Here is a 55,144-nt window from a genome sequence, read left to right as displayed (position 1 = left end):
CGCCGGTTGAAGGCGCCCCGGCCAACCTGCTGGACCTGGCCGTGGTGCCGGACGACGTCAAGCAAGACCGTTGGGAGCGCTTCATGGCGCACCAGCAGGCGATCAGCTCGGCGCGTCTGCAACTGCGCATCGGCAAGGAGATCGAAGTACTGATCGACGAAGTCGACGAGCAAGGCGCGGTTGGCCGTTGCTTCTTCGATGCGCCGGAAATCGACGGTAACGTATTTATCGACGATGCCAGCGGTTTGAAACCAGGCGATAAGGTGTGGTGCACGGTGACTGACGCCGACGAGTATGACTTGTGGGCTGAAAAGCGCGATTGATTGTAAAAAAATGAAAAAGCCCCGCTCCTGAACAGGATGCGGGGCTTTTTTACGTCTATCGTTTTGCCCATCACTCCCCATAAGGCAAAGGGTCGCGGGCATGCGTCAGCATTCGGTCATCCACACACCTAAAACCTGCGACTACCCAGAGTTGACGCGCATTTGGGAGGCCTCGGTGCGGGCTACCCACGACTTCTTGCCGGACAGCTACATCCTGCGCCTGAAAAACCAGGTGCTGACTCGCTATCTGGACGCCGTAATGCTGATCTGCACCAAGGACACGCGCCAACGCATCACCGGGTTCGCCGGGGTGGCTGCGGGCAAGGTCGAAATGCTGTTTATCGACCCACCCTTTCGAGGCCAGGGCCTGGGCCGGCAATTGCTGCGCTATGCGATCGAGTGCATGAATGCCGATGAGCTGGACGTGAACGAGCAGAACCCGCAGGCGCTGGGGTTCTATTTCAAGCAAGGCTTTGAAGTGATCGGACGCACGGAACACGACGGCCTGGGCCAGCCTTATCCGTTGCTGCATATGCGCCTGCGCCAGCAGCAGCGCATAGGCAGTGGCTGACCACCTTTTGAATCGGGCTTTATCAATAAAGCACCGTGCTGAAATGGGGCCGGGATTAACCGGCCCCACACAGGTACAATAGCCGCCCCCTTTTGTTACGGCCCTTGTCATGACTGACCCCATACGCCTCTCCAAACGCCTTATCGAACTGGTCGGTTGCTCCCGTCGGGAGGCTGAGCTGTTTATCGAAGGCGGCTGGGTCACGGTGGACGGTGAAGTGATCGACGAACCGCAGTTCAAGGTCACCACCCAAAAGGTCGAGCTGGACCCGCAAGCCAAAGCCACCGTGCCGGAGCCGGTGACCATCCTGCTGCACGCTCCGGCGGGCATGGATGCCGAGACGGCCATGGCGTCGATCAGCGCCGAGACGCTGTCGGAAGAGCACCGCTTCAGCAAGCGCCCGCTCAAGGGTCACTTCCTGCGCCTGACCGCCAGTGCCGACCTGCAAGCCAAGGCCAGCGGCCTGCTGGTGTTCACCCAGGATTGGAAGATTCTGCGCAAGTTGACCGCCGATGCCGCCAAGATCGAGCAGGAATACGTGGTGGAAGTCGAGGGCGACATGGCCGCCCACGGCCTCAACCGCCTGAACCACGGCCTGACCTACAAAGGCAAGGAGCTGCCGGCCGTGAAAGCCAGCTGGCAGAACGAGAACCGCCTGCGGTTTGCGCTGAAAAACCCGCAGCCGGGGGTGATAGCGCTGTTCTGCGAAGCCGTTGGCTTGAAAGTCGTCGCCATCCGGCGCATTCGCATCGGTGGCGTCTCCATTGGCAAGGTGCCCGTGGGCCAATGGCGTTACCTGTCCGGCAAAGAGAAGTTCTAAGCCGGTGCCCTTTTCCCGACACTGCCTGACTGGGCGGTGTCTACCCCGTTGAAAACCAGGATTGCCCACCATGATTCACAACGACGTACTGCGCAGCGTGCGCTACATGCTCGACATCAGCGACAACAAGATGGTCGAGATCATCAAGCTCGGCGGCATGGACGTAACCAAGGAAGACCTGCTGACTTACCTCAAGAAAGATGAGGAAGAAGGCTTCGTGTTCTGCCCGGATGAGGTGATGGCGCATTTCCTCGATGGCTTGGTCATGTTCAAGCGCGGCAAGGACGAAAGCCGTCCACCGCAGCCGATCGAAACCCCGGTGACCAACAACATCATCCTGAAAAAACTGCGCGTGGCCTTCGAATTGAAGGAAGACGACATGCACGCCATCCTCAAGGCTGCCGAGTTCCCAGTGTCCAAGCCGGAGCTGAGCGCACTGTTCCGCAAGTTCGGTCACACCAACTACCGCACCTGTGGTGACCAGTTGCTGCGCAACTTCCTCAAGGGGCTGACGCTGCGGGTTCGCGCGTAAGCCATGAGTTATCAGGTCGCGCCCGTCGGCTTCGTACGCTCCTGCTTCAAGGAGAAGTTCGCTATCCCGCGCCAGCCGCAACTGGCGCCAGCCGCCCGCGGTGTGCTGGAGCTGGTGGCGCCGTTCGATGGCGGCGAAGCGGTGCAGGGCCTGGAGCAGGTCAGCCATGTGTGGCTGCTGTTTCTGTTCCACCAGGCGCTGGAAGACAAGCCACGCCTTAAAGTGCGCCCGCCACGCCTGGGCGGCAACACGGCCATGGGCGTATTCGCCACCCGCGCGACCCATCGCCCCAATGGCATCGGCCAGTCGGTGGTAAAGCTGGACAAGGTAGAACCGGGGCGCCTGTGGATTTCCGGGATCGATTTGCTCGACGGCACGCCGGTGCTGGATATCAAGCCGTATGTGCCCTATGCCGACAGCGTTGATACCGCCACCAACAGCATCGCCAGCGGTGCGCCGCAGCTGATTGGCGTGCAGTGGCTCAAGACTGCACTGCAACAGGCCCAGGGCCATGCGCAGCGTCTTGGGGAGCCGTTGGTGGAGTTGATCGATCAGTGCCTGGCGCAGGATCCGCGCCCTGCCTACCAGACGCCCGGGCCTGAGCGCGAATACGGTGCGCAATTCTGGGACGTGGATGTGCGTTGGCACTATCCCGAGGCGGGGCTGATTTGTGTGCTGGAAGTGGTGCCGGCCAAATAAACCGGAAACAAATGTGGGAGGGGGCTTGCCCCCGATAGCAGTGTGCCAGTCACTCATCATGACTGATCCACCGCAATCGGGGGCAAGCCCCCTCCCACATTGTTTGATCGCGTTTATTTTTCGACGAACGCACGCTCGATCAGGTAATCACCCGGCTCACGCATGCGCGGCGAAACTTTCAGACCAAAGCTGTTCAACACTTCGCTGGTCTCATCCAACATGCTTGGGCTACCGCACAGCATGGCGCGGTCGTCTTCGGGGTTGATCGGTGGCAGGCCGATGTCGCTGAACAGCTTGCCGCTGCGCATCAGGTCGGTCAGGCGCCCCTCGTTTTCGAACGGCTCGCGGGTCACGGTCGGGTAGTAGATCAACTTGTCACGCAGGGCCTCGCCGAAGAATTCGTTCTGCGGCAGGTGCTCGGTGATGAATTCGCGGTAGGCGACTTCGTTGACGTAACGCACGCCGTGGCACAGGATCACTTTTTCGAAACGCTCGTAGGTCTCCGGGTCCTGGATCACGCTCATGAATGGCGCGAGGCCCGTGCCGGTGCTGAGCAGGTACAGGTGTTTGCCCGGCTTCAAATCGTCAAGCACCAGGGTGCCTGTCGGTTTTTTGCTGATGATGATCTCGTCGCCTTCCTTCAAATGCTGCAACTGGGAAGTCAGCGGGCCATCCGGCACCTTGATGCTGAAGAATTCCAGATGCTCTTCCCAGTTCGGGCTGGCAATGGAATAGGCGCGCATGAGCGGGCGGCCGTTGGGCTGTTGCAGGCCGATCATCACGAACTGACCGTTCTCGAAGCGCAAACCCGGATCGCGGGTGCACTTGAAGCTGAACAGAGTGTCGTTCCAGTGATGAACACTGAGGACACGCTCGTGGTTCATGTTGCTCATGTACGGGGGACTCCTGGAAATGGGCCTGCGCCAAAGGTGAAGTGCGCAATTGCACAGCATTCTAATGGCGGCGACAATATCTGTTAACTGGATTATTAAGATAAGGGTTATCGGTTATATCGATATGCGATTCACTCTCCGTCAACTGCAAGTCTTCGTCGCCGTCGCCCAGCAGGAAAGCGTCTCCCGCGCTGCTGGCCTTCTGGCCTTATCCCAATCCGCCGCCAGCACGTCGATTACCGAGCTGGAGCGCCAATCCAGCTGCCAATTATTCGACCGCGCCGGCAAACGCCTGAGCCTCAATGCGCTCGGGCATCAATTGCTGCCTCAAGCGGTGGCACTGCTGGATCAGGCGAAAGAGATCGAGGACCTGCTCAACGGCAAGTCCGGCTTTGGCTCACTGGCCGTGGGCGCCACCCTGACCATCGGCAATTACCTGGCCACCCTGCTGATCGGCAGCTTCATGCAGCAGCACCCCGAGAGTCAGGTGAAACTGCATGTGCAAAACACTGCGCATATCGTGCATCAGGTGGCGCATTACGAAATTGACCTGGGTCTGATTGAAGGCGATTGCAGCCATCCGGACATCGAGGTGCAGACCTGGGTGGAAGATGAGCTGGTGGTGTTCTGCGCGCCCCAGCATCACTTGGCCAAGCGTGGCGTGGCCAGCATGGATGAGCTGACCCATGAGGCGTGGATCCTGCGGGAACAAGGCTCAGGCACGCGCCTGACATTTGATCAGGCTATGCGCCATCATCGCAGCGCACTGAATATCCGCCTGGAGCTGGAACACACCGAGGCGATCAAACGAGCAGTGGAGTCGGGGTTGGGGATTGGTTGCATTTCGCGACTGGCACTGCGCGATGCGTTCCGCCGTGGCAGCCTGGTGCCGGTAGAAACGCCGGACCTGGACCTGGCCCGGCAGTTCTACTTTATCTGGCATAAGCAGAAGTACCAGACCTCGGCGATGCGCGAGTTCCTGGAACTGTGCCGCGCTTTTACCGCCGGGGTTCAGCGCAGCGACGAAATCGTATTGCCGAGCATCGCCTGATCGTTAGATCAGAATGACCGCCCACACCAGCGTGATCATGGTCAAGGCCACGAACTGCGCGGCGCTGCCCATGTCCTTGGCGTTTTTCGACAGCGGGTGGCGGTCCAGGGAAATGCGGTCGATCGCCGCTTCCACCGCAGAATTGAGCAATTCGACGATCAGCGCCAGCAGGCACACGGCAATCAGCAACGCCCGTTCGACGCGGCTGACCTGCAGGAAAAAACTCAACGGAATCAGGATGACGTTCAGCAGTACCAACTGGCGGAACGCCGCCTCGCCGGTGAAAGCCGCGCGCAGGCCATCCAGGGAATAGCCCCCTGCGTTGAAGATACGTTTGATACCGGTTTGACCCTTGAAAGGCGACATAGATGTAGGCAACTGAACCAAAGAAGTGGGGAAGCTAGATCACGCAAAGTCAAAAAAGCGTGAACCGGTTGTAACTTAATGCTGCGAAATTGACTCAAGTTGTTGCAAGAGCAACGCCGCCTGGGTGCGCGTTCGCACCCCCAACTTGCGGAAAATCGCCGTGACGTGGGCCTTGATGGTCGCTTCCGACACGCTCAGCTCGTAGGCAATCTGCTTGTTCAACAAGCCCTCGCAGACCATGGTCAATACGCGGAACTGCTGGGGCGTCAAACTGGCCAAGCCATCACGGGCCGCCTTGGCTTCCTCGGACACGTTGATTTCTTCAAACGCTTGCGGTGGCCAGGACACATCACCGTCCAGTACGGCACGCACAGCCTTTTGGATATCTTCCATCGCGCTGGACTTGGGAATGAAGCCGCTGGCGCCGAACTCCTTGGAGCGCACCACCACATCGGCGTCTTCCTGGGCCGAGACCATCACCACGGGAATCTGCGGATATTGCCCGCGCAGCAGCACCAATCCCGAAAAACCATAGGCGCCGGGCATGTTCAGGTCGAGCAGCACCAGGTCCCAGTCGGATTTTTCAGTCAGGCGGGCTTCCAGCTCGGCAATGCTGGCGACTTCGACCAGGCGCACGTCCGGGCCAAGGCCCAGGGTTACGGCCTGATGCAGCGCACTGCGAAACAGCGGGTGGTCATCGGCTATCAGGATTTCGTATGTGGCCATTGATTAAATGATCCTGTTTTTAGGGGAGCCCTGATGGGTTCAGGGTCCGCCAGTACACAAGGCAACAGCCAGGCAGCCATCGCCACGGGGCACGCTCAACGTCAAAAACATGCGAAACAACGTCGAAAAACCAAGCTAGCGCCCCAATCGGCGCCCAGCATGCCCAGCGCAGCCTGGGGGGTCAAGCGCTACGCCCATGGGGATTTTAGCGGGTTACGCGATTAAGGTGCCATCATGCGAACGTCGAGGGGTCAGGCCGCGGGGATATAAGGCGCCAAACGCGTGTGGACACTGTCCGTCGCGTCCAGAGGCAACTGAAACTTGGCGGCCAGATAATGCGTGCTGAATACATCGAGGTAGGCGTCCAGGACTTCGCTGGCGAGCTGATCATCAGCCAACTCCAGACACAGCGCGGCAACCTCGGCGGTGCAGAAATGATCATCACGCTTGGAGCGGCGCAACTTGTAGCGTGACAGCTGCTCCGGCGCCAGGCTCAGCACAGGCAAATGCTCCAGGTAGGGGCTCTTGCGAAACATCTTGCGCGCTTCGCTCCAAGTGCCGTCCAGCAGGATGAACAGTGGGCGCTTGCCCGCCTGCGTATTCACCGCGCTGACCACCCGCTCGGGCGCCACGAATTCGCCGGGGAACACGATGTACGGCTGCCACTGCGGATCGGCCAGCAAGGTGAGCAGGTCCGGATCGACTTCGGTGCGCGACCAGGCGAACGCCGTGGTGTCGTCGATAACGTCGGCGATCAGCCATCCGGTGTTACTGGGCTTCATCGGTTCGACGTCGTGCATCAACAGGCACATGGCAGCGTTGGCCTGAACCGTTGGTCGCCATGCGCACAGGCAATACTCGGGAATCACTCGGCAACCGGTGCACCGCTCGGCACGCGATCCCCGATTAAGGAAAGGCCTGACGGCTCGGGCCAGGCGCTGGGCACGCAAGCGGGAGACGGCGTGGCTCATCGGATGCGCCATACAGACGGGTAAATCGACACGGGGTCACTCAAGAGCAATTGAAGTGGGCGCAGTTTACCAGCGATACGCCTGGCTGTAGTGGCCAGCGCTCACCTATAATTGCGCGCCACTGAACGCACAGCGCAGTGGCTGGTCTATGCACCAGTAACCGAATCAGGAGAGTTTGATGCTGCGTTCCATGCTGCGCCTCGTTGCCCCATCCGTCGCTATTGCGCTGGCCTTGCCTATGGGCGCCCACGCAGCCTCGCTGCTGGAGGCGCAAATGAACCGGAAGCTGCAAAGCGTCGCGACCGAAAGCAACAAGGACCTGCCCCGGGAAATCGATGAGAAAACCTTGGAAGTGGCCTACACCGTTGAAGGCACGCAACTGATCGATCATCTGAGCGTGCAGCCTGACCGCGCCGAACAGATGCGTGCCAATCCCAAGGCGGTGTATTTCCAACTGGGCCGCAGTGTCTGCACCAACCCAGGCTACCGCGAGCTGATGGCGAAGGGCGCGGTCATGCGCTACGAAATTACCGAGAACAAGACCAACCGTCCTGTAGCCTCGGTAAAATTCGCCGAAGCCGACTGCCCGGCTCCGACCAAGAAGAAAAAGTAACCCTGGCTTGCCTTTCGCGCGTGGCTGCCTGGCGACGCGCACTCCCCCCGCTTCCACCACTAACGCCATAACGAGTGACCAATAAGCGGTTGCCAGCCAAGGGTTTTTCGGCCCATGATCGCATCATTCCATCCGCCCGCCCGCAGCAGCATCCACTGCTGTTCTGCAACGTTTTTTCAGGGCAAAAGAGGCCTGCCCTCCTGCGGCAAGCAACGACACATGCAGTGTCGTGGCCCCTGCCGACGCTCGTCGGCTACCCAGGCCCTGTGAAGAAGGAGAAGTTGAATGCCTTATGAATCGAATGACTCCCTGCTCCAGCTTTTTGAACAAAATGGCACCGACCTCACGCAACAGGTGGACGCGCAACTCCAGTTGATTGCCCCCAACAGTGCAAATATCCCCTTGTATCGCGACATGATCCTCACCGTTCTGCGCATGGCCCAGGACGACCGCGATCGTTGGAACGCCAAGATCACCTTGCGCGCCATACGTGAGTTGGACCACGCCTTTCGTGTGCTCGAACAGTTCAAGGGGCGGCGCAAGGTGACGGTGTTCGGCTCGGCACGTACTCCGGTGGAAAGCCCCCTGTATGCATTGGCTCGAGAGGTAGGCGCGACGTTGGCGCGTTCCGACCTGATGGTCATCACCGGCGGCGGCGGCGGCATCATGGCTGCGGCGCATGAGGGCGCGGGCCTGGAGCACAGCCTGGGGTTCAACATCACCCTGCCGTTTGAACAACATGCCAATCCGACCATCGACGGCACCGACAACCTGCTGTCCTTCCACTTCTTCTTTACCCGCAAACTGTTTTTCGTCAAGGAAGCCAACGCACTGATCCTGTGCCCAGGTGGTTTCGGCACCCTGGACGAAGCCCTGGAAGTGCTGACCCTGATCCAGACCGGCAAAAGCCCGCTAGTGCCGGTGGTCCTGCTGGACGCACCCGGCGGCGGCTTCTGGCAAGGCGCCCTGGACTTTATCCGCAGCCAGTTGGAGGCTAATCGCTATATCCTGCCGACCGACCTCAAACTCATACGCCTGGTATACAGCGCAGAAGAAGCCGTGGACGAGATCAATCGGTTTTATGCCAATTTCCATTCAACGCGCTGGCTGAAGCGTGAGTTCGTAGTGCGTATGAATCATCCACTCAGTGATCGAGCCCTGGCGCATTTGCAGGATGAGTTTGCCAGCCTGCGGCTGAGCGGAGCATTCCAGCAGCTTGCCTACACAGGCGAAGACCATGACGAGCCAAGGTTCAGTCACCTGACGCGACTGGTCTTCAACTTCAATGGCCGTGACCAGGGGCGATTGCGCGAATTGGTGGATTACATCAACCTGCCAGAAAACTGGGCCCAGGCTCAGGGCGAGACGCAGCAGCGAGTGGCGCCAGAGCCTGCGTGATTTTTGCAGGCGAAAAAAAAGGCCCACTATTTTCATAGTGGGCCTTTCGTTTTGTGGCGTTCAGTCGTCCATGTCCCGACCGCTTAACAAGCGGCTGATCATGTCCATCGAAAACCCGCGATAGCTCAGGAAGCGGCCTTGCTTCGCACGCTCCCTGGCATCAATTGGCAGATGCCCTGAAAACTTGCGGCGCCAAGTCTCTTCCAGCTGCGACTGCCAACTGATACCGCACTCACGCAGGGCGAGGTCGATATCGGCACGTTGCAGGCCGCGCTGGCTCAACTCTTCGCGAATCCGTGCAGGGCCATAACCGGAGCGCGCGCGGTAGGACACAAAGCTTTCGAGGTATCGGGCTTCCGATAGCAGCCCTTCTTCCGTTAAACGGTCGAGGGCCGTTTCGATCATTTCAGGCTCTGCGCCGCGCTGACGCAATTTGCGTGTCAACTCGACTCGACCATGCTCGCGCCGTGCGAGCAGGTCCATTGCAGTGCGCCGAACGGCAACGAGTGTATCCAGTACAACAGTCATCGTTTGCTTCAGATGTCAGTGTCGGCTTCTTCCATCTCGTCAACCGGCTCACGGTTGGCGGCGGCTTTGACGTCTGGCGCAGGGGTCAGCAGCTTGTCGCGAATCTGCTTCTCAAGCGTGGCGGCGATATCCGGGTTGTCTGCCAGGAATTTGGCCGAGTTGGCCTTGCCCTGACCGATCTTGCTGCCGTTGTAGGCATACCATGCACCGGACTTCTCGACAAAACCGTGCAACACGCCCAGGTCGATCATCTCGCCGTTCAGGTAGATGCCTTTGCCATAAAGAATCTGGAATTCTGCCTGACGGAAAGGCGGGGCTACCTTGTTCTTCACGACTTTGACGCGGGTTTCGCTACCGACAACCTCGTCACCTTCCTTCACCGCGCCGGTACGACGGATATCCAGACGAACCGAAGCGTAGAACTTCAGCGCGTTACCACCGGTGGTGGTTTCCGGGCTGCCGAACATCACACCGATTTTCATACGGATCTGGTTGATGAAGATCACCAGGCAGTTGGCGTTCTTGATGTTGCCGGTGATTTTACGCAGCGCCTGGGACATCAGACGGGCTTGCAGGCCCACGTGCATGTCGCCCATTTCGCCTTCGATTTCTGCCTTGGGTACCAGGGCAGCCACGGAGTCGACCACGATCACGTCGATGGCGTTGGAGCGCACCAGCATGTCGGTGATTTCCAGGGCTTGCTCACCGGTGTCTGGCTGGGAAACCAGCAGGTCGTCGACGTTGACGCCCAGCTTGCCGGCGTATTCAGGATCCAGGGCGTGCTCGGCATCGACAAATGCGCAGGTGGCGCCCATTTTCTGAGCCTGGGCGATCACCGACAGGGTCAGGGTGGTTTTACCGGAAGATTCAGGACCGTAGATCTCAACGATACGGCCTTTTGGCAGGCCGCCAATGCCGAGCGCGATATCCAGACCCAGAGAGCCAGTGGAGATAGCCGGGATCGCCTGACGGTCGTGATCGCCCATACGCATTACGGCACCCTTGCCGAATTGACGTTCGATCTGACCCAGGGCCGCAGCCAAGGCTTTCTTCTTGTTGTCGTCCATTAAAGTCCTCACGTAATCAATAAGGCCTGACGGCCAACACCTGTATAAGTAGACAGTATTGTTCCACAAAGATCGAAGATCGCCTACCCCTGATTGTCTATTTCTGCTGCAGCTCGTCGCAACAAGCCCTCCAGCGCGGCTTTTACCGTTTGTCGGCGGACTTCATCGCGGTTACCGGGGAAGTGCGCAAGCTCGGCCGTGACCTCATCGCCCACACCGAACGCCAGCCATACCGTGCCCACCGGCTTGTCCCGCGTACCACCGTCCGGGCCCGCCACGCCGCTGACCGCCACGGCAAACCGTGCCAGGCTTTTTTCCTGTGCCCCTCGCACCATCGCTTCGACCACTTCCTGGCTGACGGCGCCAACTTTGGAAAACAGCTTTTCCGGTACGTTCAATTGCCGGGTCTTCTGTCGGTTGGAATAGGTAACATAGCCCGCCTCGAACCACGCCGAACTGCCCGGTATGCGCGTGATGGCTTCGGCAATACCGCCGCCGGTGCAGGACTCGGCGGTGGTGACATGGGCATTGAGCACCTGCAAACGGCGCCCCAGTTCAGCAGCCAGTTGAGTGATTTCCTTCACGGTCATCTCCAGGAATGGGCGGTGGTTCGCCTACCCTACAGCAGCCCATCGGTCATGCAAGTTGCAGAGTGCATCAAAAGACTAACGCGCGACGGCTCGCACATAGGCCTGGCAGGCACGCAAGGCGATCAGGGCGTTATCGCCGTCGTCGGTGATGCGGATAATTCGCTGAGCATGCGCCGGGTCAAGTCGGGCTCGTGGGGCTGCATGAACCACGCCGCCGGGGGCGGAGGTGGCAGGCACTGTGCAGCCAGTGGCGGCGCTGTCGAGAAGGACTGACAACCGCACATCAGCAGTGGCCAGGCGGTCGCGCAGAGCAGCTTGGTTACGTTGGGCATCGCTCAACTCCTGGGTGTGTTGTTGGTCGCTGGCGTTGAGCTGTTGCTCCAGGGCCAGGCGCTTTTGTTGTTCTGCCTGTTGCTGTTCGAACGCGGCCTGGCGTTGCTGGCTCAGCGCCAGCGCATGACCCGCCGCCTGCCGCTCAAGCTGCGCACCATAGCGCCAGGCCTGCACTTGCCACACCAGCGCAAGCAGCAGGCAAATGCCGACCCAGCGCAACCAGCCTAGGAAACGCATAACACCGCCTTCGCCCGCTCCCACAATTGCACGCGATCCTGCAGGCCGTTCAGGCCGCCGTTGATACGCCGGGTAATGGTGGTGAACTGGTCCTTGTCGGCCAATTCGTTGAGGCCGTTGGTTTGCCAGAACCAGGCGGCGGATTCGCAGGCCCATTGGGGTTGTTCGAGCAGCTGCGGTTGTTGCAGCAGGCGATCATCGTCAAACAGTGCCTGGCTGCACGCCAGGTAGTTGCGCCGTCCCGTGACCTGAATCAGCCCCCTGCCCCGGTACTTCTGCCCATCACCATCCGCCTCCGGGGTATTGCCCAAGCGGGCGGACAGGGTGCCGGTGTCGTACTTGCTGAGGTAGTGATCGCTGCCCAGCTCGCGCACGTAGCGCAATTCGGCGGATTCGTGGCCGATCTGGGCGAGGAAGGCGGCGATGCGTTTGGCACTGCTAATCTCATACCGAACGAAGGCTGCATTTAAAGGGGACAAAAAAATGCCCGCTCGAAGGCGGGCCCCAGGCATCACACCCAGAAGCTGGGCAAGTGTTATCAGCATTGGTTTTTACTCTGAAAAAGTGTCTACACCGACAAACCGCTGGCCTGGATCGTGCACCGATAGCCGTCTGCTCGTTTACCACTGGCCGTCACCTTCTTGATTGACCAGCGCCCCTGCATAAAGCTTGGCCACGACTCGTCCAGCAGCAGCAAGCCTTCAGCGGCCAACGACGGATTACCGGGGCAAACCACATTGATCTGCAGCCCTTCCCGCCCCACACGCCGCATCTCTCCCTGCGCCGCTGAGCGCGCTTCGTCCTCGCTCTGGTAGCGCTGCGTCACCACCTTGAACGGCGCGGTACCTACTTCTACGACGTGCTTTTTGCCGGCCGCCGCATCCCACCAAGACGTTTGCGCGCCGTTGTATTTGGCACGGCTGGCTTCGATGAAGCTGGCGCTGATGAAGGCCCGGTCACCCGGGCGATTGTCACGGGTAACCGACAACCGCACATCCGGCAACGCCTTGCCCGATAGTGACTTGATCTGGCCTTTACGCCCCAGTACATACAGCTCGTCGACAGGCTTGGCCACCGCATCGAAGCGTTTGGCCAGCCTGGTCAGAAAGGCCATGTCGCTTTCATTGGTCTGATCGATGTGCGCGATCTGCTCGCGCTCGAGTTCAGGCGCCACACGCGGCGAAAAACCGTAGCGGCTGGTCAATTGGCGAAACAGTGCGCCCAAGGTTATCGGCCCATGGCTGGCGGTACGGCGCTGCTTGAATTCGTGATCATCGAACGGCGCTGCCGTGGCCACCAGCGCCAAGCGCATCGGGAACAGGGACGGTGTTCGCTGAGTGATCTTGAACACGCCCTTATCCACCAGGCCGGACTCAAGGTACCCCACGCGCAAGCCGATTTTGCCGCCCAGCTCGGGCAACCCTTCAAGGCCCTCGATATCGAGGGTCAACGTGAGCTGGTCGGAGACAAAGCCCGCTGCGTCGACATGCTCCCATTCCAATAGCCGCTCGTTGAACAGCGCAGCATTGGCGCCATACAGCTCCACTACAGGTGTGAATCCAAGTGCCATGATCGCTCCTTAATCCCAGGCTGAAACCGGCCGGCTCGCAGCAGGTTGCGCATCCAATTCGGGCACCAGCACGCTGACGCCTGCCGGCAATACCGCGCCCTTTTCCCCCAGCTCCGGATTCAAGCGCCACAGCGCTTCTTCTGCGGCATCATCACAACGCCCCAGCTCTCGGTAGAGCAGCAGGTTCACCGAGTCGCCAGCGATACTTCGAACCCTACGCATTGACGAACTCCTCCAATACCAGCGACCAACCGATCGCCATCGCCGTACCGTCGTCGATCACGCTGGTTTGCTTTTCGCTGATCGACTTGATGGTCCACAAACCCCAGTTACGCCCCAGGCCGTCCACCAACGGCAACGGTGCCCGCAGGTTTTGCAAGGCGCGCAACTCATCCAGGCGCTGCATGCCCTTGGCACGCGCTGCCTTGCCGCCAAAGGCCAGTGTTTCGAGATCCTGGCCCACTTGGCTGGACTTGGGTTTGCCAGCAATGATGTTCAGGCTGACCCAGCCACCAGTGCTTCCACGATCCAGGGTGTCGTAGGCGAACCCGCGCGACAGCCCGAAAATAAACGTGCCCAACACCATCTGTTGTCGCATCACACAGCTCCATCGGTGAGTGCTGCGCCACGTCGCGTCGCCAGCAGGTTGTCCATCGACAGCGGGGTAAATTGCGCTTCGATCTGTTGCACCACGAGTGTCGCCAATTGCTGATAGCTGGCTTGTTCCGGCGCGTTGATAGTGATTTGCGGGGCAAAATTGATTTGGCGGTTATCGGCTTGAGGGGTATTGAGGTGAGTGCTGACCTCCGTGGGAGACGGCAAGCGATCCTCGGACCCCATCACTTTTTCAGCCAGCCAGGCGCCAACGTCGCTGCCGACGAACGTCCCGACGGCACCGCCGACCACCTTGCCGATGGCACCACCGGCAACGCCGCCCATGACGCCACCCAGCAGCGTGCCGGCACCCGGCACAACCGAACCGATCACCGCCCCCGCCAGCGTACCGACAGCTCGGCCAAGCGCCATGCCGGCGAACTCACCGGCAAAACCACCGGCGACCCCGCCGCCTACCGAGCCCACGCTGGTGCCAACCGCTTCACCCAGATTCCCCGACAGCGCGCCCTTGGTGACATCGACTCCGGCGTTCGCCAGCACCAACCCCAACGCAGCCCCCTTGGCGACTTTGCTGGCCTTCGCCGTTCTGCGCGACCCACCAGCGCCCGGCGCCGAACCCGGCGTGCGTTTGCCTGCAGGTGCGTCGTTACCTCCAGAGTGCTGCGGGCGGGCGGATGAGTCGACGGCACCGCCTTCGCCAAGAATTTTCCCGGCGACCTTTTCAAAGACCTTGTCTTTCACGGCATCGAAAACGCCGGAAATCAACGGCCCCAGCGCAGCACCCGCCAGCGTGACGGCGGCGGTGGCCTGAGGCAGGGCTTCGGCCAACCAACTCACACCATTGACCAAACTGGTCATCGCCGTCAGCGAGGTATCCACAACGGGCGCCAGGGCGGCGTCGGAAGCGGTTTGCAAACGTGTAGTACTGGCCTCGTAGGCCTGCCGACGGGCCTGGGTGGAATCGGCGCGAACCGCTGCCGAACGCAGGAGAGCGCCATGATCCCCCAGCGCCGATGTGGCGTAGCTGGATGTGTCGGCCACTTGCGAAAAGGCCAGCTTCACAGTGTCGATCATCGGCACCAGGCTCAGAATCGCCTGGTTACCGTCGAACAGTTGCGTCGCCAGCGCCGCCTGCCTTTCGGCCGGTTGCGCTTTGAGTGCCTCCAGCACGGTGACCAGAGTCTGCGCAGCATCCTGTTTCATTCCGCCGGACAACACGTCGGGGTCAAGCTTTAGCGCTGCCCAAGCGTTACGCTGCCCAGGGGAAGCGCTGTCGCCTTTAGCCAGGGCAGCACTGATTTTTTCCAGCCCGAGGCCAGCAGCGCCTTTGCTATTACCTGCACTCAGCAACGCCGCCGACAGCGCCGCCGCCTGCGCGGGGCTCATGCCCGCATCCGTCGCGGCAGCACCCTGATGTTGCACGATTGCTGCGATATCCGCCGATTCGGCCTTGAGCGAGACAACATTGCCCAGCACAGTTGTCGCGTCGGCCAAGTCCAGGGTTTGTGCGCGGTCCAGATGCATTGACTCGCGCCAGCCGCCCATGAGGTCGCCGGCATGCTTGACATCGATTTTGAATGCCGTCGCCATGATCGCGGCGTCGCGGGCGAATTGCTGCAGGTCAGCCTGGCGCCCGGCCTGGTCGATATTGCCTGAAGCGTCAACTCGGTCGCTGCCGATACCCGACTTGGCGGCAACGTACTCGACCTTCGCAAGGTCAACGGCGCTTGCGCCACTGGCCGCCACCACAGGCTCCGACGCCATGGCGAGGTTGGCTTCACGCATTGACTTGCGCTCGCGTCCGACGAATTGCAACAGTTGGCCCAGGTCGGTCATCGCGGCATCCAGTGCCTGCGACGGTGTGCCTGCATTGGCCGTCGTGCTGGTAGTGGTATCGCTCGCTCCCGCCGGCTCGGCGTCGGCTTGCCGAGCGTCCATCACCTTGAGCAGCGAGACGTTGAACAGCTCGAGCGTCTCCACGAGCCGGCCCTGGCCTTCGGCCAGATGATTGATCTGCAGGCTGGCATCGGCCAATGCCAATGCCAGGTTCGCAGCACTCCCCGGCACAGCCTCAGCCGGACCCGTCAGCGTTTGCGCGAACGGGTTGAGGCTGGCCTGCCCCCCACCCTGTGCCAGCGAGCCTTGAGTCAGCCAGCCGTCCTTGACGATGGCCGACCCGCCCGCATAGTTACTGTCTGCCATCCCGCTCTACTCCTGTTTGAGCCCAAGGCGACTGATCGCGATGTCATAGCGGCGCATTGCTTTCCCGGCATTCCAATCGAGGATTTCCGCTTCGCTTACCGAGTAAACCAGCGGTACTACATCGAGGATCACTTCGATGTCGCGTTCCGAAAGAAGTCCGCCGGTTTGTTTAAAAAATCGTCGATGCGCCCCTGCAACTCTGTCCAGTCGGGCACGGTGAGTCCGGCGAGATCGGGAATCATCAGGCCGGCGCAATGCGCGGTGATGAACTCGGCACGTTCTTTATTGGTGGGCAGCTTTTTCATCACTTTGGTGGCGCGCAGGGCGGGCATTTCCAGGGTGACGTGGGTGAGCGTGCGGCCGCTGGCCTCAAGGGGCAGCAGCAGCGCGACCTGTTCGCAGGTCAACGATTCGCGTGGCGCATCGGCTTGATCGAGGAAGAACGATGCAGGCTGGGTCGACATCTCGTGTACGTACTGCGCGATGCTGACGTAGTCCGGGCGTTTGAGTTGGTCGAGTTCTTTTTCCGACAGGCCGGTGGCGAGCTTTGCCAGTTCGAAAAACTGGTCATCCTCGTCATCACCGGCGCGTGCCAGGGCTTCTTTTTGTGGCGCGTAGAACAACGGTTTCAGTTGAATCTGCTCGATCACGACGCCGGTGTCGGCGGTGATTGGGGACAGCAGGATGTGTAACGGAGGCATCCAGGCCATGGGGCAATTCCTTGATGGGGTATGGAGGCGAGCTGACCCGCCCCCAGGGGGATTAAGGCATCAGCACGGCGCGGCGCGCGTCGCCGAGAATGTCGACGCCGTTGAGCACGAACTTCTGGGTGCGCACATCGATGTCGATCACCGGAATACCGTTTTCCAGACGGCTGTAGGTGCGGCAGGACAGCTCCAGGGTGGTGACCGGCTTGGCGTTCATCGTCAGCGCGGTTTCGGCCAGAGACTTCAACTTGCCGCCTACGGTGTGGTAGGTGAAGTAGGTCTTGCCGTCCTGGTCCTGGCCGGCTTCGCGCACGTTCAACAGGATGTCATCACCCTGCGTGACGCCAAGCGCGAGCAGAATTTCTGCACCCACCCCTTGCAACACCAGGGTTGCGCCCAGCACCTTGGCGCTTTTGGCCACCTCTTCGGCGATGAAACGCCCGCCGGTCATCGGGTCCATTTCGAACTCGATCTTCGGCGGCGTAAAGGAATCGACCGTGGCCGACAACGGCAGGCCTTGAAGGGTGGCCGCAATGGCCTGTCTGACTCGGTTGGTAAACATTAGAGAACGTCCTCCAGGAACTGCTCGATGATTTCATCGCGGGCGTTGAGTTGATAAACCATGTGTTCGTTCGGCGCGTAGCGGCCGTAGTCAATGACGATGAACCAGGTGCCGTTCTTGTACTTCTCGACGCTGTTCAATTCCGGGTGCAGGTAGACGCTGCCGCCAGGGATGGTTTCGTCGGCAACCAGGGTTTGCAGCCAGTCATTGATGCGTTTGACCTCCTGGTCCATGAAGGACTTGGTGAGGTTCTTGGCCATGGCCTTCTGGCCGGCCTTGACCAGCTTGCGGCTGATGGCGTCTTCGAGGCCGACGTAGCTGATGAACTTGCCGGTGATGGAACGGTTACCCAGCAGCGAGAAACCGCCGAGCACCGTGCGGGCGTAGTAGCTCACGCCGTAACGGTTGAGCAGGTCGCCTTCGGTGGAGGTGTCGAGGATGTTGTACTCGACGACGCGGGAAACGTCTTCGGCGAAGGTCACCTGATTACCTGGGCTTTCCCATTGCTTGACCTTGGCAAGCGCGGCGATGGCCAACGAGGACGGCGACAGGAACACGTTCTTTTTCGCGGCCTTGGAATACACCGACGGCATGTTGTGCACCAACAGGCAACGGTCGAAGCCGAGGTCCGCGCCGCCCAGTTCGCCGCTGTAGGTCACTTGATCGGCAACCGAAGCGTCCTTGCCATCCAGCACCACACGGGCCTTGATGCGCTTGCCGAAGGAGGCGAACTCGCCGGCCACAGCCTTGGTGCCGGTAAAGCCCGGGGCGCCGATGATGGTCAGGTCTTCAGGCACGCTGCCCAGGGCAGCCAGGCCGAGTTTGCGGCCGGTGACGGGGTCGTTGCCGCCGATCACATTGTTGACCGTGTCGGCCGGGGTGGCGCCTTCTTCGACGATGACCACATAGACCGGCACCTTCACCACTTTGAGGATCTGGTACACCGCTTGGAACAGCGTGCCCGACTCGGTACCGGTAGGGTCCAGCAGCGCCTGGGTGGTAAAGCTGTTGATGCGGAACGGGGCGTTTTTCGGGATCGATGCATGGGCGTTGGGGGCAGTGCCTACCAGGCCGATGACGTTATCACCCAGGCCACCCATGGCCTCGGGGGATTCGGTGGCATTCACGGTGATGCCGTTGTGCTCGAAGTTCAAAACCTCAGCCATGATTAGTCAGCCTTCTTGGGGGTGGAGTTGAGGACGCTGGTCAGTTCCAGGCGGCCGGCGGTGCGCAGGGCGGATGCTTCGACGTCCAGCAATTCAAGCTCCTCGCCAGCGGTGGACCAGTGGCCGTTACCGATGGGGAAAGGGATGAGGACGGTGTAGGTTTGGCGGGTGGGCATGGGTAGGATTCTCCGGGTGAGAAACGCCAAAGCCCCTGCGGGGAGGGGCTTTGGGAGGGCGAAAAAAAAACCGCTTTCGCGGTGGTGGTCAGATGCGGTCGGGCAAGGGATACGACGCCTTGATTTCGGCGACTTTATCGCGCCATGCCTTTTCTTTTTCTGGGGTTTCGTCGTATTGCCATTCCAGAAACAGAGGATCGGCCTGGGTAGCGTAAAGAGTACGACGTGCAGTAATAGCCTCCTCCAGCTTTGCAGCGCTCTCAGCTTCCTTGCAAAGCTCCTCGGCGCGAGACTCGCTAAATCCAAGCGAAATCAATGTTGGACGGTCCAAAGGAACATTGATAAGTGTTTCACCCGAGCCCAGTAGCAGCTTTTTGATAGTGCGGGCCATGGTCATACTCCTTTCACTGCATAGCGTTTATCATTATCCAATGTATAAGCAGTGTTACTTTCAGGATATGTATCACCCAGCTCTGGGGCTGCCATCACGAACGGCTTTACCTTCCAAGAAATCTCGTACTCAGGAGTAACTGCCCGACTAAGCTCGACTTCCTCATCTATACGACTAAACTTCACCGGTTCTTGAAAGCTTTTAGTTACAAGATAACTTAAGCCACCACGTAAATAGCACCCAGACTCTTGTGGAGAGGTGGTTAAAACACCTGGTGTCAAGTTAAGCCAAATCGGCTTCAGCCCCGTAACCGGACGAACGAAGGACAGCATTGCAAACTGCGCTCTACGAACAGTTTCTCGATAGGTTTGAGAGACTCGTTTTATCGCCAAAAAATTCGCATCGCCGTTCCAAGGAATACCACAGCCTTCCATTTGAAGATTTAAACCAGCAACGTGAGGTTCAAAATTGTTATTAAACGGGTTCAACTCATGGTTTTGCGCATAGTTTCTGGAAATGATTATTTCCGAAATCCCTTGTTCATTACCTGGCATACGCCACCAAACCGGATAGAAAATTTCGGTGGATAGGCCGGTGAGATCAATTATTTGCGAATAAGATGCACGACCGTTGATATCCTTAGCCTGCACGCTACTTCGCCAAATCGTAAACTGGCTCGATGCAGCATCTACCTGCGCATCAATCTTGCCAATCTGATTGGTGACCGTTTCCGTCAGCTTATTACATGCATCCACAACCTTCGTGATAGTCGTTTCAATTCCCATCATTAACTCCCTGTCAATTTAGTCTTTCCAGCGTTTTTGTAAGCGGCCCTACTGTGCTTCCAACTGCATGACCCTAAACATCAAATCAACGTGCCGCGACATATTGCCAACCGAAGCCGCCGCCATAATTGCGATCTCCTCAGCCAACAACACATTCAAGTTTTCATTCCCCACCACAATCGTCACGCTATCCGCCGGCAACGGCGAAATATCCAGTGTGAACTTCTGCAGTACCCGCGCCGCCGCTGCTTTATACGTCAGCAACTTCCCTTCCACGGAATACACCGCCAGCAAGGTTCCACTGGCGAGGTAAAAACCGAACTCGCCAATCTCATACTCACCGTCGCCGTCAAACAGCGCGGCCATCCTGAGTTGGCGCTCGCCCAGGTCTTCGTAATCCACGATGGCGACCCGTTGGCGCTCATCGCGCAAGGCCACTTCTGTACCGTCTGGGTTGTAGCGACCAGTACCGGCGCCGATGTGGGTGATTTCGGCTTTGAGGCCCTGATTCTTTGCCTGCAGCACTTCATCCAAACCCTTGGAGGTGAAGCGCACCAGGCGCGTGATTTCATCTGTCATGGCTGCGCCCTGAGGTCGTAGTCGTTAATGGTGTAGTGCCGGGCAACGCCGACACTGTTAAGTCGAGCAACCAACGCCAACTCCGGCAGCGCGCCGTTTAAATACAGCTCGCCGTCGCTTAGCGGGGCATGAAGGACCTGCGTCAACGCAAGCCGACCTTCGGTTTCGTGAACAACCGTAATCGTCGCCTGATCCCGCTCGCTTTTGGCTGCGTTGATGCGGCGGATGAGCCGGTTGTGGTCGCCACTGGACCAACTGCGCCCAATGATCGCCTGCACGTCGAAGGTATAGGGCGTACCGATTGGCCGCTGCTGATACCAGGCGCTGATGTTGGGGGTGAATCCCAGTGACTCCACCGCATAGCTCAGCGCCTTGGGTGTGCCGGCCTGGCGCTGGATCTGCCAGGACAAGGCCACGGTCAGGCGCTTTTCCGATTCGCTGGCGTCGGCATCCCATTCGCTGACCCCGCGGTCGGCGGCCAGGTAAGGAAGAAATTCGCTGGGGGTTTGCAGTGGGTTCATCAACGCCGGAAACGGCGGCGTGACTCGCTCGAGCAACTGGCCGAAGCCCAAGTCCAGGGCTTTTTCCAGCGGTGAACTGTTGGCCGGCAACAAACTCGCGTCAGATTCACTCATAGCGTACGCACCTCCACCTCGACACCCGTGCAATACGGGGCCTGGAACGCGCTGCTGACAATCGGCGCCAGCGGTTCGAGGATTTGCAGTTGCGCCGCCCCTGCGCTGTGGATGGCGTAATCGATCCAGCTGGGGTCGACGCGTCCTTCCAGGCGATGACAGGAGTCCGCGTAAGTCTGCAGCAATTGCTGCGCCGCCACTTGGGTCAGGCCCGAGTCCGGGCCGGCGTTGATTTTGGCGATGACGCGAATCTTGTAGGGTTGAATTTGTGCGCCCTGGACGGTGACGAGATCGGTTTCCGGCCGTACATCCGGCCGTGCGAAATGTCGGCGTACACCGTCAAGCAAATCGGCAGAGGGGGTACCGTCGCCCTCACGAGACAACACGGTGACCATCACCTCGCCGGGCGCGGTGCGACGGCCATTGCCGTCCTTGACCTGTGCCGCATAGCCGTCCGGGTCGAAGGTGTAGTTGACAGTCACCACGCCCGGCGAGGCGCTCTGTACCTTGACCGTGGGTCGCTCGCCGAGGGTGAACACTTCGCGGCGATACTGCATCCGCGAGCCGGCAGCCGGGGCATGGGGCGCTAGGTAATAACGCAAGCGAGCATCGTCGTCGCTTTCCAGGGTCGGCGGCACGGGCGGGAAGGCCGCCGGGTCACCGGGATCGAGCACCTGGCGTTCAAGGCCCATGTCAGCCAAGCGCGCATCCAGATTACTGCCGGTGGCCCACCACGCCAGCATCTGCTTGATGCGTGCATTGTATTTGCGCTCATGGGTTTGCAGGCGCACGCAGAAGGCCTCGAGCGCCAACGTCAGCAGTTCACTTTCGTTGTCGAGGCTGACCTCGAGTTTGGCCGCGCTTTGCGGCGCACGGGTGGCAACGTAATCGACCACGAACGCCTTGAATTCGGCGAGCAGCGGCTCGAACTCATCGACTGCAATAATCGCCGGCTCGGCCAGTTGGTTCTGGCCAGGGATCAGCATGCTCATGTCACGACCTCGAAGGATTGTTGGCGGTTTTTCCAGGTACCGGCAAAGCGCAGCAGCAGCCCGGCGCCCTGGCGGGTGGCGACGATGACCTCGGGCTGGAAATCGCCGATGCCGTTCTGCGCGTTGTAAAACGCCTGGGCGGCATGGCTTTGAGCGAGCAGCAGCAGGTCATCGCCAAGGTTCTGCCCGAGCAGTTGCGGGATCAGCGAGCCATACAGCGGACGCTTCTGCCGCGTGCCGACGGGTGTGGTCAGCGCTCGGGTGGCGCGCTGCACGAATTGCAGCCAGTCATCGACGGCTGCCCCGGTATTGCGATCGATGCCGATCATGGAATGTCCTTATCAGGGGCTGATGACTCGACCTTGGTGGTCTATCACCGGGCCGCTGAAGTGAGCGCCGCCGGCATCCAGTAACAGTGCGGTGCCGCCGATTTGCAGGATGATGCCCTGCGGGCTGAGGGTCAGACTGGCGGCGCCGACCTTGACGTCGACCTGTTCGCGGGAAGCGCTGAGCATCGTCGGCCCGTTGACCCAGTTAAACGTATGACTGGCGTCGTCGTAGTCGCTCTGCGTGCCGTCCTGATGGCGTCGCCGGGTCAAGGAGGGCACAGTGGAAACAGGCGGAAAGAGACTACTGTTGAGGCCGAACAGCGCCACAGACTGTGAGCCCCCTTCCCCACCGCCGTAGTTGAGCAGCAGGCATTGCTCGCCCACGGATGGAATACGGGTTTCGGTTTGCGCACCGGCGCTGGGGTTGAAGAAGCGGATGGCCGGCGTGAGCAACTCGCCGTGGCTGACCCTGCAGGTATTGCTGGCGGCGTCGACCTGTTGGCAAATGCCAATTCGGCAGAAGCTTTCAGCGCGTCGGTAGAGGTCTTCGAGTTGGGCCTCCATCTCCGCCAGGCGCTCGACAATCGGCCCCAGTTGCATGCGTAACAGCGTGTCGAACATGGGCTACTCCGCCAAGGGCTTGTATTGATCGGGGTCATCGATGTCCAAGACGTCCCAGGTAGAGGCAAACAGCGGTTGGCCTGTAGGATCATCGAGCAACATCGGTCCGAGGTAGAGGGTTTGAGTGAAGGACACTGTCCAGGTGTCATAGTCCGTGGCTGCGGTTGCACGCCCGGAGGGAGCGGCGACGATATTGGTTGGCAAATCGCACTGGGACTGGGGCAGGCTCCAACGGTTGTCCAGCACCAAGTCCATCAACTGGCTGGCCAGGTCGCAGGCATCGAACGGCAAGGCGCCGGGGGCAACCATGACGGTGAGCGAAATGGCCAGGGCATGGGCCTTGCGGCCTTCGCGAGAGCGGATGCCAGGGCCACTGCCTTCAACGGTGACCATCACGCCGGTTTTTTCTGCGTCGCTCTGGAAGTCCTGGTGGCTGCCGACCCTGAGGTCGGGGAAGGCTGCATGCAGCGCCACGCCGATAGCCTGGGGGAGTTGGGATGGCTTTTCGATAAGGGTCATTTGAGTAGCGTCCTTGCGGTTACTGCGGGTCCTGACGGGAACCTTCATTGATCCCGATGCGCTTGGCCGCCCAGCGCTCATAAAGGCCGATGGCCACGTCGGCACCGGCCATGGCGGTCAGGCAACCAATGGCGCCGGCGGTCCAGATGGACATACCGGCGGCGTAGCACAGCATCAGGGCCGAAACCCCGCAGACCATGCACGCCCCGGAGCGGAGCGCCAGGCGCCGAATCAGCGACCAGCCGCGGGCGCCCTCCTTGTCGGCGCGCCACATTTCGCCGGACACCCCGCCGATCAACGCCAATATAATCACCAGCCAGATAGGCATTTCCGCTAACGCTTGTTGTTCGTTTGTCATGTCACGCCTCCTGGCTGAGCACTGAATAGTCCGTTTTTCAATTACACATACTTCGATAGGTAGGCATTCCAAAAAGCCCGGTTGCCCAGGCTTTTCAGTAATGCTGTCTGCGGACTTTCGGCGCTACTGGCGCGGTACGGTCCTTTCCTCAATGTTTTTCCGACCACGATCCCTGTCTGCCGGATAACTGCTTCTGGTGCTTTACGCTGCACACCCGGGTCAGTTGCCAACCCTCTGAACCGTTAAGGCCGGTTCATCGCTGCCTGTTTTTGAAGCGCTACCACTAAAGAGCGTCGGCATCCTTGCCGGTGTTGCCTGGCATCCTTGCCATCGCTTCGATGGCGTCCTTGCCGGTGTTACGTGCCTTCCTTGTCTTCCTTGGCAGCATCCTTGCCGCCTCCACCAGGCCTTGTTGGCTGGCTTGAGGTGAAGAATATGCATGTATGCATATACAGTCAATGCACAAATGCATTTATTTTTGCCAAACGGATGCGCTCATGCATGAAAAGCCTGACGGGCAGAGGGTTTGCCGGTTTTCTGCAGACGAAAAAAAGCCCGCTCGTTGGCGGGCTTTGCCTTACGTAAGTAGGTCAGCGGGCATACATGCCCCACCAGAACACATGGCCGAGGATGCTGATCTGCTCATCCTGGATATCCTGAAAGCTGTAGTCCTCGTCCGGATGCTCGTCACGATTGAAACTGCGCAGACGAATCCCGGACGGCAGGCGGTAGAGCTGTTTCACCCGCAGCTGGCCATTATGATTGATGGCATACAGGTCACCATCGACGATGTCGCCAATCCCGCTCTTGCCGGCATTCACCCCCACCGTCGCGCCATCGCGCAGCACCGGCAACATGCTGTTGCCACGTACCGTCACGCATTTGGCCTGGTCGAACTGCACGCCGTTATGCCGCAGGCTGCGCTTTCCAAAGCGCAGGCTGGCCTTCTCGCTTTCCTCGATGACGAATCTTCCTGATCCAGCAGCCAATTCAACCTCACGCAGAAAGGGGATCGACACCTCGTCATCATTAACGGGGGTGTCGTCGTCCCACAGGCTTATGTCCTTGAGTTCCGAATGCATCGGGTCGCGCCCGTCATCACGCAAGGTACCTACCGCTGCGCGTCCGCGCAGGTGGTCGGTGCTGACGCGGAAGTATTCGGCGATGCGTGAGATGTGTTTGTCCGACGGATCAACGATCTTGCCGCTGAGGATCCGGGACAGGGTGGATTGAGGCACGCCAGTGCGCCGATGAAGCTCCGTGGGGGAGATTCGGTCGCGATCCAGCAGCTCTTTCAAGACGATAGAAACGTTGCGTTTTTGCATAACCGGAATAGTGACGAGAGTTTTTGCGGATGGCAAATGCTAATTTGCATATTTATGCATTAAACAAGCTGATTAGGCGAATCTGAAACAAAATACTGTATATACGAACAGTCAAACAGCCTCTATCATTCCGTGCGACTTCATATACTCGCAGGCGACCAGATGTAAAAAGGGCGCAGATTGACAGCCGCCCTTGCTTATCGACAATTCAGGGCCTATGTATAAACTCTGTAACAACCTAGCCAGCAACGACGGAGGTGCTCATGGCTTATTCAGCTCTAGCTGTCGCTAACGCCTTCATTGAACGCGCGAAGGAAGGCAAGCTTTCAGGCCTGACGCCGATGAAGCTGCAAAAGCTGCTGTTCTATACCCAGTCCTGGCATCTGCGCGAGCGGGATCAACCGCTTATGGATGACCACTTTGCCCGCTGGCAATATGGCCCGGTCATTCCATCGCTTTACCATGAGTTGAAATCCTACGGCAGCCGTCCCGTGACTTCGCTGCTCAGCAATTTGAAGCCCGACGACGAAGACATTGTCTTTGTTACACCGAGGGTTCCTGAGAGCGATACCTACACCCATCGTTTGATTGACCGGATCATTAACAAATACGGCAAATGGTCCGGCACTCAACTGTCCAACCTTTCCCACGAGGACGGCACAGCCTGGGCCCTCAAGGGCGCCGACGGTTCCGCCATTGACTGGGAAGACATGGCAGCACTCATTCACCCAAAGAGCCGCATCCGTGAGTGAAGAACTCGACAACCTGGAACTCACCCTGCCCCCCATGGCGGGGCCTGACCAGGACTCCCAAGCCGGTGGCGAGCAAGCCATAGGCACCGACGATGAAAGAAACCAGAATCTGAAAGACCAGAAGGCCGAAAGGCAGCTGCGCAAGAAATATGCGGGGCGCGCCTTTTGGTTTGCTGCCTGCGGCGTGATCTTCTGGGCGGTCCTCCTCGTGTGGAATGGCTGGTCGACGTATTACTCCGGTAAAGCGCCGTTCTCGGATAACGTGTTAATGGCCATCACCACCGCAACTTCGATCAATCTGTTTGCGGCTTTCCTGGGTGTTATCAGAGGTTTGTTTCCTGCCAGCGGTCGCAGGGCAAAGTAAAGCCTCTACAGACGGCACTTCGTGCACCTTTAATGCATAGCCGCTTTTCTTCCCGCGTATTACCTGGCCTTTTGCAAACTGCGAACCCCCGACCTCGCGTGTTAACCTTGCCGCCATCGCAAAAAATGCTGGGCCAAGCGCGCCCTTTGCCCCATCACTTTCAACGAATTTGCCTATTACCCAATGAGTAAAAACGCCTCCGATCTGTCCTCCCACACTCCAATGATGCAGCAGTACTGGCGCCTGAAGAACCAGCACCCTGATCAGTTGATGTTCTATCGCATGGGCGACTTCTACGAGATCTTCTATGAGGATGCGAAGAAGGCCGCCAAGTTGCTGGATATCACCCTGACCGCGCGTGGGCAATCGGCGGGACAGTCGATTCCGATGTGTGGGATTCCTTACCATTCGTTGGAAGGTTACCTGGTCAAGCTGGTGAAGCTGGGCGAGTCGGTGGTGATCTGTGAGCAGATCGGCGATCCGGCGACCAGCAAGGGGCCGGTGGAACGCCAGGTGGTGCGCATTATTACGCCGGGGACGGTGAGTGATGAGGCGCTGCTGGATGAGCGGCGCGATAACTTGATCGCAGCTGTCCTGGGTGATGAGCGTTTGTTCGGCCTGTCGGTACTGGATATCACCAGCGGCAATTTCAGCGTGCTGGAGATCAAGGGTTGGGAGAACCTGCTGGCGGAGTTGGAACGTATCAACCCGGTGGAGTTGTTGATTCCGGACGATTGGCCCAAGGACCTGCCGGCGGAGAAGCGCCGAGGGACCAAGCGGCGCGCACCATGGGATTTCGAGCGAGATTCGGCGCTTAAAAGCCTGTGTCAGCAATTCTCCGTGCAGGACCTCAAAGGTTTCGGTTGCGAAACCTTGACCCTGGCCATCGGCGCCGCCGGCTGCCTGCTCAGCTACGCCAAGGAAACCCAGCGCACTGCTTTGCCGCACTTGCGCAGCCTGCGCCATGAGCGTCTGGACGATACCGTGGTACTCGATGGCGCCAGCCGTCGCAACCTGGAACTGGATACCAACTTGTCGGGCGGGCGTGACAATACGCTGCAATCGGTGGTCGACCGCTGCCAGACCGCCATGGGCAGCCGCTTGCTGACCCGCTGGCTGAACCGTCCGCTGCGGGATTTGAGCGTGCTGCAAGCGCGTCAGTCTTCCATTACCTGCCTGCTGGACGGCTATCGCTTTGAAAAGCTGCAGCCGCAACTCAAAGAAATTGGCGATATAGAGCGCATCCTGGCGCGAATCGGCCTACGCAACGCGCGTCCACGTGACCTGGCGCGCCTGCGCGATGCCCTCGGTGCCCTGCCACAATTGCAGGCGGCGATGACCGAGCTGGACACTGCGCACCTGCAGCAGTTGGCCGTCACCGCCGGCACATACCCGGATCTCGCGGCCCTGCTGGAAAAGGCCATTATCGACAACCCGCCGGCGATCATCCGTGATGGCGGTGTTCTGAAGACGGGTTACGACAGTGAACTGGATGAGCTGCAATCGCTGAGCGAAAACGCCGGGCAGTTCCTGATTGACCTGGAGGCGCGCGAAAAAGCCCGCACCGGGCTGGCCAATCTGAAGGTCGGTTACAACCGGGTGCACGGCTATTTTATCGAGTTGCCGAGCAAGCAGGCCGAGTCGGCGCCTATCGATTATCAACGTCGCCAGACCCTCAAAGGCGCCGAGCGGTTTATCACTCCAGAGCTTAAAGCCTTCGAAGACAAGGCGCTGTCGGCCAAAAGCCGCGCACTGGCGCGGGAAAAAATGCTTTATGAAGCCTTGCTCGAAGACTTGATCGGCCGCCTGGCACCGCTACAAGACACCGCAGCCGCCCTGGCGGAGCTGGATGTGTTGAGCAACCTCGCGGAGCGTGCGCTGAACCTGGATTTGAACTGCCCACGGTTTGTCAGCGAACCGTGCATGCGTATCGTGCAAGGGCGCCACCCGGTGGTAGAGCAGGTGCTGACCACGCCGTTCGTCGCCAACGACCTGTCGCTGGACGACGACACCCGCATGCTGGTGATTACCGGTCCGAACATGGGTGGTAAATCCACCTATATGCGCCAGACCGCATTGATCGTGCTGCTGGCCCACATCGGCAGCTTCGTGCCGGCGGCCAGTTGCGAGCTGTCCCTGGTGGACCGGATTTTTACCCGGATCGGTTCCAGTGATGACCTCGCCGGTGGGCGTTCGACGTTTATGGTGGAAATGAGCGAAACCGCCAACATCCTGCACAACGCCACCGAGCGTAGCCTGGTGCTGATGGACGAAGTGGGGCGCGGCACCAGCACATTCGACGGCCTGTCGCTGGCCTGGGCGGCGGCCGAACGCCTGGCTCATCTGCGCGCCTATACGTTGTTTGCTACTCACTACTTCGAACTGACCGTTTTACCGGAAAGCGAGCCGCTGGTAGCCAACGTGCACCTCAATGCCACCGAGCACAACGAGCGCATCGTGTTCCTGCACCATGTGCTGCCGGGCCCGGCCAGCCAGAGTTATGGTTTGGCGGTGGCACAATTGGCCGGTGTGCCCAATGATGTGATCACCCGCGCCCGCGAGCACCTCAGCCGCCTTGAAACCACGGCCCTGCCCCATGAAACGGTCGTTGCCAGCCCAGCCAAGGCCAGCAAGAAATCCGCGGTGCCGCATCAGAGCGATATGTTCGCCAGCCTGCCCCATCCGGTACTCGATGAGTTGGCTAAGCTCGACGTGGATGACTTGACCCCACGCAAAGCGCTCGAAATGTTATATGCACTGAAGACTCGGATATAACGCTGACGCTTGCAAGCTGGTAGACTCTCGCGCGGTTTGGGATGCTGCGGGCTATGAGCCTGGCCTGCAGACTATCGCTCCCGAACCTCGCGAGCCCTGCCACACAGGGTTTCGCTGCCGCCGCCTGAGGAGAAAATTAGAAATGACCTTCGTCGTCACCGACAACTGCATCAAGTGCAAGTACACCGACTGCGTAGAAGTGTGTCCGGTGGACTGCTTCTACGAAGGCCCGAATTTCCTGGTCATTCACCCGGACGAGTGCATTGACTGCGCCCTGTGTGAACCAGAATGCCCGGCCGTTGCGATTTTCTCCGAGGACGAAGTCCCGGCAGAGATGCAGGAATTTATTCAGTTGAACGTCGAGCTGGCAGAGATTTGGCCGAACATCACTGAACGCAAAGATCCGATGCCCGATGCAGCGGAGTGGGACGGCAAAAAAGGTAAGATTGCACAGCTCGAACGCTGATAGCGTCACCGTCCCAAAAGGCCCCTTGCGGGCCTTTTTGCGTTTCTACGTAGTCGGTTTCACTTTTCTACAGGCGAAAAAAGGGGCGGTATGACCCGCCCACATTTTTTCCCTAGTCCCTGTATTCCTTTTCATCGTCCTGATGATCGCATCCTGCGACATTCCTTCAAACCATCATTCCTTGATGGCCGTGCCAATCCGTGGACACAGGGCTGATGTTAGAGAATCCCAAAATAAGTTCAACGGGATCCAACTGGGCGACTGCAGGGCGCGGGCGTTTACACAGAGATAAATAACTGTTTTATTTCAATCAGTTAGAAACATCGCTCACGGATTCGAGACGCTCACACCCTGTAAAAAAACCGAATACCTACAAAAAAGTAAGCGAATGCTTACACAGGTTACTGCGGAAAAAGCGTAACGAGCCTGACAGGTAACGTTCCTACGCAAGGTTCAGTCGTCGCTGACCGTGATCGTCGGCATCGCGGGAGCAATCGCTTCCTGCAACACTATCCTGGCGCCCACATGGCGGGCCAACTCCTGGTAGACCATGGCAATCTGACCATCGGGCTCGGCAGCCACAGTGGGCTTGCCGCCGTCGGCCTGTTCACGAATGGCCATCGACAGCGGCAATGAGGCCAGCAGTTCGACACCGTATTGAGTCGCCAGCTTCTCGCCACCACCCTCACCGAACAGATGCTCGGCATGGCCGCAGTTGGAGCAGATGTGAACGGCCATGTTTTCCACCACACCCAGCACCGGGATGTTGACCTTGCGAAACATTTCCACGCCTTTCTTCGCGTCCAGCAATGCCAGGTCCTGAGGCGTGGTGACGATCACCGAGCCGGCCACCGGGACTTTCTGCGCCAGGGTCAGCTGGATATCGCCAGTACCGGGCGGCATGTCGATTACCAGGTAGTCCAAATCGCCCCAGGCGGTCTGGGTGACCAGTTGCAGCAACGCACCGGAGACCATCGGCCCGCGCCAGACCATCGGCGTGTTGTCATCGGTCAGGAAAGCCATGGACATGACCTCCACGCCCAGGGACTCGATCGGCACAAACCACTTCTGGTCCTTGACCTTCGGCCGTGTGCCCTCGGCGATGCCGAACATCACACCCTGGCTGGGCCCATAGATATCGGCGTCGAGGATGCCCACGCGCGCGCCTTCGCGGGCCAGGGCCAGGGCCAGGTTGGCGGCGGTGGTGGATTTACCCACACCGCCCTTGCCCGACGCCACGGCGATCACATTTTTGACGTTGGCCAGGCCAGGGATCTGCGCCTGGGCCTTGTGCGGCGCGATCACGCACTGGATATCGACCTTGGCCGAGCGCACGCCATTGAGGCCTTCGATGGCTATTTGCAACATCTGCGCCCATCCGCTTTTGAACAGGCCAGCGGCATAGCCCAGCTCCAACCGGACCGATACCTGGTCACCCTGGACCTCGATAGCCCGTACACAGCCGGCACTGACCGGGTCCTGGTTCAAATAGGGGTCGGTGTACTGGCGAAGAACGGCTTCCACCGCTGCGCGATTGACGGCGCTCATGGGCAACTCCCGAAAAAAGACTGACTGAAACAGGCGGCTATCCTAACCGTTCCAGACCGCCAGCGGCATGCTTTCGCAGGGATGGAAAATTCTGAAACAGCACCACGGGGTGAAATAAATTTCCCGGCGCTTTATAGTGGCCGACCTCCGTTTCATCAAGTAGCCGAGCCCCATGTCCGAGCCACGCAAGATCCTCGTCACCAGCGCCCTGCCCTATGCCAATGGTTCCATCCATCTTGGCCATATGCTTGAGTACATCCAGACCGATATGTGGGTGCGCTTCCAGAAGCATCGCGGCAATCAATGCATTTACGTCTGCGCGGACGACGCCCACGGTTCGGCCATCATGTTGCGCGCCGAAAAGGAAGGCATCACCCCGGAACAACTGATCGCCAATGTGCAGGCTGAACACAGCGCCGACTTTGCCGAGTTCCTGGTGGATTTCGACAACTTCCATTCGACCCACTCCGACGAAAATCGTGAGCTTTCGAGCCAGATCTACCTGCGATTGAAGGAAGCCGGGCACATCGACCAGCGGTCGGTCACCCAGTACTTCGATCCGGAAAAGAAAATGTTCCTGGCCGACCGCTTCATCAAGGGCACCTGCCCGAAATGCGGCACCGCAGACCAGTACGGCGACAACTGCGAAAAATGCGGCGCAACTTATGCCCCGACTGACTTGAAGGATCCGAAGTCGGCCATCTCCGGCGCCACCCCGGTGCTCAAGGATTCCCAGCACTTCTTCTTCAAGCTTCCGGATTTCCAGCAGATGCTGCAAACCTGGACGCGCAGCGGCACCCTGCAGGACGCCGTGGCCAACAAGCTCGCCGAATGGCTCGACAGCGGCTTGCAGCAGTGGGACATCTCCCGCGATGCGCCGTACTTCGGCTTTGAAATCCCGGGCGAGCCGGGCAAGTACTTCTACGTGTGGCTGGATGCGCCGATTGGCTACATGGCCAGCTTCAAGAACCTCTGCGACCGCACGCCAGAGCTGGACTTCGATGCGTTCTGGGGCAAAGACTCCACCGCTGAGCTGTACCACTTCATCGGCAAGGACATCGTCAACTTCCACGCACTGTTCTGGCCGGCGATGCTTGAAGGTTCGGGCTTCCGCAAGCCGACCGGCATTGCCGTGCACGGCTACCTGACGGTGAACGGGCAGAAGATGTCCAAGTCCCGTGGCACCTTTATCAAGGCGCGCACCTACCTGGACCACCTGTCGCCGGAGTATCTGCGTTACTACTATGCATCCAAGCTGGGCCGTGGCGTCGACGACCTAGACCTGAATCTGGAAGACTTCGTCCAGAAGGTCAACTCGGATCTGGTCGGCAAGGTCGTCAATATCGCCAGCCGTTGTGCCGGGTTCATCCACAAGGGAAATGCGGGGGTACTGGTCGCTGAAAATGCCGCTCCGGAACTGACCGATGCGTTCCTGGCCGCCGCGCCGAGCATCGCCGACGCCTATGAAGCCCGTGACTTTGCCCGTGCAATGCGCGAAATCATGGGCCTGGCTGACCGTGCCAATGCCTGGATTGCGGACAAGGCACCCTGGTCGCTGAACAAGCAGGAAGGCAAAGAGGCCGAGGTTCAGGCGATCTGCGCCACCGGCATCAACCTGTTCCGTCAGTTGGTGATCTTCCTCAAGCCGGTGCTGCCGCTGCTGGCCGCCGACGCAGAAGCGTTCCTCAACGTCGCGCCACTGACCTGGAATGACCACGCCAAGCTGCTCAGCAACCACCAGTTGAACGCGTTCAAGCCCCTGATGACCCGCATCGACCCGGTGAAAGTCCAGGCCATGTCCGACGCTTCGAAAGAAGACCTGGTCGCCAGCCAGACGGATACCGGTTCGACTGCGCCCGCAGGTAATGGCGAGCTGGCCAAGGACCCTATTTCCGATGAAATCGAGTTCGACACCTTTGCCGCCGTGGACTTGCGCGTTGCACTGATCGTCAAGGCCGAAGCCGTGGAAGGTGCCGACAAGCTGCTGCGCCTGACCCTGGATTTGGGCGGCGAGCGACGCAATGTGTTCTCCGGCATCAAGAGCGCTTACCCGGACCCGTCCAAGCTCGATGGTCGCCTGACCATGATGGTCGCCAACCTGAAGCCACGAAAAATGAAGTTCGGCATATCTGAAGGCATGGTGATGGCGGCTGGCCCTGGCGGCGAAGAAATCTACCTGCTGAGCCCGGACAGCGGCGCCAAGCCGGGTCAACGCATCAAGTAAACCCTGCAAGATGCCCTGGCGCTTCGACGCCGGGGCTTTTCAGCCTGCCTGCACCGGTGGGCCTGGCGTCAACGCTATGATCAAAGCATGAACCTCATTCAACGTATCGACGCGCTGCTACCGCAGACTCAATGCGGCAAGTGCGGGCACCCGGGCTGCAAGCCTTACGCCGAAGGCATCGCCAACGGCGAGGCAATCAACAAGTGCCCACCCGGAGGCCAGGAAACCATCGCCGGGCTCGCGCAATTGCTGCGTGTGCCAGTGCTGGCCCTGGATAACAGCCGTGGAGACGCGCCGGCGCAGGTCGCCTATATCCGTGAGGCCGAATGCATCGGTTGCACCAAATGCATCCAGGCTTGCCCGGTGGACGCCATCGTGGGCGCCGCCAAGTTGATGCATACGGTAATTATCGACGAGTGCACCGGCTGCGACCTGTGTGTAGCGCCCTGCCCTGTCGACTGCATCGAGCTGCGCCCAATCGCTGACGTCTTGCCTATCGTAGGCGGCCTGGCGGGCAGCGATCACGAACGGCACGAACGTGGCCTCAAACGCGACCGCGCTCGGCGGCGTTTCGAACAGCGCAACGCGCGCCTGCAACGTGAGGAAGCCTGCAAGCTCGCCGAACGCCTGGCGCGGGCCAAACGCACGGCCCCCGTGGCAGCGGCACAAGCTGATCCCCACCAGGCCGTTCAGGATGCCGCGATCAAGCAAGCCAAAATCAATCTCGCCATGAGCCGTGCTCAACTGCACAAGTCCCTGAAGGCGTTTGGGCATCCGCCGACTTATGAGCAGCAGTCGCAATTGATTGTCCTGCAAAGGCAGTTCGAAGCCTCGGAGCAGGCGCTTACCGCGCTGGAAGGCAACAGCCCGCCAACGCTGCCGACCACCCAGGGCCCTGAGCTCAAACGCGCCAAGATTCAACTGGCGATGCGCCGGGCCGAGTTGAAAAAGGCCCAGGATCAACAGGCAGATAAACAACAACTGGCCAGCCTGAGCGCCGCGCTGAACGCCGCCGAGCAGACGCTGCATGATGCCGAAGCCGACGCTACCGGCAACACCTGACCCACAGCTGATGCTGCACTGTGTATTGCTACAATCACGTCGACCGCCTGCAAGGAAACGTCCGCCCTTATGAACGCTGCAAAACGCCTGGAAATTTTCCGCAGGTTTCACGAAGACAATCCGGAACCCAAGACTGAACTGGCGTACTCCTCGCCGTTCGAGCTGTTGATCGCGGTGATCCTGTCGGCCCAATCCACCGACGTTGGCGTCAACAAGGCCACGGCCAAGCTATTCCCGGTGGCGAATACGCCAGAGGCTATTTATGCCTTGGGTGTGGAGGGATTATCGGAGTACATCAAGACCATCGGCCTTTACAACAGCAAGGCCAAGAACGTGATCGAGACGTGCCGCCTGCTCATGGAGCTACACGCCAGCGAAGTGCCGCAAACCCGGGAAGCCCTGGAAGCGCTGCCCGGAGTCGGGCGCAAGACCGCTAACGTGGTGCTCAACACCGCATTCCGTCAACTCACCATGGCGGTGGACACCCATATTTTTCGCGTCAGCAACCGAACCGGCATCGCTCGCGGCAAGAATGTGGTCGAGGTCGAAAAACAACTGATGAAATTCGTGCCCAAGCCCTATCTGCTCGATTCACACCATTGGCTGATTCTTCACGGGCGCTATGTTTGCCAGGCGCGCAAGCCTCGATGTGGCAGCTGCAGGATCGAAGATTTATGCGAATACAAGCACAAGACATCCGACGATTGAGGGTTCCGGGGTTTTCTCTATCCATCGATTGAAAAAATCTTTTTTACCCGTTCGTGGATTATCGCTATAAGGGGCGCCAACGGCAGTCTTAGCCTGGAGTGAACCTATGAGCACTGGCAAAGAACAAATCGAAGTTGATGACGACCTGGTGGAGCTGGAAGACGATGAGGCGCCAGCGCCCGTCGCAGAGGTAGCCAAGACCAATTTGAGCAAACGCCGAACTATCGACAATCTTCTGGAAGAGCGACGCTTACAGAAACAATTGGCCGATTACGACTTCGATCTTTGACCCTCTGGCAGACGGTCGGAAGCCTCCCTGACGGAGGCTTTTTTGTGCCGGTTGTTACAGGAACGTCAGAGCGGCGGAGCGCCCTGCTCACACCAAGCCATTGCGTTGGGCCAGTTCTATCAAGTCGACCAGGGAGCGGGCATTGAGCTTCAATAGCAGGCGCGTCTTGTAGGTGCTGACGGTCTTGTTGCTGAGGAACATGCCATCGGCGATTTCCTTATTGGTTTTGCCACGGGCCAGTTGCTGGAGCACCATCATTTCCCGCCCCGACAAACGTTCAACCATGTCAGCTTCACTGGCGTTGCCCATCGTGGAGCGTACCGAATTGAGCGCCTGGTTCGGGAAATAGCTGTAGCCGGAAAGCACTGCCTTGATGGCGCTCAGCAACTCGGTCAAGTCCTGCTGCTTGCACACGTAGCCCGCAGCCCCGGCCTGCATGCAGCGCATGGAAAAATGACCAGGCGCCTGGGACGTCAGCACCAGGACCTTGAACGATACGGCTTGCTTGGTTGAAGCTAACCGACAAATAACTTCAAGGCCATCGAGCTTGGGTATTCCAATATCCAGTATGACAATGTCCGGCATATGTTCCCGCGCAAGTTGTAACGCATCGACACCGTTATCAGTCTCGGCAACGACCTCATAACCATGACGCTCCATTAGCATGCGCACAGCAAGCCGAATGACGGGATGATCATCCACGATCAGCACTTTATTCATGAGAAAGTCCAATTTCGCTGTTCGAATTATTTAGAGAAAGCACAATAGCCTAGTCATCTGCTAGTTGGCATAGCGTCCCCCCCGAGCAACAGTAGGCAGAGACCCAACCCACAGCAAGATAGGAATTAACCTACAAAAATTCGCCAACTTTGAAGTATTCGGCTTTATGGAGCCTTTCAGACCTTTCCCTGCTCGTACATATTTTGAGTGAAATATCCTCAGCCCCGGGTGTACGCGGTAAACGTGGCGCACACGTCTTTCAGGAAATGCCCCTTGTATGACACCGCAACGTAAACGAAGGGCTAAAAAAACCGCATCAGTTTCAGTTCCATTTAACATATTTATACACACTCCATTTTCCTACAGAAAATTCCATAAATTACATCTCAATTGCTCCTACATGAGTGAAAATTCTGTAAGACATAGTTCCTATTCAGATGTAAAAAACCTTTCCTTGGAGAAGTAAAATGCTGAAATTAAAAAACATCTGTATGGTTTTTAAGCAGATCCCTTAAACAAACACTAAACGTTTGTAAACGTCGCACCTCAATTAATGCCCGTATGGGTATATTCAGGACAAAAAAAAGCCCCTTGCATAAGGGGCCTTTTCAGGACAAGCGAAACAGTCAGAACAACTTGCGGCCTTTGTTGGCCGCGATGCGCATGCGCAAGGCGTTCAACTTGATGAAGCCCGCGGCATCTGCCTGATTGTAGGCACCGCCATCCTCCTCGAAGGTAGCGATGTTGGCGTCGAACAATGACTCATCAGACTTGCGACCGGTCACGATCACATTGCCCTTGTACAGCTTCAGGCGCACGACACCGTTCACATGAGCCTGGGAGGCGTCGATCATCTGCTGCAGCATCAGACGCTCAGGGCTCCACCAGTAACCGGTGTAAATCAGACTGGCGTACTTGGGCATCAGCTCATCTTTGAGGTGGGCCACTTCACGGTCCAGGGTAATGGACTCGATGGCGCGGTGAGCGCGCAGCATGATAGTGCCACCCGGTGTTTCATAGCAGCCGCGGGACTTCATACCCACGTAACGGTTCTCGACGATGTCGAGACGGCCGATACCGTGTTCACCACCGATACGGTTCAAGGTTGCCAGTACGGTGGCTGGGGTCATCTCGACACCATCCAGCGCGACGATGTCGCCGTTGCGGTAGGTCAGTTCCAGATATTGCGGCTTGTCTGGAGCGTTCTCCGGGGAGACGGTCCATTTCCACATGTCTTCTTCGTGCTCGGTCCAGGTGTCTTCCAGCACGCCGCCTTCATAGGAGATGTGCAACAGGTTGGCATCCATCGAGTACGGGGACTTCTTCTTGCCGTGACGCTCGATCGGGATCGCGTGCTTTTCAGCGTAATCCATCAGCTTTTCACGGGACAGCAGGTCCCATTCACGCCAAGGCGCGATCACTTTCACGCCAGGCTTGAGGGCGTAGGCACCCAGTTCGAAACGCACCTGGTCGTTGCCCTTGCCGGTGGCGCCATGGGAAATGGCATCTGCGCCGGTTTCGTTGGCGATTTCGATCAGGCGCTTGGCGATCAGCGGACGGGCGATGGAGGTACCGAGCAGGTACTCGCCTTCGTAGACAGTATTGGCGCGAAACATCGGGTAGACAAAATCGCGGACGAACTCTTCGCGCAGGTCGTCAATGTAGATCTCTTTCACGCCCATGGCTTGCGCCTTGGCGCGTGCAGGTTCGACCTCTTCGCCCTGACCCAGGTCAGCGGTGAAGGTCACCACTTCACAGTTATAAGTATCCTGCAGCCACTTGAGGATCACCGAAGTGTCCAGGCCGCCGGAATACGCGAGAACGACCTTGTTTACGTCGGCCATGCCATCACTCCACGGGGTTGTACGGAAAGGCGACGATTCTACCGATCAAAACCGTGAAATTACAGGGGCGCGACAGCAAATGAAGATAAAGCGACAGATTATGTCGAACGCGCGACCGATGGTCGCACGTTATGAGGTGGCGGCGGGGTTGCTGGGTGCGGCGGCCTGGGGTGCCGGCTTCTCGGGCGCCGCTACGCGCTCGAGCTGCACGTTGACCCGACGGTTGCGGGCGCGGTTGGCGGCATTGGTGTTGGGCGCCAAGGGGTAGCTTTCGCCGTGGAAGCGCAGGGTGATCTGCGACTCCTGGATGCCATTGGCCTTGAAGTAGTCCATCACCGCCAAGGCGCGGCGTCGCGAGACATCGCGGTTGGTCAAGCGGTTGCCGCTGTTATCCGAATGGCCGTTCAACTCGATATGGTTGACGGTGGGGTCGGCCTTCATGAACGCGACAATCACCGACAGCTTCTTCTTGGCCGCGGCATCCAGCTCGATGCCACCACCGGGGAAGCCGACTTCCGTCTGCTTGACCTGATCGTAATTCATCGGCAACAGCTTGGTAGTACACAGCTGATAGTCGGTGTAGGCCTTGTTGAATTTCACCGGCAGCAGGCGAATCTCCGAGTAACCACCCTCGCGACCGTAATGTCGCACGGTCGGGCTGCGTCCTTCGAGCAAGCCGGTAAACAGCCGCCCGGCCTGGGCCTGAGAGCTGTTAAACAGCACATCACCACTGCCGACGCGTACCGCACCGAGGTTGATATCGCCGCGGCCCGGTTGCCAGGGCGCGGCGGCGGCCAGTAACGTGGCAGAGCCGGCACCAAGCGAACCGTTAAAGGCTTTCAGACGAAATGTCGCCTGCTCACCCGCCCGGCGCACGAACTCACCCGAGCCGAAATCGGTGATCGGCTGGGTCAGTCGGCACTCGAACTGATCGCCCTCCACCTTCCACTCAATATTCTCCAGACGTGTCTGGAACGTGAGGGCCATCGCGGGCAGGCTGGCGAACACACTGAGCAGGGCTAGATAATGCTGGCGCACGGGAGGCTCCACTGGTTTCTACAACACTTCAAAGCGTCATACATCGTTAAGGCATACCCAGAGCTATCGGTCGCATCCTGCAAAACTTGATAGCGAGTGCCTGCACGAGTCTTTTCCGGTAGCATTCCCTCCAGATTGACCCGCCTGGAATCCCCAATGTCCGACCGCCTGACCCTGCTGCGTCCCGACGACTGGCATATTCATCTTCGCGATGGTGCTGCGTTGCCCCAAACCGTGGCCGATGTAGCGCGCACGTTTGGCCGTGCCATCATCATGCCTAACCTGGTACCCCCGGTGCGTAACGCGGCCGAAGCCGATGCCTATCGCCAGCGAATCCTCGCTGTGCGCCCGGCCGGCAGCCGCTTCGAACCGCTGATGGTGCTCTACCTTACCGACCGCACCCAGCCTGAAGAAATTCGTGAGGCCAAGGCCAGCGGTTACGTTTACGCCGCCAAGTTGTACCCGGCGGGCGCGACCACCAACTCCGATTCCGGCGTCACCAGCATCGACAAGATCCTGCCGGCCATCGAAGCCATGGCTGAGGTTGGCATGCCGCTGTTGATTCACGGTGAAGTCACCCGTGGCGATGTCGACGTGTTCGATCGCGAGAAGATCTTCATCGACGAGCACATGCGCCGCGTGGTCGAGCTGTTCCCGACGCTCAAGGTGGTGTTCGAACACATCACCACCGCAGAGGCCGTGCAGTTCGTCACCGAGGCTTCGGCCAACGTCGGCGCGACCATCACCGCGCATCACCTTTTGTACAACCGCAACCACATGCTGGTGGGCGGGATTCGGCCGCATTTCTACTGCTTGCCGATCCTCAAGCGCAACACCCATCAGGTGGCTTTGCTGGATGCCGCCACCAGCGGCAGCCCGAAGTTCTTCCTCGGTACCGACTCCGCGCCCCACGCGCAGCACGCCAAGGAAGCCGCCTGCGGTTGCGCGGGGTGCTACACCGCGTTTGCTGCCATCGAGCTGTACGCGGAAGCGTTCGAACAACGCAACGCCCTGGACAAGCTCGAAGGCTTCGCCAGCCTCAATGGCCCGCGCTTCTATGGCCTGCCGGCGAATACCGACAGCATTACCCTGGTTCGTGAAGACTGGACCGCCCCTGCCAGCCTGCCCTTTGGCGAGTTGACCGTTATCCCGCTGCGCGCCGGTGAAACACTGCGCTGGCGCCTGCTGGAGGAAAGCAAGTGAGTGAAGACCATTACGATGACGACCAGGAACACGCCGGTGGAGGCGGTTCGCGCCACCCAATGGCCGAACGTTTCCGTGGCTACCTGCCTGTCGTTATCGACGTAGAAACCGGCGGCTTCAATTGCGCCACCGATGCATTGCTGGAAATTGCCGCGACCACCATCGGCATGGACGAGCAAGGCTTCGTGTACCCGGAACACACCCACTTCTTCCGCGTCGAGCCGTTTGTAGGGGCCAACATCGAAGCGGCAGCCCTGGAGTTCACCGGGATCAAGCTCGATCACCCCTTGCGCATGGCAGTGAGTGAAGAAGCGGCGCTGACCGACATCTTCCGTGGCGTACGCAAGGCGCTGAAGGCCAATGGCTGCAAACGCGCGATCCTGGTCGGGCACAACAGCAGTTTCGATCTGGGCTTCCTGAACGCCGCCGTGGCGCGCCTGGACATGAAACGTAACCCGTTTCATCCATTCTCCAGCTTCGACACCGCTACGCTCGCCGGCCTGGCCTATGGTCAGACCGTACTGGCAAAAGCCTGCCAGGCCGCCGGTATCGATTTCGACGGTCGCGAAGCCCATTCGGCCCGCTACGACACCGAGAAGACCGCCGAGCTGTTCTGTGGCATCGTCAATCGCTGGAAACAGATGGGCGGCTGGGAAGATTTCAACGACTGAGGTTGAATCCCGCGCATAAAAAAACCGGCCTTTCCAGGCCGGTTTTTTTCTACCTTGAATCTGGCTTACAGCTTGCCAGCGTTCTCGGTCAGGTAAGCCGCAACACCTTCGGTGGAAGCGGTCATGCCTTTGTCGCCTTTTTTCCAGTTGGCAGGGCAGACTTCACCGTGCTCTTCGTGGAATTGCAGAGCGTCGACCAGACGGATCAGCTCTTCCATGTTACGGCCCAGCGGCAGGTCGTTGATGATCTGCGAGCGCACAACGCCCTTGTCGTCGATCAGGAACGCGCCACGGAATGCCACGCCGCCTTCGGATTCAACGTCGTAGGCCTTGGCGATATCGTGCTTCATATCGGCTGCCATGGTGTATTGGACTTTGCCGATGCCGCCATCATTGATGGCGGTGTTGCGCCAGGCGTTGTGAGTGAAGTGGGAGTCGATGGAAACGGCGACCACTTCAACATTGCGCGCCTTGAAATCGTCCATGCGGTGATCCAGCGCGATCAGCTCGGATGGGCAGACGAAGGTGAAGTCCAGCGGGTAGAAGAACACCAGGCCGTATTTGCCTTTGATGGCTTCAGACAGTTTGAAGCTGTCTACGATTTCGCCATTGCCGAGAACAGCGGGTACGTCGAAATCCGGGGCTTGTTTGCCGACGAGTACGCTCATTGGATATCTCCTGATGAAGGGGTGACGATTGAAGTAACAGGACCAGCGTCGAGTCTGCCTTGTCTCAGCGACAAACCTGTGACGCGGTCACGCTTCGTAAAGACTGACCATCATACACCGAAAAAACCGTTCGTCAGCGCGCAGGCAATGTGCGTGCGATCGTTGATGAAACTACTTTGACAATCATTCTCGTTAACATTAAGATCCATCGCACTCAAGCCCTAAACCCGCGACGGTTCTCCCTTATGTATGTGTGCCTCTGTACTGGCGTCACCGACGGACAAATCCGCGAAGCAATCTATGAAGGTTGCTGCAGCTACAAGGAAGTGCGCGAAACCACCGGCGTTGCCAGCCAGTGCGGTAAATGCGCATGCCTCGCCAAGCAAGTGGTACGGGAAACCCTCACGCAGTTGCAGACAGCCCAGGCTGGCGTGCCCTACTCAGCAGAATTTACACACGCTTAAATAGGCGTGTTTTAAAGAACCGGACTCCGTGTCCGGTTTTTTTATGCCTGCAATTCAATTAGTTAGCGTCAAGACGCGGAACACAAACATTCTTATTCCGATTAATTTTCATTTATTATTCAATAACTTAGGTTTGACACCAGGATTTTCGCCGCTCAAACTCTGCCCCTACACAGCGATTACAGGGCAGGACCCCAGTCATGAAAGGCGACATCACAGTCATCCAGCAACTCAACAAAATCCTTGCCAATGAACTGGTCGCGATCAATCAGTACTTTCTGCATGCACGCATGTATGACGATTGGGGCCTGGAAAAGCTGGGCAAACGCGAATACAAGGAGTCGATCAAGGCCATGAAGGACGCCGATGCGCTGATCAAACGCATCCTGTTCCTCGAAGGCCTGCCGAACGTGCAGGACCTGGGCAAGCTGAATATCGGCGAGCACACCCAGGAAATGATCAGCAGCGACCTGGGCTTTGAACGCAAGAGCCACAGCGACCTCAAGGCCGCCATCGCTCACTGCGAAGCCACTGGCGACTACGGCAGCCGCGAGTTGCTGGAAGATATTCTTGAAGACCAGGAAGAGCATATCGACTGGCTCGAAACCCAACTGGGCCTGATCGACAAAGTCAGCCTGGAGAACTACCTGCAATCGCAGATGGGCGAATAACCCCGTAGTTCTTGTTTTACCGTAGGAGCGAGCTTGCTCGCGAAAAACGCCCAGGCAACGCGTTTATTCTGGATAAACGCGGCGGCCTTAAGTGCTTCGCGAGCAAGCTCGCTCCTACAGAGAAGCCAAAAAAAGCCCCGCCCTCTTACGAGAGGCGGGGCTTTTTATTGCATGGCCTTTTACCAACGCATCAAGCTTCAGTCTTGGCTGCCGCTTTTTCCGCTGCATCTTTGATCAGCGCTTGCAACGAGCCATCAGCCGCCATCTCAGTGATGATATCGCTACCGCCAACCAGTTCACCGGCCACCCACAACTGCGGGAAAGTCGGCCAGTTGGCGTATTTAGGCAGGTTGGCGCGGATTTCCGGGTTCTGCAGGATATCCACGTAAGCGAACTTCTCGCCACACGCCATGATGGCCTGGGACGCTTTCGCGGAGAAACCGCACTGGGGAGCGTTTGGCGCGCCTTTCATGTAAAGCAGAATGGTGTTGTTGGCAATCTGCTCTTTGATCGTTTCGATGATATCCATGGAACACCTCTGCAGGAACTTTGCGACTCACGGGTCGGCACGGTGGCGCATTGTAACGCAAAAAACCTGCAGGATGCTCGGGCGCGCCGACAGCCAGCCTCACGCCGCTGCAACTTTCACGGGCACGCCATTGAGCGCCGCATTGCCGGAGAGCTCGTCCAACTGCCGCTCATCGGTCAAATCATTCGCACTTGCCCCCGGCTGGCCGCTGGCGATGCTCATCTGCACACCCGGGCGCCCGTGCCCCCAGCCATGCGGCAGGCTGACCACGCCGGGCATCATGTCTATGCTGGCGACCACCTCGACTTCGACCATGCCGATGCGTGAGCTGACGCGCACGCGCTGACCGTCGCTCAGTTGACGATTGGCCAGGTCATCGGGATGCATCAGCAGCTGATGGCGCGGCTTGCCCTTCACCAGCCGATGATAGTTATGCATCCAGGAATTATTGCTGCGCACATGGCGACGGCCAATCAGCAGCAGTTCGTCAGCCACGGGCAGCGGTTGCGCCGCAAAACGCGCGAGGTCCGCCAGGATCACCAGCGGCGCCGCCTGCACCTTGCCATCGGCGGTTTTCAGCCGCTCGGCCAGGTTTGGCTGGAGCGGCCCCAGGTCCACGCCATGGGGATGATCGGCCAGCATCGCCACCGACAGCTTGCGCGCAGATGCGTCCCCGTAAGTCCCGGCGCGCAACCCGAAGTCGATCATCTGCGCGGGTGGCATCGTCGGCTTGAGCACCACGCCGGTATGGGCCGAGAACGCCTTGGCCAGGCCGACGAAGATTTCCCAGTCGTGCAGCGCACCTTCAGGCTTGGGCAGGATCGCGCGATTGAAGCGCGTGACGTTGCGTACCGCGAACATATTGAAGGTGGTGTCGTAGTGATCATTCTCCAGTGCCGAAGTGGACGGCAGGATCAGATCGGCATAGCGCGTGGTCTCGTTGATGTAGAGGTCGATACTGACCATGAACTCCAACCCATCCAGCGCCTGCTCCAGCTGCCGGCCGTTGGGCGTCGACAATACCGGGTTGCCGGCCACCGTCACCAGGGCGCGGACTTGCCCTTCGCCTTCGGTGAGCATTTCCTCGGCCAAGGCAGACACCGGCAGCTCTCCCCCGTACTCGGGCCGCCCGGACACGCGGCTCTGCCAGCGATTGAAATGCCCGCCGCCGGTCGAGGCCACCAAATCCACCGCCGGCGTGGTGCACAAGGCGCCGCCTACCCGATCCAGATTGCCGGTCACCAAGTTAATCAGTTGCACCAGCCAATGACACAGCGTGCCGAACGCCTGGGTCGAGACGCCCATGCGCCCGTAGCACACCGCTTTATCCGCCGCCGCGAAGTCCCGCGCCAGTTGGCGGATCTGCTCGGCAGGCACCGCACATTGACGGCTCATGGCCTCGGCGGTAAACCCGGCGATCGCTTGGCGCACGGTCTCCAAACCCTCAACCGGTAAATGGCTGTCGCGGGTCAGGCCCTCGGTGAAAAGGGTGTTGAGCAGCCCGAACAACAAGGCCGCGTCACCGCCAGGACGCACGAACAGGTGCTGATCGGCAATCGCCGCCGTCTCGCTGCGGCGCGGGTCGACCACCACAACTTTGCCGCCTCGGGCCTGAATGGCCTTGAGGCGCTTCTCTACGTCGGGCACGGTCATGATGCTGCCGTTGGAGGCAAGAGGATTGGCGCCCAGGATCAACATGAAGTCAGTGTGGTCGATGTCCGGAATCGGCAGCAACAGGCCATGGCCGTACATCAGGTGGCTGGAGAGATGATGGGGCAGTTGGTCTACCGACGTCGCGGAGTACCGGTTACGCGTTTTCAACAGGCCGAGAAAGTAGTTGCTGTGGGTCATCAGCCCGTAGTTATGCACGCTGGGGTTGCCCTGATACACCGCCACCGCATTCTGCCCGTGCCGGGCCTGAATGCCCGCGAGGCGTTCGGCTACCAGCGCAAAGGCGTCTTCCCACGGGATTGGCTGCCATTCATTACCCACCCGCAACATAGGCTGGCGCAGGCGGTCCGGGTCATTCTGGATATCCTGCAACGCCACCGCTTTCGGGCAGATGTGCCCCCGACTGAAGGTGTCCAACGGGTCGCCCTTGATCGAGGTGATCGCCAGGCTGCCGTCGTCGCCTTGGCTGGTTTCCAGGGTGAGGCCGCAGATCGCTTCGCATAGGTGGCAGGCACGGTGATGGAGAGTCTTGGTCATGGCCAGTCTCTTTTATAAGGGCTTTGTTCAACTATGGGCCGCGACCGCTCGGTGCGCCAGCAACGTTCGCGCGGTGAATCGGCAGCCATAGGCCAAAGCACGGCCAAGAGTGAGCAAATGTTTCGAAAACTCCCCCGCACGCGTCTGAAACCGCTCAAACCAGGCCCGGAGCCGCCCCTGCGCATTGCAAAAGGTCTCGGCGCCAGTGTACAAATGGACCGCTGCTGTCAGGAAATCGTCTTCAAAAGCGCTTCGGCGCCCTGCTTGAACACCCTTAAAAACCGTAGCCCTATTGGTAAGACGCGACATTTAATGTCAATATCGCGCCTTCCCCTATTTCGTCGCCCCGTGCGGCTTTCGCCGCAGGTCTCGCCCGTTGTCACAATAAACAAGGCTTTGAGTATCTGCGGTCTGTTGCAAAAGGTAGTTAATGATGAGCGCAAGGCACTTTCTCTCCCTGATGGATTGCACGCCCGAAGAGCTGGTCAGCGTGATCCGTCGAGGCATTGAGCTTAAAGACCTGCGTAACCGCGGTGTACTGTTCGAGCCTCTGAAAAACCGCGTGCTCGGGATGATTTTCGAGAAGTCCTCGACCCGCACCCGCTTGTCCTTCGAAGCCGGCATGATCCAACTGGGCGGCCAGGCGATCTTCCTGTCGCCGCGCGATACCCAATTGGGCCGTGGCGAGCCGATCAGCGATTGCGCCATCGTGATGTCGCGCATGCTCGACGCCGTGATGATCCGCACCTTCGCCCACAGCACCTTGACCGAATTTGCCGCCAACTCGCGCGTGCCGGTGATCAACGGCCTGTCCGATGACCTGCATCCGTGCCAGTTGCTGGCCGACATGCAAACCTTCCTCGAGCACCGCGGCTCGATCCAGGGCAAGACCGTGGCCTGGATCGGCGACGGCAACAATATGTGCAACAGCTATATAGAAGCCGCGATCCAGTTCGACTTCCACCTGCGTATCGCCTGCCCCGAGGGTTACGAACCCAGCGCCGAGTTCATGGCCAAGGCCGATGGCCGCGTGCAGTTGCTGCGCGATCCGAAAGACGCAGTGGTCGGCGCCCATCTGGTCAGCACTGACGTCTGGACCTCCATGGGCCAGGAAGACGAAACCGCCAAGCGCCTGGCCCTGTTCGCGCCGTTCCAGGTGACCCGCGCCCTGCTCGACCTGGCCGCGCCGGACGTGCTGTTCATGCACTGCCTGCCTGCCCACCGTGGCGAAGAAATCAGCCTCGACCTGCTCGACGACCCACGCTCGGTCGCCTGGGACCAGGCCGAAAACCGTCTGCATGCGCAAAAGGCCCTGCTCGAATTTCTCGTCCCGCCGTCGTACCACCACGCATGAGCCAGCCATTACTGCTGAACCTGCGCAATCTGGCATGCGGCTATCAAGATCAACGGGTGGTGCAGAACCTCAATCTGCACCTCAACGCTGGCGACATCGGCTGCCTGCTGGGCTCCTCGGGCTGCGGCAAGACCACCACCCTGCGTGCAATTGCGGGGTTCGAGCCGGTGCACGAAGGCGAAATCAGCCTGGCGGGCGAAGTGATCTCCAGTGCCGGCTTCACGCTGGCACCCGAGAAACGTCGTATCGGCATGGTGTTCCAGGACTACGCGCTGTTTCCTCATCTGAGCGTGGCCGACAACATCGCCTTCGGCATCCGCAAGCACCCGCAAAAAGACCGCGTGGTGGCCGAATTGCTGGAACTGGTCAACCTCAAAGACCTGGGCAAACGCTTTCCCCACGAGCTTTCCGGTGGCCAGCAGCAACGTGTCGCCCTCGCCCGCGCCCTGGCGCCGGAGCCGCAGCTGCTGCTGCTGGACGAACCCTTTTCCAACCTGGATGGCGAACTACGGCGCAAGCTCAGCCATGAAGTGCGCGACATTCTCAAGGCGCGCGGCACCAGCGCGATCCTGGTCACCCATGACCAGGAAGAAGCCTTCGCCGTCAGCGATCACGTGGGCGTGTTCAAGGAGGGCCGTCTTGAGCAGTGGGACACGCCCTACAACCTCTACCACGAACCGCAGACGCCGTATGTGGCCAGCTTTATCGGCCAGGGCTATTTCATCCAGGGTCAATTGAGCTCGCCCGAGTCCGTCAGCACTGAGCTGGGCGAGCTGCGCGGCAACCGTGCCTATACCTGGGCCACCGGTGGCGCGGTGAAGGTGTTGCTGCGCCCGGATGACATCGTCTATGCGCCGGACAGTGCTCTCAAAGCGCGGATTGTTGGCAAGACCTTCCTCGGTGCGTCGACCCTGTACCGCCTACAGTTGCCGACCGGTGCGCAGTTGGAGTCGATTTTCCCCAGCCACGTCGATCAGCAGATGGGCACGGATGTGGGCATTCGAGTGGCCGCCGAGCATCTGGTGCTGTTCCAGGCGTAAGCTGCTACCTTGTGGGAGGGGGCAAGCCCCTCCCACATTTGGATCTGCGCAGGGCTGAAAATCAGGCCCGACCAATCGGCGCGAAGGTGGCTTGGGTATGTTCAGCCAACACACTGGCTGGCAACTCTACTTCCAACCCTCTCCGACCGGCACTGACAAAAATCGTCGCAAACGGCTGCGCCGTCACATCGATGAACGTGCGCAAGCGCTTCTTTTGCCCCAAAGGGCTGATGCCGCCCAAAAGATACCCGGTGGAGCGCTGCGCCGCCGCCGGGTCGGCCATTTCGACTTTCTTGACGCCCGCCGCGTGAGCCAGGGCTTTCAGATCCAGACTTCCGACGACCGGCACCACCGCCACCAACAATTCGCCCTTCTCACTGCTGGCAAGCAAGGTCTTGAACACCTGCGCCGGGTCGAGAGCCAATTTCTCCGCGGCCTCCAGGCCATACGAAGCCGCCTTGGGATCGTGTTCATAACTATGGATGCGATGTTCGGCGCGAACTTTTTTCAACAAATCCAATGCGGGGGTCATGACCTCTCCGGGCTTAGCAAACTGAGACTCGATTCTAGGCCAACCCCGCACAAAACGCTCTAGTCCGCCCTATTCGCCAACCCTATTTAATGTGATGAGCGTGATCATTCATCAAACCTATAGTTCGAAAGTGACTGGCAGTTCACTTTCGACCTTTGACAGCGGTCATTCTTGTCTATATTTTTTCGTTTCCGAATACTGTAGGAATAGCCCTCGGTACTCGAGCAGTAAGCCGTGACACAGGATGGGGATCCTCGTCACGGTGAGAATCGCGCAACGGCCCGTTGAGGCCTGCGCCAGACAAGAACAACAACTGAGGTTTTCCATGACAACTGCTCTTCAACAGCCTTCACTTTCGAGCCAATGCATGGCCGAATTCCTCGGCACTGCGCTGCTGATCTTCTTCGGTACCGGCTGCGTCGCTGCGCTCAAGGTCGCGGGTGCGAGCTTTGGCTTGTGGGAAATCAGCATTATCTGGGGGGTCGGCGTGAGCATGGCGATCTACCTGAGTGCCGGTATTTCCGGGGCTCACCTCAATCCGGCGGTGAGTATCGCTCTGTGTATTTTCGCCGATTTCGAAAAACGCAAACTGCCGTTCTACATCCTCGCCCAAATCGCCGGCGCCTTCTGCTCCGCCGCGCTGGTGTACACGCTCTACAGCAATCTGTTTTTCGATTACGAACAAACCCACCACATGGTGCGTGGCTCCCAGGCCAGCCTGGAGTTGGCCTCGGTGTTCTCCACCTACCCCCATGCATTGCTCAGCACGGCCCAGGCGTTCCTGGTGGAAATGGTCATCACCGCGATCCTGATGGGTGTGATCATGGCCCTGACGGACGACAACAATGGCCTGCCCCGTGGCCCGCTGGCGCCGCTGCTGATCGGCCTGTTGATCGCCGTGATTGGCAGTGCGATGGGCCCGCTGACCGGCTTTGCGATGAACCCGGCGCGGGATTTCGGGCCCAAGCTGATGACCTTTTTCGCCGGCTGGGGTGAAATGGCCTTTACTGGCGGTCGCGATATTCCTTACTTCCTTGTACCGATTTTCGCGCCGATTGTGGGCGCATGCCTCGGCGCTGCCGCGTATCGCGGGCTGATTGCCCGTCACCTGCCGAGCGCCGCACCTGCTATAGCTGAAACAACTGACACGGCTGTCAACGGCAACACCCGCATTTCCTGAAAGCGCCAGCCAGGGTCCCTGCCCTTCGTGACCCCGGCTGATTTCTGACTTCCTTATTTCGTCCAAGGCAATTGACATGACCGACCTTCAGAATAAGAACTACATCATTGCCCTCGATCAGGGCACCACCAGTTCCCGCGCGATCATCTTCGATCGTGACGCCAACGTGGTGTGCACCGCCCAGCGCGAGTTCGTCCAGCATTACCCGCAGGCGGGCTGGGTCGAGCATGACCCGATGGAAATCTTCGCCACTCAGAGCGCGGTGATGGTTGAGGCGCTGGCCCAGGCTGGCCTGCACCACGACCAGGTCGCCGCCATCGGCATCACCAACCAGCGCGAAACCACCGTGGTGTGGGACAAGGTCACCGGCCGCCCGATCTACAACGCCATCGTCTGGCAGTGCCGCCGCAGTACCGAGATCTGCCAGCAGCTCAAGCGCGACGGCCACGAGCAATACATCAGCGACACCACTGGCCTGGTCACCGACCCCTACTTCTCCGGCACCAAACTCAAGTGGATTCTCGACAACGTCGAAGGCAGCCGCGAGCGTGCGCGCAACGGCGAGCTGCTGTTCGGCACCATCGACAGCTGGCTGATCTGGAAATTTACCGGCGGCAAGACCCACGTCACCGACTACACCAATGCTTCGCGCACCATGCTCTTCAACATCCACACCCTGGAATGGGATGCGAAGATGCTGGAGATTCTGGATGTTCCACGGGAAATGCTGCCGGAAGTTAAATCTTCGTCCGAGATCTACGGCCGCACCAAAAGCGGCATCGCCATCGGCGGCATTGCTGGCGACCAGCAAGCCGCGCTGTTCGGCCAGATGTGCGTCGAGCCCGGCCAGGCCAAAAACACCTATGGCACCGGCTGCTTCCTGCTGATGAACACCGGCGACAAAGCGGTGAAATCCAAGCATGGCATGCTCACCACCATCGCTTGCGGCCCGCGTGGCGAAGTGGCCTACGCACTGGAAGGCGCAGTCTTCAACGGCGGTTCCACCGTGCAGTGGTTGCGTGACGAGTTGAAAATCATCAACGACGCCCACGACACCGAATACTTTGCCGGCAAGGTCAAGGACAGCAACGGCGTTTATCTGGTCCCGGCCTTCACCGGCCTGGGCGCGCCGTACTGGGACCCGTATGCCCGTGGCGCATTGTTCGGCCTGACCCGTGGCGTACGCGTGGATCACATTATTCGTGCAGCCCTGGAGTCGATTGCCTACCAAACCCGTGACGTGCTCGACGCCATGCAACAGGACTCGGGCGAACGCCTCAAAGCCCTGCGTGTGGACGGCGGCGCCGTGGCCAACAACTTCCTGATGCAATTTCAGGCCGATATCCTCGGTACCCAGGTCGAACGCCCGCAAATGCGCGAAACCACCGCCCTCGGCGCTGCTTACCTGGCAGGCCTGGCCTGTGGCTTCTGGGGCAGCCTGGACGAGCTGCGCGGCAAAGCGGTGATCGAGCGCGAATTCGAACCACAGCTCGATGAAGCGGCTAAAGAGAAACTCTACGCCGGCTGGCAAAAAGCAGTCAGCCGCACCCGCGACTGGGAGCCGCACGAAGGCGCCGAATAAGCCAAGCGCCGGATCTCCACCGGTTGTAACTGGCAGGGAGCGGATTCCTGCGTCATCATGGGCCACTTTTGTATGGCAGCCCAAAGGACGCCCCATGAATCTGCCTCCCCGCCAACAACAAATCCTCGAACTGGTCCGCGAACGCGGCTACGTCAGTATCGAGGAAATGGCGCAGTTGTTCGTTGTCACCCCGCAAACCATCCGCCGCGATATCAACCAGCTGGCGGACGCCAATCTGCTGCGCCGCTACCACGGCGGCGCAGCCTATGACTCCAGTGTCGAGAACACCGCGTACGCCATGCGTGCCGACCAGATGCGCGATGAAAAACAGCGTATCGGCGAAGCCATCGCGGCGCAGATCCCCGATCACGCCTCATTGTTCATCAATATCGGCACCACCACCGAATCCATCGCCCGTGCGCTGCTCAATCACCATCACCTGAAAATCATCACCAACAACCTCAACGTCGCCACCATGCTCAGTGCCAAGGACGACTTCGATGTGTTGCTGACCGGCGGCAATGTGCGTCGTGACGGCGGCGTGGTAGGCCAGGCCAGTGTTGATTTCATCAATCAGTTCAAGGTCGACTTTGCGTTGGTGGGTATCAGTGGCATCGATGAGGATGGCAGCCTGCTGGATTTTGACTATCAGGAAGTGCGGGTTTCCCAGGCGATCATCGCCAATGCGCGACAAGTGATTCTGGCCGCGGACTCCAGCAAGTTCGGGCGCAACGCCATGATCCGCCTGGGGCCGATCAGTCTGGTGGACTGCCTGGTGACTGATCAGCAGCCGGTGCCGGCGTTGGTGCAGTTGTTGAATCAGCATAAGGTTCGTTTGGAAGTCGTCTGACTTCTCGTTCCCACGCTCCGCGTGGGAATGCACCGCAGGACGCTCCGCGTCCGCTGTGACGCAGAGCGTCATGGGCTCAATTCCCACGCGGAGCGTGGGAACTATCAGTTCACAAATTTTCCTTTCCCTACCCTTCGATGAGTTTTTTCAATCGAAGTTGGCTGGCTGCGCGCGCATTTATCAGCTACCATTTTCGCAAATGAACATTAATGTTCGAATTCCAATACGAAAAGATCGCGAGGCCAGCCGATGAACCCTTCTACCTTGCCTGCACCACCGCTTGCCGAAGTCTATGACGTTGCCGTAATCGGCGGCGGGATCAATGGCGTTGGCATTGCAGCAGACGCAGCCGGGCGCGGTTTGTCGGTATTCCTTTGCGAAAAGGACGACCTGGCCAGCCACACGTCTTCTGCCAGCAGCAAGCTGATCCACGGTGGCTTGCGCTACCTGGAACATTACGAGTTCCGCCTGGTACGCGAAGCCCTGGCCGAGCGTGAAGTGCTGCTGGAGAAGGCCCCGCACATCGTCAAGCAGATGCGCTTTGTGTTGCCGCACCGTCCGCACCTGCGTCCGGCCTGGATGATTCGTGCCGGCCTGTTCCTGTATGACCACCTGGGCAAGCGCGAGAAGCTGGCCGGTTCGAAAAGCCTCAAGTTCGGTGCCGACAGCCCGCTGAAAAGCGAAATCACCAAAGGCTTCGAATATTCCGACTGCTGGGTCGACGACGCCCGCCTCGTGGTGCTCAACGCGATGGCCGCGCGCGAGAAAGGCGCCCATATCCACACCCAGACCCGTTGCGTCAGTGCCCACCGCAGCAACGGCTTGTGGGAAATGAACATGGAACGCGCCGATGGCAGCCTGTTCTCGATCCGCGCCCGGGCGCTGGTGAACGCCGCCGGCCCGTGGGTCGCCAAGTTCATTAAGGACGACCTGAAGCTGGATTCGCCTTACGGCATTCGCCTGATCCAGGGCAGCCACCTGATCGTGCCGAAACTCTACGAAGGTGCACATGCGCACATTCTGCAGAACGAAGACCAGCGCATCGTCTTCACGATTCCGTACCTCAATCACCTGACCATCATCGGCACCACCGACCGCGAATACACCGGTGATCCGGCGAAAGTTACGATCACCGAAGGCGAAACCGACTACATGCTCAAGGTGGTCAACGCACACTTCAAGAAACAGCTGAGTCGTGACGATATCGTCCACACCTATTCGGGCGTGCGCCCGCTGTGCAACGACGAATCGGACAACCCGTCGGCCATTACCCGCGACTACACCCTGTCGCTGTCCGGCGGCAGCGGCGAGGCGCCGATCCTGTCGGTGTTCGGCGGCAAGCTGACGACTTACCGCAAGCTCGCCGAATCGGCCATGGCGCAACTGGCGCCGTACTTCACCCAGATGCGCCCAAGCTGGACCGCCAAGGCCAGTCTGCCGGGCGGCGAAGACATGACCACGCCAGAAGCCCTGGCCGAGGCCATTCGCAGCAAGTTCGACTGGGTGCCGAGCGAGATCGCCCGTCGCTGGTCGACCACCTACGGCAGCCGCACCTGGCGCCTGCTGGAAGGTGTGCAAACCCTGGCTGATCTGGGTGAGCACCTGGGCGGTGGCCTTTACACCCGCGAAGTCGATTACCTGTGCGCCGAAGAATGGGTAACCCAGCCTCAGGACGTGCTGTGGCGCCGCACCAAGCTGGGCCTGTTCACCACTGCAGCAGAGCAGGACAACCTGCAACGCTACCTGTCCAAGGTTGAACAGAACCGCAGCAAGACCGAAGCCGCCTGACCGCTCCCCCCCACTGTAGGAGCGAGCTTGCTCGCGAAAAACCTGAGAGCGCCGCGTTTATCCGGAATAAACGCGGCGTTTTTGCGTTTTTCGCGAGCAAGGGCTGGCCGCCCGCCTCGCTCCTACAGTAGCCGGGCTGGGCATTCGGTTTTCCGAACACAACACCTCCCCTCATTCGGTTTGCCGTACCCGATCCCTGAACCGTTGCCGTCATGAAAAGTTAATACTCATATAAATCATCAAGTTAAGCTTTTGTTTCGGGTATGGCACGACTCATGCTCTACACTTCCTGACGATTGCCTGAGACGCCTCAGCAGCCGTCAAGGCATTCGCTGTACAAGAGAGCCGTTTAGCTGGCTTTATAAGAAAAACAAATGTCGAGGAAGTATTGATGCGCATCGTTCCCCATATCCTGGGCGCAGCTATCGCTGCTGCTCTGATCAGCACTCCAGTTTTCGCCGCCGAACTCACCGGCACGCTGAAGAAAATCAACGACTCCGGCACTATCACTCTCGCTCACCGCGACAGCTCTATCCCGTTTTCCTACATTGCGGATGGCTCGGGCAAACCCGTGGGCTATTCCCATGACATTCAACTGGCCGTCGTTGAAGCCCTGAAAAAAGACCTGAACAAGCCCGATCTGAAGGTCAAATACAACCTGGTGACGTCGCAGACCCGTATTCCGCTGATCCAGAACGGCACCGCGGACCTGGAATGCGGCTCCACCACCAACAACGCCGAACGCGCCCAGCAAGTTGACTTCACCACCAACATCTTCGAAATCGGCACCCGTCTGCTGGTCAAGAAAGACAAGGATGGCAAGCCGTCCTACGTTGACTTTGCCGACCTGAAAGGCAAGAACGTCGTGACCACCGCCGGCACCACGTCCGAGCGCATCATCAAGGCGATGAACGCCGACAAGCAGATGGGCATGAACGTCATCTCCGCCAAAGACCACGGCGAATCCTTCCAGATGCTCGAAAGCGGCCGCGCGGTTGCCTTCATGATGGACGACGCCCTGCTGGCCGGCGAAGAAGCCAAGGCCAAGAAGCCGGATGACTGGGTGATCACCGGTACTCCGCAGTCCTTCGAAGCCTACGCGTGCATGGTTCGCAAAGGCGACCCGGACTTCAAGAAAGCCGTGGATGACGCCATCGCCAGCCTGTACAAGTCCGGCGAAATCAACAAGATCTACGCCAAGTGGTTTGAAAGCCCGATTCCACCAAAAGGCCTGAACCTCAACTTCCCGATGAGCGACAAGGTCAAGGAACTGATCAAGAACCCGAGCGACAAACCGGCTCCGGAAGTAAAGATCTAAAACCTGGCTAACCTTATCGCCTGAGGGAGCCAAACTCCCTCAGGCG

The 55,144-nt window shown here is 59.2% G+C and carries 62 protein-coding genes (1 of these 62 cut by a window edge); 27 read left to right on the top strand and 35 right to left on the bottom strand.

Annotation, left to right across the window (positions count from 1 at the left end):
• The 5 genes from rimO to tsaA all read left to right on the top strand — a co-directional run.
• On the top strand, positions 1–323 hold the end of the coding sequence (rimO, locus tag C4J86_RS06435; protein WP_124361557.1) for a 30S ribosomal protein S12 methylthiotransferase RimO. 1,018 nt of this gene lie to the left of the window's left edge; the window shows 323 of its 1,341 coding nt (coding positions 1,019–1,341); its start codon lies off the left edge, out of view; the stop codon is at positions 321–323.
• Positions 324–423: 100 nt separating this feature from the next.
• A complete protein-coding gene (locus C4J86_RS06430) occupies positions 424–894 on the top strand; it encodes a GNAT family N-acetyltransferase (protein ID WP_124369839.1) in 471 nt (156 codons plus the stop codon).
• A 109-nt stretch (positions 895–1,003) separates the two neighbouring features.
• The gene (locus C4J86_RS06425; protein ID WP_124369838.1) at positions 1,004–1,714 is read left to right on the top strand and encodes an rRNA pseudouridine synthase; all 711 of its coding nucleotides are present in this window, start codon (positions 1,004–1,006) and stop codon (positions 1,712–1,714) included.
• 70 nt (positions 1,715–1,784) lie between these two features.
• Positions 1,785–2,246 carry a DUF1456 family protein gene (locus tag C4J86_RS06420; protein ID WP_124369837.1) on the top strand — a complete coding sequence of 154 codons (462 nt, stop codon included), beginning with the start codon at positions 1,785–1,787 and terminating at the stop codon, positions 2,244–2,246.
• A 3-nt stretch (positions 2,247–2,249) separates the two neighbouring features.
• Positions 2,250–2,945, top strand: a complete 696-nt coding sequence (gene tsaA, locus C4J86_RS06415) for a tRNA (N6-threonylcarbamoyladenosine(37)-N6)-methyltransferase TrmO (protein ID WP_124369836.1) — start codon at positions 2,250–2,252, stop codon at positions 2,943–2,945.
• A 113-nt stretch (positions 2,946–3,058) separates the two neighbouring features.
• Here the strand turns inward: tsaA and fpr are convergent, their stop codons facing one another.
• Complete coding sequence (gene fpr / locus C4J86_RS06410; RefSeq protein WP_003189055.1) at positions 3,059–3,838, bottom strand: ferredoxin-NADP reductase; 780 nt, start codon at positions 3,836–3,838, stop codon at positions 3,059–3,061.
• A 124-nt stretch (positions 3,839–3,962) separates the two neighbouring features.
• Here fpr and C4J86_RS06405 point away from each other — a divergent pair, with 124 nt between their 5' ends.
• The gene (locus tag C4J86_RS06405) at positions 3,963–4,889 is read left to right on the top strand and encodes a LysR family transcriptional regulator (protein WP_010212678.1); all 927 of its coding nucleotides are present in this window, start codon (positions 3,963–3,965) and stop codon (positions 4,887–4,889) included.
• 3 nt (positions 4,890–4,892) lie between these two features.
• On the opposite strand, the gene C4J86_RS06400 is transcribed toward C4J86_RS06405, so the two are convergent.
• From C4J86_RS06400 to C4J86_RS06390, 3 genes are all read right to left on the bottom strand, one after another.
• The gene (locus tag C4J86_RS06400) at positions 4,893–5,255 is read right to left on the bottom strand and encodes a diacylglycerol kinase (protein WP_003189051.1); all 363 of its coding nucleotides are present in this window, start codon (positions 5,253–5,255) and stop codon (positions 4,893–4,895) included.
• 75 nt (positions 5,256–5,330) lie between these two features.
• The gene (gene erdR / locus C4J86_RS06395) at positions 5,331–5,981 is read right to left on the bottom strand and encodes a response regulator transcription factor ErdR (protein WP_124361551.1); all 651 of its coding nucleotides are present in this window, start codon (positions 5,979–5,981) and stop codon (positions 5,331–5,333) included.
• Between the two features lie 251 nt (positions 5,982–6,232).
• Entirely contained in the window at positions 6,233–6,952 is a 720-nt protein-coding gene (locus C4J86_RS06390; RefSeq protein ID WP_124369835.1) for a tRNA-uridine aminocarboxypropyltransferase, read from the bottom strand.
• 178 nt (positions 6,953–7,130) lie between these two features.
• Between C4J86_RS06390 and C4J86_RS06385 the strand changes: the two genes are divergently transcribed.
• Positions 7,131–7,565: a PA3611 family quorum-sensing-regulated virulence factor gene (locus C4J86_RS06385; protein ID WP_124369834.1), complete on the top strand. Its 435-nt coding sequence runs from the start codon at positions 7,131–7,133 to the stop codon at positions 7,563–7,565.
• 285 nt (positions 7,566–7,850) lie between these two features.
• On the top strand, positions 7,851–8,963 hold the full coding sequence (locus C4J86_RS06380) for a TIGR00730 family Rossman fold protein (protein ID WP_124369833.1): 1,113 nt from the start codon (positions 7,851–7,853) through the stop codon (positions 8,961–8,963).
• A gap of 60 nt (positions 8,964–9,023) precedes the next feature.
• Here C4J86_RS06380 and recX read toward each other — a convergent pair whose 3' ends face one another.
• From recX to C4J86_RS06270, 23 genes are all read right to left on the bottom strand, one after another.
• Positions 9,024–9,491, bottom strand: coding sequence for a recombination regulator RecX (gene recX, locus C4J86_RS06375; protein WP_124366036.1), 468 nt, complete (start codon positions 9,489–9,491; stop codon positions 9,024–9,026).
• Positions 9,492–9,499: 8 nt separating this feature from the next.
• A complete protein-coding gene (gene recA, locus C4J86_RS06370; protein WP_005785454.1) occupies positions 9,500–10,558 on the bottom strand; it encodes a recombinase RecA in 1,059 nt (352 codons plus the stop codon).
• A gap of 83 nt (positions 10,559–10,641) precedes the next feature.
• On the bottom strand, positions 10,642–11,142 hold the full coding sequence (locus C4J86_RS06365; RefSeq protein WP_124366035.1) for a CinA family protein: 501 nt from the start codon (positions 11,140–11,142) through the stop codon (positions 10,642–10,644).
• An 81-nt stretch (positions 11,143–11,223) separates the two neighbouring features.
• Complete coding sequence (locus C4J86_RS06360; protein WP_124369832.1) at positions 11,224–11,718, bottom strand: lysis system i-spanin subunit Rz; 495 nt, start codon at positions 11,716–11,718, stop codon at positions 11,224–11,226.
• Positions 11,706–12,263, bottom strand: a complete 558-nt coding sequence (locus tag C4J86_RS06355) for a glycoside hydrolase family 19 protein (protein WP_124369831.1) — start codon at positions 12,261–12,263, stop codon at positions 11,706–11,708. Before C4J86_RS06355 ends, C4J86_RS06360 begins: the two co-directional genes overlap by 13 nt.
• A gap of 23 nt (positions 12,264–12,286) precedes the next feature.
• Positions 12,287–13,288, bottom strand: coding sequence for a contractile injection system protein, VgrG/Pvc8 family (locus C4J86_RS06350; RefSeq protein ID WP_124369830.1), 1,002 nt, complete (start codon positions 13,286–13,288; stop codon positions 12,287–12,289).
• Positions 13,289–13,297: 9 nt separating this feature from the next.
• Positions 13,298–13,510: a tail protein X gene (locus C4J86_RS06345; RefSeq protein ID WP_124361542.1), complete on the bottom strand. Its 213-nt coding sequence runs from the start codon at positions 13,508–13,510 to the stop codon at positions 13,298–13,300.
• The gene (locus C4J86_RS06340; RefSeq protein WP_124369829.1) at positions 13,503–13,886 is read right to left on the bottom strand and encodes a phage tail protein; all 384 of its coding nucleotides are present in this window, start codon (positions 13,884–13,886) and stop codon (positions 13,503–13,505) included. Before C4J86_RS06340 ends, C4J86_RS06345 begins: the two co-directional genes overlap by 8 nt.
• On the bottom strand, positions 13,886–16,105 hold the full coding sequence (locus tag C4J86_RS06335; RefSeq protein ID WP_124369828.1) for a phage tail tape measure protein: 2,220 nt from the start codon (positions 16,103–16,105) through the stop codon (positions 13,886–13,888). The genes C4J86_RS06340 and C4J86_RS06335 overlap by 1 nt, the downstream gene beginning before the upstream one ends.
• Positions 16,106–16,233: 128 nt before the next feature.
• Complete coding sequence (locus C4J86_RS06330; RefSeq protein ID WP_124361539.1) at positions 16,234–16,815, bottom strand: phage tail assembly protein; 582 nt, start codon at positions 16,813–16,815, stop codon at positions 16,234–16,236.
• Positions 16,816–16,867: 52 nt separating this feature from the next.
• Positions 16,868–17,374: a phage major tail tube protein gene (locus C4J86_RS06325; RefSeq protein WP_124366028.1), complete on the bottom strand. Its 507-nt coding sequence runs from the start codon at positions 17,372–17,374 to the stop codon at positions 16,868–16,870.
• Positions 17,374–18,540 carry a phage tail protein gene (locus C4J86_RS06320; RefSeq protein ID WP_124366027.1) on the bottom strand — a complete coding sequence of 389 codons (1,167 nt, stop codon included), beginning with the start codon at positions 18,538–18,540 and terminating at the stop codon, positions 17,374–17,376. Before C4J86_RS06320 ends, C4J86_RS06325 begins: the two co-directional genes overlap by 1 nt.
• Before the next feature lie 2 nt (positions 18,541–18,542).
• Entirely contained in the window at positions 18,543–18,716 is a 174-nt protein-coding gene (locus C4J86_RS26800) for a hypothetical protein (RefSeq protein WP_164484513.1), read from the bottom strand.
• Between the two features lie 88 nt (positions 18,717–18,804).
• Positions 18,805–19,107, bottom strand: a complete 303-nt coding sequence (locus C4J86_RS06315; RefSeq protein WP_164487764.1) for a hypothetical protein — start codon at positions 19,105–19,107, stop codon at positions 18,805–18,807.
• Between the two features lie 2 nt (positions 19,108–19,109).
• Positions 19,110–19,892: a phage tail protein gene (locus tag C4J86_RS06310; protein ID WP_124369826.1), complete on the bottom strand. Its 783-nt coding sequence runs from the start codon at positions 19,890–19,892 to the stop codon at positions 19,110–19,112.
• A 48-nt stretch (positions 19,893–19,940) separates the two neighbouring features.
• The gene (locus C4J86_RS06305; RefSeq protein WP_124369825.1) at positions 19,941–20,471 is read right to left on the bottom strand and encodes a hypothetical protein; all 531 of its coding nucleotides are present in this window, start codon (positions 20,469–20,471) and stop codon (positions 19,941–19,943) included.
• Positions 20,468–21,106 carry a phage tail protein I gene (locus C4J86_RS06300; protein ID WP_124369824.1) on the bottom strand — a complete coding sequence of 213 codons (639 nt, stop codon included), beginning with the start codon at positions 21,104–21,106 and terminating at the stop codon, positions 20,468–20,470. The genes C4J86_RS06305 and C4J86_RS06300 overlap by 4 nt, the downstream gene beginning before the upstream one ends.
• Positions 21,103–22,098 carry a baseplate J/gp47 family protein gene (locus tag C4J86_RS06295; RefSeq protein ID WP_124369823.1) on the bottom strand — a complete coding sequence of 332 codons (996 nt, stop codon included), beginning with the start codon at positions 22,096–22,098 and terminating at the stop codon, positions 21,103–21,105. Before C4J86_RS06295 ends, C4J86_RS06300 begins: the two co-directional genes overlap by 4 nt.
• A complete protein-coding gene (locus C4J86_RS06290; RefSeq protein ID WP_124361531.1) occupies positions 22,095–22,427 on the bottom strand; it encodes a phage baseplate protein in 333 nt (110 codons plus the stop codon). The genes C4J86_RS06295 and C4J86_RS06290 overlap by 4 nt, the downstream gene beginning before the upstream one ends.
• A gap of 12 nt (positions 22,428–22,439) precedes the next feature.
• Complete coding sequence (locus C4J86_RS06285) at positions 22,440–23,048, bottom strand: phage baseplate assembly protein V (protein ID WP_124369822.1); 609 nt, start codon at positions 23,046–23,048, stop codon at positions 22,440–22,442.
• A 3-nt stretch (positions 23,049–23,051) separates the two neighbouring features.
• The gene (locus C4J86_RS06280) at positions 23,052–23,567 is read right to left on the bottom strand and encodes a hypothetical protein (protein WP_124369821.1); all 516 of its coding nucleotides are present in this window, start codon (positions 23,565–23,567) and stop codon (positions 23,052–23,054) included.
• A gap of 19 nt (positions 23,568–23,586) precedes the next feature.
• The gene (locus C4J86_RS06275) at positions 23,587–23,925 is read right to left on the bottom strand and encodes a phage holin family protein (RefSeq protein ID WP_124357270.1); all 339 of its coding nucleotides are present in this window, start codon (positions 23,923–23,925) and stop codon (positions 23,587–23,589) included.
• A gap of 590 nt (positions 23,926–24,515) precedes the next feature.
• Positions 24,516–25,250 carry an XRE family transcriptional regulator gene (locus C4J86_RS06270; protein WP_124361528.1) on the bottom strand — a complete coding sequence of 245 codons (735 nt, stop codon included), beginning with the start codon at positions 25,248–25,250 and terminating at the stop codon, positions 24,516–24,518.
• 263 nt (positions 25,251–25,513) lie between these two features.
• On the opposite strand from C4J86_RS06270, the gene C4J86_RS06265 reads away from it, so the two are divergent.
• The 4 genes from C4J86_RS06265 (at position 25,514) to fdxA (ending at position 29,607) form a co-directional block, all read left to right on the top strand.
• Positions 25,514–26,002, top strand: coding sequence for a Panacea domain-containing protein (locus C4J86_RS06265; protein WP_124366018.1), 489 nt, complete (start codon positions 25,514–25,516; stop codon positions 26,000–26,002).
• Positions 25,995–26,366, top strand: coding sequence for a hypothetical protein (locus C4J86_RS06260; protein WP_124366017.1), 372 nt, complete (start codon positions 25,995–25,997; stop codon positions 26,364–26,366). The genes C4J86_RS06265 and C4J86_RS06260 overlap by 8 nt, the downstream gene beginning before the upstream one ends.
• Positions 26,367–26,549: 183 nt before the next feature.
• Positions 26,550–29,141: a DNA mismatch repair protein MutS gene (mutS, locus tag C4J86_RS06255; protein WP_124369820.1), complete on the top strand. Its 2,592-nt coding sequence runs from the start codon at positions 26,550–26,552 to the stop codon at positions 29,139–29,141.
• Positions 29,142–29,283: 142 nt separating this feature from the next.
• On the top strand, positions 29,284–29,607 hold the full coding sequence (fdxA, locus tag C4J86_RS06250) for a ferredoxin FdxA (RefSeq protein ID WP_124361524.1): 324 nt from the start codon (positions 29,284–29,286) through the stop codon (positions 29,605–29,607).
• Positions 29,608–30,060: 453 nt separating this feature from the next.
• Here fdxA and apbC read toward each other — a convergent pair whose 3' ends face one another.
• Positions 30,061–31,155, bottom strand: coding sequence for an iron-sulfur cluster carrier protein ApbC (gene apbC, locus C4J86_RS06245; protein WP_124369819.1), 1,095 nt, complete (start codon positions 31,153–31,155; stop codon positions 30,061–30,063).
• A gap of 172 nt (positions 31,156–31,327) precedes the next feature.
• Here apbC and metG point away from each other — a divergent pair, with 172 nt between their 5' ends.
• The 4 genes from metG to C4J86_RS06225 all read left to right on the top strand — a co-directional run bounded on the left by metG (position 31,328) and on the right by C4J86_RS06225 (position 35,438).
• Positions 31,328–33,379 carry a methionine--tRNA ligase gene (gene metG, locus C4J86_RS06240; protein ID WP_124369818.1) on the top strand — a complete coding sequence of 684 codons (2,052 nt, stop codon included), beginning with the start codon at positions 31,328–31,330 and terminating at the stop codon, positions 33,377–33,379.
• An 87-nt stretch (positions 33,380–33,466) separates the two neighbouring features.
• Positions 33,467–34,441, top strand: a complete 975-nt coding sequence (gene rsxB, locus C4J86_RS06235) for an electron transport complex subunit RsxB (RefSeq protein ID WP_124369817.1) — start codon at positions 33,467–33,469, stop codon at positions 34,439–34,441.
• A 69-nt stretch (positions 34,442–34,510) separates the two neighbouring features.
• Positions 34,511–35,149, top strand: coding sequence for an endonuclease III (gene nth, locus C4J86_RS06230; RefSeq protein WP_124361520.1), 639 nt, complete (start codon positions 34,511–34,513; stop codon positions 35,147–35,149).
• Between the two features lie 106 nt (positions 35,150–35,255).
• Complete coding sequence (locus C4J86_RS06225) at positions 35,256–35,438, top strand: PA3496 family putative envelope integrity protein (RefSeq protein ID WP_124361519.1); 183 nt, start codon at positions 35,256–35,258, stop codon at positions 35,436–35,438.
• 87 nt (positions 35,439–35,525) lie between these two features.
• Here C4J86_RS06225 and C4J86_RS06220 read toward each other — a convergent pair whose 3' ends face one another.
• The 3 genes from C4J86_RS06220 to C4J86_RS06210 form a co-directional block, all read right to left on the bottom strand.
• Positions 35,526–36,158 carry a response regulator transcription factor gene (locus C4J86_RS06220; protein ID WP_003188986.1) on the bottom strand — a complete coding sequence of 211 codons (633 nt, stop codon included), beginning with the start codon at positions 36,156–36,158 and terminating at the stop codon, positions 35,526–35,528.
• Between the two features lie 626 nt (positions 36,159–36,784).
• Positions 36,785–38,002 (bottom strand): argininosuccinate synthase, encoded by a 1,218-nt coding sequence (locus tag C4J86_RS06215; RefSeq protein ID WP_065886002.1) that lies wholly within the window; start codon positions 38,000–38,002, stop codon positions 36,785–36,787.
• A 129-nt stretch (positions 38,003–38,131) separates the two neighbouring features.
• Entirely contained in the window at positions 38,132–39,040 is a 909-nt protein-coding gene (locus tag C4J86_RS06210; RefSeq protein WP_124369816.1) for an OmpA family protein, read from the bottom strand.
• Positions 39,041–39,196: 156 nt separating this feature from the next.
• Here C4J86_RS06210 and pyrC point away from each other — a divergent pair, with 156 nt between their 5' ends.
• Positions 39,197–40,243, top strand: coding sequence for a dihydroorotase (gene pyrC, locus C4J86_RS06205; protein ID WP_124369815.1), 1,047 nt, complete (start codon positions 39,197–39,199; stop codon positions 40,241–40,243).
• On the top strand, positions 40,240–40,914 hold the full coding sequence (rnt, locus tag C4J86_RS06200) for a ribonuclease T (RefSeq protein ID WP_124361515.1): 675 nt from the start codon (positions 40,240–40,242) through the stop codon (positions 40,912–40,914). Before pyrC ends, rnt begins: the two co-directional genes overlap by 4 nt.
• Before the next feature lie 65 nt (positions 40,915–40,979).
• Here the strand turns inward: rnt and C4J86_RS06195 are convergent, their stop codons facing one another.
• On the bottom strand, positions 40,980–41,582 hold the full coding sequence (locus tag C4J86_RS06195; RefSeq protein ID WP_124361514.1) for a peroxiredoxin: 603 nt from the start codon (positions 41,580–41,582) through the stop codon (positions 40,980–40,982).
• Between the two features lie 245 nt (positions 41,583–41,827).
• On the opposite strand from C4J86_RS06195, the gene C4J86_RS06190 reads away from it, so the two are divergent.
• Positions 41,828–42,046, top strand: coding sequence for a bacterioferritin-associated ferredoxin (locus C4J86_RS06190; RefSeq protein ID WP_124365113.1), 219 nt, complete (start codon positions 41,828–41,830; stop codon positions 42,044–42,046).
• A gap of 200 nt (positions 42,047–42,246) precedes the next feature.
• Positions 42,247–42,717 carry a bacterioferritin gene (gene bfr / locus C4J86_RS06185; protein WP_124361513.1) on the top strand — a complete coding sequence of 157 codons (471 nt, stop codon included), beginning with the start codon at positions 42,247–42,249 and terminating at the stop codon, positions 42,715–42,717.
• Between the two features lie 190 nt (positions 42,718–42,907).
• On the opposite strand, the gene grxD is transcribed toward bfr, so the two are convergent.
• Positions 42,908–43,246, bottom strand: coding sequence for a Grx4 family monothiol glutaredoxin (gene grxD / locus C4J86_RS06180; protein ID WP_110624405.1), 339 nt, complete (start codon positions 43,244–43,246; stop codon positions 42,908–42,910).
• A gap of 99 nt (positions 43,247–43,345) precedes the next feature.
• Positions 43,346–45,454, bottom strand: coding sequence for a molybdopterin oxidoreductase family protein (locus tag C4J86_RS06175; RefSeq protein ID WP_124369814.1), 2,109 nt, complete (start codon positions 45,452–45,454; stop codon positions 43,346–43,348).
• A 433-nt stretch (positions 45,455–45,887) separates the two neighbouring features.
• Here C4J86_RS06175 and argF point away from each other — a divergent pair, with 433 nt between their 5' ends.
• Positions 45,888–46,808, top strand: a complete 921-nt coding sequence (gene argF / locus C4J86_RS06165; RefSeq protein ID WP_124369813.1) for an ornithine carbamoyltransferase — start codon at positions 45,888–45,890, stop codon at positions 46,806–46,808.
• Positions 46,805–47,848, top strand: a complete 1,044-nt coding sequence (locus tag C4J86_RS06160) for an ABC transporter ATP-binding protein (protein WP_124369812.1) — start codon at positions 46,805–46,807, stop codon at positions 47,846–47,848. The genes argF and C4J86_RS06160 overlap by 4 nt, the downstream gene beginning before the upstream one ends.
• A 61-nt stretch (positions 47,849–47,909) precedes the next feature.
• Here the strand turns inward: C4J86_RS06160 and ybaK are convergent, their stop codons facing one another.
• Positions 47,910–48,380 (bottom strand): Cys-tRNA(Pro) deacylase, encoded by a 471-nt coding sequence (ybaK, locus tag C4J86_RS06155; protein ID WP_124369811.1) that lies wholly within the window; start codon positions 48,378–48,380, stop codon positions 47,910–47,912.
• Positions 48,381–48,705: 325 nt separating this feature from the next.
• On the opposite strand from ybaK, the gene C4J86_RS06150 reads away from it, so the two are divergent.
• The 5 genes from C4J86_RS06150 (at position 48,706) to C4J86_RS06130 (ending at position 55,098) form a co-directional block, all read left to right on the top strand.
• Complete coding sequence (locus tag C4J86_RS06150) at positions 48,706–49,560, top strand: MIP/aquaporin family protein (RefSeq protein ID WP_124361508.1); 855 nt, start codon at positions 48,706–48,708, stop codon at positions 49,558–49,560.
• Positions 49,561–49,636: 76 nt separating this feature from the next.
• Complete coding sequence (gene glpK / locus C4J86_RS06145; protein ID WP_124361507.1) at positions 49,637–51,142, top strand: glycerol kinase GlpK; 1,506 nt, start codon at positions 49,637–49,639, stop codon at positions 51,140–51,142.
• A gap of 94 nt (positions 51,143–51,236) precedes the next feature.
• A complete protein-coding gene (locus tag C4J86_RS06140) occupies positions 51,237–51,992 on the top strand; it encodes a DeoR/GlpR family transcriptional regulator (protein WP_124361506.1) in 756 nt (251 codons plus the stop codon).
• Between the two features lie 249 nt (positions 51,993–52,241).
• Positions 52,242–53,780 carry a glycerol-3-phosphate dehydrogenase gene (glpD, locus tag C4J86_RS06135; RefSeq protein ID WP_124369810.1) on the top strand — a complete coding sequence of 513 codons (1,539 nt, stop codon included), beginning with the start codon at positions 52,242–52,244 and terminating at the stop codon, positions 53,778–53,780.
• Between the two features lie 391 nt (positions 53,781–54,171).
• A complete protein-coding gene (locus C4J86_RS06130; RefSeq protein WP_124369809.1) occupies positions 54,172–55,098 on the top strand; it encodes a glutamate/aspartate ABC transporter substrate-binding protein in 927 nt (308 codons plus the stop codon).
• Positions 55,099–55,144: the final 46 nt, after the last annotated feature.

Origin of the sequence: Pseudomonas sp. R2-7-07, from assembly GCF_003852355.1 — a bacterium.
Classification (GTDB): Bacteria; Pseudomonadota; Gammaproteobacteria; order Pseudomonadales; family Pseudomonadaceae; genus Aquipseudomonas.
Note: the sequence above shows the minus strand (reverse complement) of the source record. Positions and strands in the feature narration are given on the sequence as shown.

Coding starts and splice junctions, on each gene's coding strand:
- C4J86_RS06430 (WP_124369839.1), top strand. CDS start 424: ATGCGTCAGCATTCGGTCATCCACACACCTAAAACCTGCGACTACCCA.
- C4J86_RS06425 (WP_124369838.1), top strand. CDS start 1,004: ATGACTGACCCCATACGCCTCTCCAAACGCCTTATCGAACTGGTCGGT.
- C4J86_RS06420 (WP_124369837.1), top strand. CDS start 1,785: ATGATTCACAACGACGTACTGCGCAGCGTGCGCTACATGCTCGACATC.
- tsaA (WP_124369836.1), top strand. CDS start 2,250: ATGAGTTATCAGGTCGCGCCCGTCGGCTTCGTACGCTCCTGCTTCAAG.
- fpr (WP_003189055.1), bottom strand. CDS start 3,838: ATGAGCAACATGAACCACGAGCGTGTCCTCAGTGTTCATCACTGGAAC.
- C4J86_RS06405 (WP_010212678.1), top strand. CDS start 3,963: ATGCGATTCACTCTCCGTCAACTGCAAGTCTTCGTCGCCGTCGCCCAG.
- C4J86_RS06400 (WP_003189051.1), bottom strand. CDS start 5,255: ATGTCGCCTTTCAAGGGTCAAACCGGTATCAAACGTATCTTCAACGCA.
- erdR (WP_124361551.1), bottom strand. CDS start 5,981: ATGGCCACATACGAAATCCTGATAGCCGATGACCACCCGCTGTTTCGC.
- C4J86_RS06390 (WP_124369835.1), bottom strand. CDS start 6,952: ATGAGCCACGCCGTCTCCCGCTTGCGTGCCCAGCGCCTGGCCCGAGCC.
- C4J86_RS06385 (WP_124369834.1), top strand. CDS start 7,131: ATGCTGCGTTCCATGCTGCGCCTCGTTGCCCCATCCGTCGCTATTGCG.
- C4J86_RS06380 (WP_124369833.1), top strand. CDS start 7,851: ATGCCTTATGAATCGAATGACTCCCTGCTCCAGCTTTTTGAACAAAAT.
- recX (WP_124366036.1), bottom strand. CDS start 9,491: ATGACTGTTGTACTGGATACACTCGTTGCCGTTCGGCGCACTGCAATG.
- recA (WP_005785454.1), bottom strand. CDS start 10,558: ATGGACGACAACAAGAAGAAAGCCTTGGCTGCGGCCCTGGGTCAGATC.
- C4J86_RS06360 (WP_124369832.1), bottom strand. CDS start 11,718: ATGCGTTTCCTAGGCTGGTTGCGCTGGGTCGGCATTTGCCTGCTGCTT.
- C4J86_RS06355 (WP_124369831.1), bottom strand. CDS start 12,263: ATGCTGATAACACTTGCCCAGCTTCTGGGTGTGATGCCTGGGGCCCGC.
- C4J86_RS06350 (WP_124369830.1), bottom strand. CDS start 13,288: ATGGCACTTGGATTCACACCTGTAGTGGAGCTGTATGGCGCCAATGCT.
- C4J86_RS06345 (WP_124361542.1), bottom strand. CDS start 13,510: ATGCGTAGGGTTCGAAGTATCGCTGGCGACTCGGTGAACCTGCTGCTC.
- C4J86_RS06340 (WP_124369829.1), bottom strand. CDS start 13,886: ATGCGACAACAGATGGTGTTGGGCACGTTTATTTTCGGGCTGTCGCGC.
- C4J86_RS06335 (WP_124369828.1), bottom strand. CDS start 16,105: ATGGCAGACAGTAACTATGCGGGCGGGTCGGCCATCGTCAAGGACGGC.
- C4J86_RS06330 (WP_124361539.1), bottom strand. CDS start 16,815: ATGGCCTGGATGCCTCCGTTACACATCCTGCTGTCCCCAATCACCGCC.
- C4J86_RS06325 (WP_124366028.1), bottom strand. CDS start 17,374: ATGTTTACCAACCGAGTCAGACAGGCCATTGCGGCCACCCTTCAAGGC.
- C4J86_RS06320 (WP_124366027.1), bottom strand. CDS start 18,540: ATGGCTGAGGTTTTGAACTTCGAGCACAACGGCATCACCGTGAATGCC.
- C4J86_RS26800 (WP_164484513.1), bottom strand. CDS start 18,716: ATGCCCACCCGCCAAACCTACACCGTCCTCATCCCTTTCCCCATCGGT.
- C4J86_RS06315 (WP_164487764.1), bottom strand. CDS start 19,107: ATGGCCCGCACTATCAAAAAGCTGCTACTGGGCTCGGGTGAAACACTT.
- C4J86_RS06310 (WP_124369826.1), bottom strand. CDS start 19,892: ATGGGAATTGAAACGACTATCACGAAGGTTGTGGATGCATGTAATAAG.
- C4J86_RS06305 (WP_124369825.1), bottom strand. CDS start 20,471: ATGACAGATGAAATCACGCGCCTGGTGCGCTTCACCTCCAAGGGTTTG.
- C4J86_RS06300 (WP_124369824.1), bottom strand. CDS start 21,106: ATGAGTGAATCTGACGCGAGTTTGTTGCCGGCCAACAGTTCACCGCTG.
- C4J86_RS06295 (WP_124369823.1), bottom strand. CDS start 22,098: ATGAGCATGCTGATCCCTGGCCAGAACCAACTGGCCGAGCCGGCGATT.
- C4J86_RS06290 (WP_124361531.1), bottom strand. CDS start 22,427: ATGATCGGCATCGATCGCAATACCGGGGCAGCCGTCGATGACTGGCTG.
- C4J86_RS06285 (WP_124369822.1), bottom strand. CDS start 23,048: ATGTTCGACACGCTGTTACGCATGCAACTGGGGCCGATTGTCGAGCGC.
- C4J86_RS06280 (WP_124369821.1), bottom strand. CDS start 23,567: ATGACCCTTATCGAAAAGCCATCCCAACTCCCCCAGGCTATCGGCGTG.
- C4J86_RS06275 (WP_124357270.1), bottom strand. CDS start 23,925: ATGACAAACGAACAACAAGCGTTAGCGGAAATGCCTATCTGGCTGGTG.
- C4J86_RS06270 (WP_124361528.1), bottom strand. CDS start 25,250: ATGCAAAAACGCAACGTTTCTATCGTCTTGAAAGAGCTGCTGGATCGC.
- C4J86_RS06265 (WP_124366018.1), top strand. CDS start 25,514: ATGGCTTATTCAGCTCTAGCTGTCGCTAACGCCTTCATTGAACGCGCG.
- mutS (WP_124369820.1), top strand. CDS start 26,550: ATGAGTAAAAACGCCTCCGATCTGTCCTCCCACACTCCAATGATGCAG.
- fdxA (WP_124361524.1), top strand. CDS start 29,284: ATGACCTTCGTCGTCACCGACAACTGCATCAAGTGCAAGTACACCGAC.
- apbC (WP_124369819.1), bottom strand. CDS start 31,155: ATGAGCGCCGTCAATCGCGCAGCGGTGGAAGCCGTTCTTCGCCAGTAC.
- metG (WP_124369818.1), top strand. CDS start 31,328: ATGTCCGAGCCACGCAAGATCCTCGTCACCAGCGCCCTGCCCTATGCC.
- rsxB (WP_124369817.1), top strand. CDS start 33,467: ATGAACCTCATTCAACGTATCGACGCGCTGCTACCGCAGACTCAATGC.
- nth (WP_124361520.1), top strand. CDS start 34,511: ATGAACGCTGCAAAACGCCTGGAAATTTTCCGCAGGTTTCACGAAGAC.
- C4J86_RS06225 (WP_124361519.1), top strand. CDS start 35,256: ATGAGCACTGGCAAAGAACAAATCGAAGTTGATGACGACCTGGTGGAG.
- C4J86_RS06220 (WP_003188986.1), bottom strand. CDS start 36,158: ATGAATAAAGTGCTGATCGTGGATGATCATCCCGTCATTCGGCTTGCT.
- C4J86_RS06215 (WP_065886002.1), bottom strand. CDS start 38,002: ATGGCCGACGTAAACAAGGTCGTTCTCGCGTATTCCGGCGGCCTGGAC.
- pyrC (WP_124369815.1), top strand. CDS start 39,197: ATGTCCGACCGCCTGACCCTGCTGCGTCCCGACGACTGGCATATTCAT.
- C4J86_RS06195 (WP_124361514.1), bottom strand. CDS start 41,582: ATGAGCGTACTCGTCGGCAAACAAGCCCCGGATTTCGACGTACCCGCT.
- C4J86_RS06190 (WP_124365113.1), top strand. CDS start 41,828: ATGTATGTGTGCCTCTGTACTGGCGTCACCGACGGACAAATCCGCGAA.
- bfr (WP_124361513.1), top strand. CDS start 42,247: ATGAAAGGCGACATCACAGTCATCCAGCAACTCAACAAAATCCTTGCC.
- grxD (WP_110624405.1), bottom strand. CDS start 43,246: ATGGATATCATCGAAACGATCAAAGAGCAGATTGCCAACAACACCATT.
- C4J86_RS06175 (WP_124369814.1), bottom strand. CDS start 45,454: ATGACCAAGACTCTCCATCACCGTGCCTGCCACCTATGCGAAGCGATC.
- argF (WP_124369813.1), top strand. CDS start 45,888: ATGAGCGCAAGGCACTTTCTCTCCCTGATGGATTGCACGCCCGAAGAG.
- C4J86_RS06160 (WP_124369812.1), top strand. CDS start 46,805: ATGAGCCAGCCATTACTGCTGAACCTGCGCAATCTGGCATGCGGCTAT.
- ybaK (WP_124369811.1), bottom strand. CDS start 48,380: ATGACCCCCGCATTGGATTTGTTGAAAAAAGTTCGCGCCGAACATCGC.
- C4J86_RS06150 (WP_124361508.1), top strand. CDS start 48,706: ATGACAACTGCTCTTCAACAGCCTTCACTTTCGAGCCAATGCATGGCC.
- glpK (WP_124361507.1), top strand. CDS start 49,637: ATGACCGACCTTCAGAATAAGAACTACATCATTGCCCTCGATCAGGGC.
- C4J86_RS06140 (WP_124361506.1), top strand. CDS start 51,237: ATGAATCTGCCTCCCCGCCAACAACAAATCCTCGAACTGGTCCGCGAA.
- glpD (WP_124369810.1), top strand. CDS start 52,242: ATGAACCCTTCTACCTTGCCTGCACCACCGCTTGCCGAAGTCTATGAC.
- C4J86_RS06130 (WP_124369809.1), top strand. CDS start 54,172: ATGCGCATCGTTCCCCATATCCTGGGCGCAGCTATCGCTGCTGCTCTG.